This window comes from Streptomyces sp. NPDC057438, from assembly GCF_042802995.1.
Taxonomy (GTDB): Bacteria; Actinomycetota; Actinomycetes; order Streptomycetales; family Streptomycetaceae; genus Streptomyces.
In genome coordinates, this window is record NZ_JBHVDD010000084.1 from 1 (window position 1) to 45,041 (window position 45,041).

The 45,041-nt window shown below is 72.9% G+C and carries 37 protein-coding genes and 1 pseudogene; 17 read left to right on the top strand and 21 right to left on the bottom strand.

The annotated features are described in order from the left end of the window. Window positions 1-175: 175 nt before the first annotated feature. The 3 genes from rplT to infC form a co-directional block, all read right to left on the bottom strand. Window positions 176-559: a 50S ribosomal protein L20 gene (gene rplT, locus ACFU5F_RS33380; RefSeq protein ID WP_005485307.1), complete on the bottom strand. Its 384-nt coding sequence runs from the start codon at window positions 557-559 to the stop codon at window positions 176-178. Window positions 560-680: 121 nt separating this feature from the next. Beyond that, entirely contained in the window at window positions 681-875 is a 195-nt protein-coding gene (gene rpmI / locus ACFU5F_RS33385) for a 50S ribosomal protein L35 (protein WP_006374321.1), read from the bottom strand. Between the two features lie 132 nt (window positions 876-1,007). Further along, the gene (gene infC / locus ACFU5F_RS33390) at window positions 1,008-1,745 is read right to left on the bottom strand and encodes a translation initiation factor IF-3 (protein WP_383895517.1); all 738 of its coding nucleotides are present in this window, start codon (window positions 1,743-1,745) and stop codon (window positions 1,008-1,010) included. A gap of 331 nt (window positions 1,746-2,076) precedes the next feature. Between infC and ACFU5F_RS33395 the strand changes: the two genes are divergently transcribed. Next, complete coding sequence (locus ACFU5F_RS33395; RefSeq protein WP_037701706.1) at window positions 2,077-2,433, top strand: DUF1844 domain-containing protein; 357 nt, start codon at window positions 2,077-2,079, stop codon at window positions 2,431-2,433. Between the two features lie 68 nt (window positions 2,434-2,501). Here the strand turns inward: ACFU5F_RS33395 and ACFU5F_RS33400 are convergent, their stop codons facing one another. Continuing rightward, on the bottom strand, window positions 2,502-3,233 hold the full coding sequence (locus tag ACFU5F_RS33400) for an SseB family protein (protein ID WP_383895520.1): 732 nt from the start codon (window positions 3,231-3,233) through the stop codon (window positions 2,502-2,504). Window positions 3,234-3,382: 149 nt separating this feature from the next. Between ACFU5F_RS33400 and ACFU5F_RS33405 the strand changes: the two genes are divergently transcribed. Then, window positions 3,383-4,414: a hypothetical protein gene (locus ACFU5F_RS33405; protein WP_383895522.1), complete on the top strand. Its 1,032-nt coding sequence runs from the start codon at window positions 3,383-3,385 to the stop codon at window positions 4,412-4,414. A gap of 11 nt (window positions 4,415-4,425) precedes the next feature. Here the strand turns inward: ACFU5F_RS33405 and mycP are convergent, their stop codons facing one another. Both mycP and ACFU5F_RS33415 read right to left on the bottom strand, forming a co-directional pair. After that, window positions 4,426-5,682 carry a type VII secretion-associated serine protease mycosin gene (gene mycP, locus ACFU5F_RS33410; RefSeq protein WP_383895525.1) on the bottom strand — a complete coding sequence of 419 codons (1,257 nt, stop codon included), beginning with the start codon at window positions 5,680-5,682 and terminating at the stop codon, window positions 4,426-4,428. After that, a complete protein-coding gene (locus tag ACFU5F_RS33415; RefSeq protein WP_383895528.1) occupies window positions 5,679-7,628 on the bottom strand; it encodes a hypothetical protein in 1,950 nt (649 codons plus the stop codon). Before ACFU5F_RS33415 ends, mycP begins: the two co-directional genes overlap by 4 nt. Before the next feature lie 193 nt (window positions 7,629-7,821). Between ACFU5F_RS33415 and ACFU5F_RS33420 the strand changes: the two genes are divergently transcribed. Both ACFU5F_RS33420 and ACFU5F_RS33425 read left to right on the top strand, forming a co-directional pair. Further along, entirely contained in the window at window positions 7,822-8,211 is a 390-nt protein-coding gene (locus tag ACFU5F_RS33420; RefSeq protein ID WP_383895531.1) for a hypothetical protein, read from the top strand. Between the two features lie 434 nt (window positions 8,212-8,645). Continuing rightward, window positions 8,646-9,848 (top strand): amino acid deaminase/aldolase, encoded by a 1,203-nt coding sequence (locus ACFU5F_RS33425; protein WP_383895534.1) that lies wholly within the window; start codon window positions 8,646-8,648, stop codon window positions 9,846-9,848. Between the two features lie 28 nt (window positions 9,849-9,876). Here the strand turns inward: ACFU5F_RS33425 and ACFU5F_RS33430 are convergent, their stop codons facing one another. The 4 genes from ACFU5F_RS33430 to ACFU5F_RS33445 all read right to left on the bottom strand — a co-directional run bounded on the left by ACFU5F_RS33430 (window position 9,877) and on the right by ACFU5F_RS33445 (window position 14,569). Beyond that, a complete protein-coding gene (locus ACFU5F_RS33430; protein ID WP_383895537.1) occupies window positions 9,877-10,827 on the bottom strand; it encodes a DUF2510 domain-containing protein in 951 nt (316 codons plus the stop codon). A 67-nt stretch (window positions 10,828-10,894) separates the two neighbouring features. Further along, window positions 10,895-11,677 carry a 3-oxoacyl-ACP reductase gene (locus ACFU5F_RS33435; protein ID WP_383895540.1) on the bottom strand — a complete coding sequence of 261 codons (783 nt, stop codon included), beginning with the start codon at window positions 11,675-11,677 and terminating at the stop codon, window positions 10,895-10,897. Next, window positions 11,674-13,053, bottom strand: coding sequence for an aldehyde dehydrogenase family protein (locus ACFU5F_RS33440; RefSeq protein WP_383895605.1), 1,380 nt, complete (start codon window positions 13,051-13,053; stop codon window positions 11,674-11,676). The genes ACFU5F_RS33435 and ACFU5F_RS33440 overlap by 4 nt, the downstream gene beginning before the upstream one ends. A 157-nt stretch (window positions 13,054-13,210) precedes the next feature. Next, the gene (locus ACFU5F_RS33445) at window positions 13,211-14,569 is read right to left on the bottom strand and encodes a glutamine synthetase family protein (protein WP_383895543.1); all 1,359 of its coding nucleotides are present in this window, start codon (window positions 14,567-14,569) and stop codon (window positions 13,211-13,213) included. Between the two features lie 105 nt (window positions 14,570-14,674). Between ACFU5F_RS33445 and ACFU5F_RS33450 the strand changes: the two genes are divergently transcribed. The 3 genes from ACFU5F_RS33450 to ACFU5F_RS33460 all read left to right on the top strand — a co-directional run bounded on the left by ACFU5F_RS33450 (window position 14,675) and on the right by ACFU5F_RS33460 (window position 17,773). Beyond that, entirely contained in the window at window positions 14,675-15,421 is a 747-nt protein-coding gene (locus ACFU5F_RS33450) for a FadR/GntR family transcriptional regulator (protein ID WP_383895546.1), read from the top strand. Between the two features lie 127 nt (window positions 15,422-15,548). Next, the gene (gene eat, locus ACFU5F_RS33455) at window positions 15,549-16,988 is read left to right on the top strand and encodes an ethanolamine permease (RefSeq protein ID WP_383895549.1); all 1,440 of its coding nucleotides are present in this window, start codon (window positions 15,549-15,551) and stop codon (window positions 16,986-16,988) included. Between the two features lie 92 nt (window positions 16,989-17,080). Beyond that, complete coding sequence (locus ACFU5F_RS33460) at window positions 17,081-17,773, top strand: gamma-glutamyl-gamma-aminobutyrate hydrolase family protein (RefSeq protein ID WP_383895552.1); 693 nt, start codon at window positions 17,081-17,083, stop codon at window positions 17,771-17,773. A 155-nt stretch (window positions 17,774-17,928) separates the two neighbouring features. On the opposite strand, the gene ACFU5F_RS33465 is transcribed toward ACFU5F_RS33460, so the two are convergent. Next, window positions 17,929-18,852 carry a LysR family transcriptional regulator gene (locus ACFU5F_RS33465; protein WP_383895554.1) on the bottom strand — a complete coding sequence of 308 codons (924 nt, stop codon included), beginning with the start codon at window positions 18,850-18,852 and terminating at the stop codon, window positions 17,929-17,931. Between the two features lie 70 nt (window positions 18,853-18,922). On the opposite strand from ACFU5F_RS33465, the gene ACFU5F_RS33470 reads away from it, so the two are divergent. Further along, on the top strand, window positions 18,923-20,113 hold the full coding sequence (locus ACFU5F_RS33470) for a TDT family transporter (protein WP_383895557.1): 1,191 nt from the start codon (window positions 18,923-18,925) through the stop codon (window positions 20,111-20,113). On the opposite strand, the gene ACFU5F_RS33475 is transcribed toward ACFU5F_RS33470, so the two are convergent. Together ACFU5F_RS33475 and ACFU5F_RS33480 are read right to left on the bottom strand one after the other, a co-directional pair. Beyond that, the gene (locus tag ACFU5F_RS33475; RefSeq protein WP_383895560.1) at window positions 20,040-20,783 is read right to left on the bottom strand and encodes a helical backbone metal receptor; all 744 of its coding nucleotides are present in this window, start codon (window positions 20,781-20,783) and stop codon (window positions 20,040-20,042) included. The genes ACFU5F_RS33470 and ACFU5F_RS33475 overlap by 74 nt on opposite strands. A 7-nt stretch (window positions 20,784-20,790) precedes the next feature. Further along, a complete protein-coding gene (locus ACFU5F_RS33480; protein ID WP_383895563.1) occupies window positions 20,791-21,372 on the bottom strand; it encodes a helix-turn-helix domain-containing protein in 582 nt (193 codons plus the stop codon). 744 nt (window positions 21,373-22,116) lie between these two features. On the opposite strand from ACFU5F_RS33480, the gene ACFU5F_RS33485 reads away from it, so the two are divergent. Both ACFU5F_RS33485 and ACFU5F_RS33490 read left to right on the top strand, forming a co-directional pair. Further along, entirely contained in the window at window positions 22,117-23,046 is a 930-nt protein-coding gene (locus ACFU5F_RS33485) for a 5'-3' exonuclease H3TH domain-containing protein (RefSeq protein ID WP_383895608.1), read from the top strand. A 171-nt stretch (window positions 23,047-23,217) separates the two neighbouring features. Then, window positions 23,218-24,060 carry a siderophore-interacting protein gene (locus ACFU5F_RS33490; protein ID WP_383895565.1) on the top strand — a complete coding sequence of 281 codons (843 nt, stop codon included), beginning with the start codon at window positions 23,218-23,220 and terminating at the stop codon, window positions 24,058-24,060. A gap of 10 nt (window positions 24,061-24,070) precedes the next feature. Here the strand turns inward: ACFU5F_RS33490 and ACFU5F_RS33495 are convergent. Beyond that, window positions 24,071-24,829: pseudogene (locus ACFU5F_RS33495) on the bottom strand (N-formylglutamate amidohydrolase); the annotation flags it as partial. Window positions 24,830-25,044: 215 nt separating this feature from the next. On the opposite strand from ACFU5F_RS33495, the gene ACFU5F_RS33500 reads away from it, so the two are divergent. The 3 genes from ACFU5F_RS33500 (at window position 25,045) to ACFU5F_RS33510 (ending at window position 29,388) form a co-directional block, all read left to right on the top strand. Continuing rightward, window positions 25,045-26,562: an amino acid permease gene (locus tag ACFU5F_RS33500; protein ID WP_383895568.1), complete on the top strand. Its 1,518-nt coding sequence runs from the start codon at window positions 25,045-25,047 to the stop codon at window positions 26,560-26,562. A 795-nt stretch (window positions 26,563-27,357) separates the two neighbouring features. Beyond that, window positions 27,358-28,341, top strand: a complete 984-nt coding sequence (locus ACFU5F_RS33505; protein WP_383895571.1) for a hypothetical protein — start codon at window positions 27,358-27,360, stop codon at window positions 28,339-28,341. Between the two features lie 81 nt (window positions 28,342-28,422). Beyond that, window positions 28,423-29,388, top strand: coding sequence for a pseudouridine synthase (locus ACFU5F_RS33510; RefSeq protein ID WP_383895573.1), 966 nt, complete (start codon window positions 28,423-28,425; stop codon window positions 29,386-29,388). Between the two features lie 9 nt (window positions 29,389-29,397). On the opposite strand, the gene ACFU5F_RS33515 is transcribed toward ACFU5F_RS33510, so the two are convergent. The 6 genes from ACFU5F_RS33515 to ACFU5F_RS33540 all read right to left on the bottom strand — a co-directional run bounded on the left by ACFU5F_RS33515 (window position 29,398) and on the right by ACFU5F_RS33540 (window position 34,995). Beyond that, complete coding sequence (locus ACFU5F_RS33515) at window positions 29,398-30,870, bottom strand: cytochrome P450 (protein ID WP_383895576.1); 1,473 nt, start codon at window positions 30,868-30,870, stop codon at window positions 29,398-29,400. Between the two features lie 78 nt (window positions 30,871-30,948). Further along, complete coding sequence (locus ACFU5F_RS33520; protein WP_383895579.1) at window positions 30,949-31,572, bottom strand: ATP/GTP-binding protein; 624 nt, start codon at window positions 31,570-31,572, stop codon at window positions 30,949-30,951. After that, complete coding sequence (locus ACFU5F_RS33525) at window positions 31,553-31,972, bottom strand: DUF742 domain-containing protein (protein WP_383895582.1); 420 nt, start codon at window positions 31,970-31,972, stop codon at window positions 31,553-31,555. The genes ACFU5F_RS33520 and ACFU5F_RS33525 overlap by 20 nt, the downstream gene beginning before the upstream one ends. After that, window positions 31,969-32,376, bottom strand: a complete 408-nt coding sequence (locus tag ACFU5F_RS33530) for a roadblock/LC7 domain-containing protein (RefSeq protein ID WP_013004894.1) — start codon at window positions 32,374-32,376, stop codon at window positions 31,969-31,971. The genes ACFU5F_RS33525 and ACFU5F_RS33530 overlap by 4 nt, the downstream gene beginning before the upstream one ends. Continuing rightward, complete coding sequence (locus tag ACFU5F_RS33535; RefSeq protein WP_383895585.1) at window positions 32,373-34,013, bottom strand: sensor histidine kinase; 1,641 nt, start codon at window positions 34,011-34,013, stop codon at window positions 32,373-32,375. Before ACFU5F_RS33535 ends, ACFU5F_RS33530 begins: the two co-directional genes overlap by 4 nt. Before the next feature lie 346 nt (window positions 34,014-34,359). Continuing rightward, entirely contained in the window at window positions 34,360-34,995 is a 636-nt protein-coding gene (locus tag ACFU5F_RS33540; protein ID WP_383895588.1) for a TetR/AcrR family transcriptional regulator, read from the bottom strand. 237 nt (window positions 34,996-35,232) lie between these two features. Between ACFU5F_RS33540 and ACFU5F_RS33545 the strand changes: the two genes are divergently transcribed. From ACFU5F_RS33545 to atzF, 4 genes are all read left to right on the top strand, one after another. Beyond that, complete coding sequence (locus ACFU5F_RS33545; protein WP_383895591.1) at window positions 35,233-36,057, top strand: urea amidolyase associated protein UAAP1; 825 nt, start codon at window positions 35,233-35,235, stop codon at window positions 36,055-36,057. Next, the gene (locus ACFU5F_RS33550) at window positions 36,054-36,671 is read left to right on the top strand and encodes an urea amidolyase associated protein UAAP2 (RefSeq protein ID WP_383895594.1); all 618 of its coding nucleotides are present in this window, start codon (window positions 36,054-36,056) and stop codon (window positions 36,669-36,671) included. Before ACFU5F_RS33545 ends, ACFU5F_RS33550 begins: the two co-directional genes overlap by 4 nt. Beyond that, window positions 36,668-40,186: a 5-oxoprolinase/urea amidolyase family protein gene (locus tag ACFU5F_RS33555; protein WP_383895596.1), complete on the top strand. Its 3,519-nt coding sequence runs from the start codon at window positions 36,668-36,670 to the stop codon at window positions 40,184-40,186. The genes ACFU5F_RS33550 and ACFU5F_RS33555 overlap by 4 nt, the downstream gene beginning before the upstream one ends. A 199-nt stretch (window positions 40,187-40,385) precedes the next feature. Continuing rightward, window positions 40,386-42,041, top strand: a complete 1,656-nt coding sequence (atzF, locus tag ACFU5F_RS33560) for an allophanate hydrolase (protein ID WP_383895599.1) — start codon at window positions 40,386-40,388, stop codon at window positions 42,039-42,041. A 64-nt stretch (window positions 42,042-42,105) separates the two neighbouring features. Here the strand turns inward: atzF and ACFU5F_RS33565 are convergent, their stop codons facing one another. Next, window positions 42,106-44,955 carry a DEAD/DEAH box helicase gene (locus ACFU5F_RS33565; RefSeq protein ID WP_383895602.1) on the bottom strand — a complete coding sequence of 950 codons (2,850 nt, stop codon included), beginning with the start codon at window positions 44,953-44,955 and terminating at the stop codon, window positions 42,106-42,108. Window positions 44,956-45,041 lie beyond the last annotated feature (86 nt).

Consider the following 45,041-nt stretch of genomic DNA (forward strand, 5'->3'; position numbering starts at 1 on the left):
GGCGGCGGGGCTTAAAGGCTGGCGGCCCAGCCCCTGATTTTCAGGGGCGGGGGGAACTGCGCGACCAGCCCCCACCCACCCGCACCCGACAACGCACCCACCAAACACCCGGACCCGCAGGCGGCAAGCACCTGCGGGTCCGGGTCACACAAACGCGGTCAGGCCAGCGCCGGCGTCACGCCGCCTTGGGCGCGTTCACGTCCGCCGGCAGCGCCTTCTGCGCGACCTCGACCAGCGCCGAGAACGCCGTGGCGTCGTTGACGGCCAGCTCGGCGAGGATCTTGCGGTCGACCTCGATGTTCGCGGCCTTCAGACCCTGGATGAGGCGGTTGTACGTCATGCCGTTCTGGCGGGCCGCAGCGTTGATGCGCTGGATCCACAGCTGACGGAAGTCGCCCTTGCGCTTCTTGCGGTCGTTGTAGTTGTAGACCAGCGAGTGGGTGACCTGCTCCTTGGCCTTGCGGTACAGGCGCGAACGCTGACCGCGGTAGCCGGAGGCCGCCTCGAGGATCGCCCGGCGCTTCTTGTGGGCGTTGACTGCCCGCTTGACGCGTGCCACTTTTTACTCCTTGTAGCGGGGCCGTGGTTGTCGTCACACGACCCGAAATCGATGGGGTCCCGGTTCTGACGTACGTACGGCGCGCTGCGACCGGCCGGTCAGCCGGTCAGGCGCCGCCGCGTCACTTGCCGAGAAGCTTCTTGATCTTCGCGGCGTCGCCCGGGGCCATCTCGGCGGTGCCGGTGAGGCGGCGCGTCACGCGGGACGACTTGTGCTCGAGCAGGTGGCGCTTGCCGGCGCGCTCACGGAGCACCTTGCCGGAGCCGGTGATCTTGAATCGCTTGCTGGCACCGCTGTGCGACTTGTTCTTCGGCATAGCGCCGTTCTCTCCTCGTCAGTGGCGCTCCGGTGCCCGGTCGCGAAACCGGGCACGACGGAACGTCATTTCTTTCGGTTGACACCCTGGACGGGTGTCCAGGGGCTTCCCCCGGACTCGCGTCCCGGGGACTTACGCCTCCGCAGGCTCCTCGGCCGGAGCCGTCTCGACGTGTTCCACGTCGGACTGTCCGGCGTCGGTCTGCTCGGCGGCGTTCTGCGACTTGCCAGGGTTGGCCTTCGCTTCCGCCTTCCGGGCTTCCTGCGCCTGACGGGCCTCGGCCATCGCCTCGGTCTTCTTCTTGTGCGGACCGAGAACCATGATCATGTTTCGGCCGTCCTGCTTCGGGTTCGACTCGACGAACCCGAGCTCCTCGACGTCCGAGGCGAGCCGCTGCAGCAGTCGGTAGCCCAGCTCGGGCCGGGACTGCTCGCGACCACGGAACATGATCGTGATCTTGACCTTGTCGCCCTGCTTGAGGAACCGGACGACGTGACCCTTTTTGGTGTCGTAGTCGTGCGGGTCGATCTTCGGCCGGAGCTTCATCTCCTTGATGACCGTGTGCGCCTGGTTCTTGCGCGCCTCACGGGCCTTCATGGCCGACTCGTACTTGAACTTCCCGTAGTCCATGAGCTTGCAGACCGGCGGACGGGCGTTCGCGGCCACCTCGACCAGGTCGAGGTCGTACTCCTGCGCAAGCTCCAGGGCCTTGGCAAGCGGAACAATTCCGACCTGCTCGCCGCTGGGACCGACAAGTCGCACCTCGGGAACGCGAATCCGGTCGTTGATGCGGGGCTCGGCGCTGATGGATCCTCCTCGGTAGCACCACACGACGGTCTGGCGGACCGCCGCGTCATGTCTGGTTGACATCAGGACCAACCGTCGGGACCCATGAAAAATGCCCCGGACAGGACACAGGCGGGGCTCCATGTACTGCCGGAGCACCGCCGCGGTGTCCCGCGGGGCGCAATATCGGACGACTCCACCGTCCGTACGGAACGGTGGGGGCCGTCTGACCGGGTGACCTGCCGTCCCGGAGGGCGGTCAGGTGGGAGTTCGGAGCCTCCACTTGCGGGCCGGGCACACAGGTGTCCAGCCGGTCTTTGACACAACCATACCGGGTTCAAACCCGGCGTGCCAATCGAGCTGCGGCCGCCTCCCGCAGGTCGGGGCGTACGCGCCGGGGCCTATCGTGTGGGGCATGAGTGAGACCCCTCCTGAGAACCCCGACTTCGACTCGATGACCCGCGACATCGCCGAGGTCCCCGCGGTCGAGGTGATCGTGACGGTCGCCGTCAACCTGATGAGCGCCGCCGCGGTGAAGCTCGGTCTGACGGAGGAGGGCGACAAGTACAAGGACCTGGACGAGGCCCGCAAGCTGGTCACCGCCCTCGCCGGCCTGCTCGACGCGTCCACGACCGAGATCAGCTCCTTCCACGCGGCGCCGCTGCGCGACGGTCTGAAGTCGCTGCAGCTGGCGTTCCGCGAGGCGTCGGTCGTACCGGACGAGCCGGGCCAGGGGCCGGGCGAGAAGTACACGGGCCCGGTCTACGGCTAGGACCCTTGCCGCCCACCTGGCGGCCGGTACCCGCGCCCGCGGCTGACGGCGGCGCTCGCACCCGCCTGCTACTCCCGCACGTACAGGGGCTCGCCCGGTGGTGTCGCCCCGGCCGGCAGCAGGGCCAGGTCGAGGCCGCGGACCAGGCGGGCCCGCAGTGTCTCGTCGGCGGCGAGGCGGCCCGCGACGGACCGCGCGGCCTCGGCCGGGTCCGCGGACGGGTCGAGGACGAGGGCGAGGGTGCCGTCGGCCTGTCCGGGACCGAGGTGGGCACGGAGCACGGCCGGCTCGGCGGCGACGGCGGACCGTACGGCGTCCCGGACGGCGGGGTCGGCGAGCGGGTCGGTGGTGGTGCGCCCCTCGGCCAGCGCGAGCAGGGCGGGACCGGTCAGTTCGTAGGTGACGGGACCCGCGAGGTCGAGGACGATCGTGTCGGCCTTCTCGTGCGCGGCGGCCCGCAGGGCCTGGTGCAGGGGTACGGCGACGGGCCGGGCCGCGGGGTCCCAGCGGGCCAGGGAGTCGGTGGAGGTGAAGGCCGGCAGGGCGGTGCGGCCGCCGGCCTTCAGGGTGGGGACGGCCATGTCGCTGGTCTTCTCCCGGCGCAGCCCGTTCTCGTCCACCTCGACCTCGCCGAGCACGGCCACGACGGGCACGAGCAGCCGGGCTCCCCCGAGGGCTTCGAGGACGGGGCCCACGGCCGTCCGGTCCTCGGACCAGGCGGCGAGCGCGGCGCTCAGCCGGGGGTCCGCGGAACCGTCGTCGTCGGAGAAGCCGGGGTCGGGGATGTTCTTGTTCGCCACGGTCGTCGACCCTATCGGGGCAGGTCCCCCGGGCGTCCGGCAGGCCGGAAACGTGACGGTCACCTTCCTCACGGTTTCCTCAGCCGTCCCTGACCGGGATTTAACAACCGCCTCACCACACGCACAGCGCGGCGCAGCACCATCGCGGCATGCCGTCGTCCAGAGCCCGTCGCCGCGCCCGCCCTGCCGCGCGCCGTCCACTCCCCCACCTCGCGCTCGCCGTCCTCGTCCTGGTCGGCGGCACGGCCGCCGGGTCGGTGTACATGAGGGCCCGGGCGCTGGACGGCGCGGGTTCCGCCGTATCGTCGTCGGCGTCGTCGCCGGTGACGCCGACGGCCTCGGCCTCCACCGCGCCGGAGGCGGACATGGTCGCTGAGGAGGCTTCGGTGGAACCTGTGGCGGCGCCCGCGGTGGACCACGACGCGCTGCTCGCGACGGCGCTGGCGGAGGTGACCGTCGAGGACGGGGCGGCCGTGTCCGTGGCGGTCCTGGACATGGCGTCCGGGGAGTCGGCCCGGTACGGGGACGCACGCTTCGAGACCGCGAGCATCGTCAAGACGGACATTCTGGCCGCCCTGCTGCTGCGGGCGCAGGACGCGGACCGGCAGCTCACCGCGCAGGAGCGGACGTACGCCTCCGCGATGATCCAGGACAGCGACAACGCGTCCGCGACGGCCCTGTGGAAGGCGATCGGGCAGGCGGACGGCCTCGACGCCGCGAACGAGCGGTTCGGGCTGACGGACACCGAGGGCGGCGACGGTCTGTACTGGGGTCTGACCCGGACGACGGCGGCCGACCAGCTCACCCTGCTCCGGCAGGTGTTCGGCGACGACGACACGTCCGAGCTGAGCGCGGCCTCGCGGGCGTACGTCCAGGAACTGATGGGGCACATCGCCCGGGGACAGGACTGGGGCGTCTCGGCGGCGGCGACGGGCGGGGCCGAGGGGTCCGGGTTCGCCCTGAAGAACGGCTGGCTGCCCCGTACCGCCACCGGGCTGTGGGTCATCGACAGCATCGGCCGGGTGACGGTGGAGGGGCGGGCCTGCCTGGTCGCGGTGGTGTCGAACGGCAACACGACGAAGGCGAAGGGGATCTCGCTGGTGGAGGCGGCGGCGCGGGCGGCCGTCTCGGTGTTCGGAGAGGGCGCGACGGGCGGGGCGGGTGCGGCGGGCACCTCGTAGGCGCTCCGGTGTCAGACCACGTACTCGTCGGGCCGGCCGCGACCGCGTCCCCGCCACACCATCACGGCGGTGACCAGCAGGAACACTCCGAGTCCGCCCGCGACGGGAGCGGCCCAGCCGGCGGTCGGCTCCTCCTTCTCCACCGGGTCCGGTCCGGAGCCGAAGTACTTGCCGCCGTAGGAGGCGGTCTTGAGGTCGTCGGAGGTGAGAGCGGCGCCCTCCCGGATGGCTGCCGCCGGGTCGACGAAGCCGAAGCCGCGCGAGTCGTCGCGGCCGCCGACGGGGGCCTCCCGGGCGGTGTCCTCCAGGAGGCGTTTGACCTGGGCGGGGGTCAGGCTCGGGTGGGCCGCCTTGATGAGGGCGGCGGCACCGGAGACGAAGGCCGCGGCGGCGCTGGTGCCCCAGCCCTCGTAGTACTTGCGGTCCGGGTCGGCGATGACGACGTCGACGCCGGGGGCGCTGACGGTGGCGTACCAGCGGCGGGTGGAGAAGGGGGCGCGGTCGCCGTCCTCGTCGACGGCGGTCACGGCGATCACCCCCGGGTAGGCGGCCGGGTAGGAGATGTGGTCGCCCTTCGCGCCGCCGTTGCCGGCCGAGGCCACGACGATCGAGCCCTTCGCCAGCGCGTACTGGACGGCGGCGTCCTCGGAGGGTTCCGGGTGGGCGGACTCGGAGTCGTCGCCGAGGGAGAGGTTGATGACGTCGACGTCCTGGTCGGCGGCCCAGCGGATGCCTTCGGCGAGGGCGTTGCCACGGGTGCTGCGGGCCTTGGAGCGGGCCGGGTCCTTGTCCTCCAGGATGACGCGGACGGGGAGGATCTTCGCCTCGGGAGCGATGCCGAGGACGCCGTCGGCGTTGTTCACCCCGTGTCCGTGTCCGGCGATGATCCCGGCCATGGCGGTGCCGTGCCGGGCCCACGGGCGGTCGCCGCGCGAGGCGCCGAAGCCGACCATGTCCTTCGTCGGCAGGATGTTGCCGGCCAGGTCCGGATGCTCGTCGTCGACGCCGGTGTCGAGCACCGCGACGGTGATGCCCGCTCCCTTCGTCGTACGCCATGCCTCCTGGGTGTGCATCGCCTCCAGCGCCCACTGCTGGTCCCGGATGCCGTCGGCGTGCGCGGCGGTGGACGGCAGGAGGGCGAGGGAGGCGGCGAGGGGGAGGCTGAGCAGGCCGAGGCGCGGGCGCCGGGCCCGGCGGGCGGGGTGCGGGTGGACGGTGTCCTGCGCCGTGACGGTGGTCCTGGCGGTCCCGGGTTCGCCGGTGTTCATGAAGGCTGCTCCGTGGCGGACGCGGCGGTCCGGCGCAGACCGCGTTCGATGCGGTCGGCGAGGCCCTTCGCCTCGTGGCCGAGACCGGACTGGGCGGGGGCGGTGGTGGCGCCGGCCTTCATCGCGTCCTCGGCCGGCTGTGGTTCGGTGACGGTACGGCCGTCGGCGAAGCCCGAGACGGCGTAGACGACGACGGGGACGTCGGTGAGGACGGAGATCGTCCAGGAGGCCCGTTGGTCGTCGCCGAAACCGGCCGCGACGGTGTCCTCGGCCGCGTACGGCCGCGGCATGAGGTCGGTGCGGCGGTCGAGTCCGTCCTTCGCGAAGCGGTTCCTGAGCGCGGTCATGGCGGCGGCGTCGGACTTGGTGAACATCAGGCCGACGGTGGTGACGTTGCTGCGGGTCGCGTCGGTGTAGGTGGCGCGCAGCAGCCGCAGACAGCCGGCGGGGGCGAGGACCTTGCGCAGCAGCGGGTCGAAGGCGTCCGCGCAACCGCTGTCGGGCGAGACGGCGATCCGGGTCCAGGTGCGGTCGGTGCCACCGGGCCCGGCACCCTCGCCCCGCACGGTGGGCGGGAACAGCTCGTCGACGGGTACGCCGTGCCACAGCTGCCCGGCCATCGCGAAGGTGTCACGGGAGCCGTCGGCCCCGGGGTCGCCGGTGAGCCAGCTCCCGGCCGCCGCGCCTCCGATGAGGCCGACGCCGAGCACCACGCACAGGGCCACGGCAGCCGCCCGCGCCTTGGTGGGCCGGGGCTTGCGGCTCCGGGCGCCGTACGGCTCCGGATGGGTCCACGCCGAGGTGTCGGGTTGCGCGAACGTCACGAAGGGGCGTCCGGCAGACGCGCCGATGACGCCGTCGAGGGCTTCGGCGGAGCGCCGGGACGCGCCCGACGGAGGCTGCCAGGTGCCGGGACGCTCGGGTGTGAGCGGCCGCGGGTGCGGGGTGCCCTCGGGGCCCCGCGCCTCGGGCGGAGGGCGGCGCAGGGGCGGCGCGGCGGGAGCGGGGGGACCGGAGAGCGGGACGGCACCAGCGGATGCCGTCCCGGCGTTGCGGGGTGCCGGCTTCTGGGGCTGTCCGGCCGGGCGGGTCGACGTGCCGCCGGGGGTGGAGTCGGAGGGGCGGGTCGGACGGCCGTCCACGGAGGGGGCCGAGGGGCGGGTCGGACGGCCGGCGGAGGACGACGGGCTGGAGGGGCGCGGGGGCGCGCCGTCGGTGAAAGAGGCCGCGGGCCGGGCGGGCGCGCCGCCGAAGGGGCGCGGCGATGCCTCGCCGGCGGGGGCGCCGGACGGCCGGGCACCGCCCGTGCCGGAGGAGGTCGGACCGGAGGAGCGGGGCGGCGCACCGTCGGCGGGAGCGCGGGAAGGGCGGGGTGAACGGGCGGGGGCGCCGTCGGCGGCCGGGGCCGGGTCGGCGGGCCGCCGGCCGGTGGGCCGTGCGGCACCCGGGGACGGTGCGGGGCCGGAGGGGCGGGCGGGTCCCGGGAACGGCGCGGAATCGGAGGGCCCCGCGGGAGCCGTCCGCCGAGTGGTGTCCCGTCGGGTGGTGTCTCGTCGGGTGGTGTCTCGTGTCGACGGCGGGCCGTCGGGGAAGCGGGCCGAGGCCGGGGGTGGTGTGTCCTCCCGGCGGCCGGCGGCCGGGGGGTCGTCCGGGAAGCGGGCCGAGGCCACGGGCGGGGCGTCCGGGAAGCGTGTCGGAGCCGTCGAGGGAGCGTTCAGGAACCGGGTCCGGGCCGGCGGCGGGGCGTCCGGGAAACGGGCGGAGGCGGCCGGGGGCGGTGGGGTGGCCGGGGTGCCGCCGTGCTGGCCGGCGGTGCGCCGGAAGTCGGAGAAGCGCGGGTGCTCGCCACGCTGCGGGGCGGTGCCGTCGTCCGCGGCGGAAGCACGGGTGGGGCGCCGGCCGCCCGGCGGGGCGGCGGAGTCAGGCGCCGAGGTGCGACCGGTCATGGCCTGGCCGGCAGCCCGCGCGGGAGCCGGGTCCGCCACCGCCTCGCCCGGCCCGCGTACGGGGTCGGGTCCCGCCGCCGCGCCGGAGCCGCGTACCGGGTTCTGTCCGGCTGTCGGCCGGGAGCCTCGCGGCAGGCCGCCCTGACGGGCCGTCGGGTCGGAGCCGTGCGGACGGGAAGGTGCGGGTCCGCCGGTGGAACTCCGGCCGCTGTCCGGGGTGCTCGGCGCATCGGCCGTGCCGGGGTGCCGTAGTACGTTCCGGAGCCCGTCCGGCGTCGACGCGGGCGCCGAGGACGGGCGGGGCGGAGTGCCGGGCCGCGCGGGTGCGGGCGTGAAGGGCGGCCGCTGCGGGTGGCGCGGCACGGTCGGGCCGTTCCCGGCCGACGGCGCGCGGTCCGGGCGCGGCGGAGGGGCCGGGGAGCCGCCTGCCGGGCCGGAGCCGAACAGGGAGCCCGGACCGGACGCACCCGGCCCGGACGGACGCGTGCCCGGGGCGGACGGACGCGTGGTCGCGCCCTGCGGAGGGGTGGTCGAGGCGGCGGAGCCCGGGGGCGGCGGGCACGTGTCCGCCGACTCGCTCTGAGACCCGGTCCCGCTCGACGGGGGCCGAGGCGGAGTGCCCGGTGGTGCGGCCGGCGGCATGACCGTGGGCTCGTGGTCCGGCGGTATGGAGGGGCGGGGCGGGACCGGTGGGCGTGGGGGGAGGGAGGCACGACGTGCTTCCGTGCTCATGCACCCCCCGTTTCCTCGTCCCGTGCGACCCGGAGGCCGTCCGGGCGTCCGACCGCCCGTGGGGAGCGGTCGTCACGCGTACCCGGGACGCGCCCGCCGACGGTCCCCGTCACCACGGGCAAGCCATACCCGCGGCAGCGGATCGGCATCCCCGTCGAGGCGGTCCCTGCGTGCGCGTCACTCTACGGGTTGGCCCCCGTCGAACGGGAACCAGTCCGTCGGCCCGCGGCTTCTGCCCGGAACGTCCCCCTACCCTGCGGTAATCATGTCTGGCAGGCTTCGTGCATGACTGCGCGCGCCGCCGACCGGGCCCGGTACGACCGGGCCACAGCTCATCTCGACGCCCCTCTGGCGATCGTCGACCTGGACGCCTTCGACGCGAACGCCGACGACCTCCTGCGCAGGGCCGGCGGCAAGCCGATCCGCGTCGCGAGCAAGTCCGTTCGCTGCCGGGCCCTCCTGGAGAGGGTCCTGGCCCGTGACGGCTTCGAGGGCATCATGTCGTTCACCCTCGCCGAGTCGCTGTGGCTGGCCCGCTCCGGATTCGAGGACGTGCTCCTCGCCTACCCGTCGGCCGATCACGAGGCCTTCGCCGAACTGGCGGGCGACCCCAAGCTGGCCGCCGCCGTCACCGTCATGGTCGACGACCCCGCCCAGCTCCAGCTGATCGACAACTCCCGGCGAGGCGGCACCGAAGTCGTGCGCGTCTGCCTGGAGTTGGACACCTCGCTGAAGCTGCTCGGCGGCCGGGTGCGGGTCGGGGCGCGGCGCTCCCCGCTGCACTCCCCCGCGCAGGTGGCCGACATGGCCCGCGCGGTCGCCGAGCGCCCGGGGTTCAAGCTGGTCGGGATCATGGCGTACGAGGGCCATATCGCCGGTGTGGGTGACGCGGTGGCGGGGCGGCCGCTGCGGTCGCGGGCCATCCGGATGATGCAGGCCACCGCGAAGAAGGAGCTGGCCGCGCGGCGGGCCGAAGTGGTGCGTGCGGTACGGCGGGTGGCCCCGGACCTGGAGTTCGTGAACGGCGGCGGCACGGGCAGTGTGCAGCACACGGCGGCGGAGGACTCGGTCACCGAGATCGGCGCCGGCTCGGGGCTCTACGTGCCGCGTCTCTTCGACAACTACACCTCGTTCAGCGGGCGTCCGGCCGCGCTGTTCGCGATGCCCGTCGTACGGCGTCCTGGTGTCGGGGTCGTGACGGTCCTGGGCGGCGGCTACCCGGCCTCCGGCGCGCCGGGCCCCGACCGGCTCCCCGTGCCGTATCTGCCCGAGGGGCTGAAGTACGACCCGCAGGAGGGTCCCGGCGAGGTGCAGACCCCGCTGCTGGGGGCGCCCGCCGACGATCTGCTGCTCGGCGACAAGGTGTGGTTCCGGCACGCCAAGGCCGGCGAACTGTGCGAGCGGTTCGACGTGCTGCACCTGGTCGAGGGCGACGAGGTGACGGCGGCCGTGCCGACGTACCGCGGCGAGGGCCACACGTTCCTGTAGCCGGGGGCGGCGGGGGCGCCGCCCGGTCTCAGGAGGGGCCGAGGCTGCTGCCCACTCCCCCGCCCGTCTTGGAGTCCGTGTCCTTGTCCTTGTCCGTGTCGCCCACCGCGCGGATGCCCTCGACGATCTCGTCGATGTCGTCGAGCGGTGGGCCGTCGTCGCCCGCGTCGAGGGCGAACCGGACGAGGACCGGGGCCTCGGAGCCGCTGCTGGAGGGGAAGACGAGGGACTGGACGTAGCCGCCGGGTCCGGCCCCGGTCGTGACGCGCCAGCGCACGTAGTAGCCGGCGCGGCCCGCGACGGCGACCGAGCCGGAGCCGACGACCTCGTGGCCGGTGATGCCGTCGTAGGGGCGCCGGTCGAGTTCGTCGCGGTCGTAGGCGTCGTCGGCCGCGTCCTCGATGTCGTTCTCGGCAAGGATCTTCGGGGAGGTCTCGGCGCTGCCGGTGACGGTCCGCGAGACGACCGTGCCGTGCCGGCACAGGCCGTTGTCGCCGGGACAGTCGTAGATGCCGTCGTCCGTGACCAGGACCGCGTCGTCCTCGGCCGATCCGTCGCCGTTCTCCCAGCCGTCGGGGACGGGGAACGTGATGCCGTTGAGGTCGTCGGTGACGACGTCCGGGGCGCCGGTGGGGGACGCGGTGGCGGGCTTCGTCGGGGTGGGGCTGTCGTCGCCGTCGGGGCCGGAGGCCGGTGAGGTCGGCGCGGTCCTCGTCTCCCGGCCGCCGTCCCCGTCGCCGCCGAGCAGGAGGACGCCGCCCGTGACCGCCCCGGCGACCAGGACGGCACCGGCGGCGGCCAGCGCCACGGCCCTGGTGCGGCCGAGGCCCGCGCGTGTGGGCGGCCCCGGCGGGAGCACCGGCGGCGCGGACTGCTCCGGCTGGCGCCGGTGGTCGGTCCACGCGGTCCCGTCCCACCAGCGTTCGGTGAGCGGGTAGGACGGGTCGCGGTACCAGCCGGGCGGCGGCGAACTGCTCATCCCGGCACTTTAATCACACCGGCCGATCCGGTGGTCCGGCCACCGGGGTGCGCCGTCCGGAAGGTGCCTAGAGCGGGGTGACGTACGCGCCCGAGATACCGCCGTCGACCAGGAAGTCGGTGGCGTTGACGAACGACGAGTCGTCGCTGGCGAGGAACGCCACGGCGGCGGCGATCTCGGTGGCCTCGGCGAACCGGCCGACCGGGATGTGCACGAGCCGGCGCGCGGCCCGCTCCGGGTCCTTCGCGAACAGCTCCTGCAGCAGCGGGGTGTTGACCGGCCCCGGGCAGAGCGCGTTGACGCGGATGCCCTCGCGCGCGAACTGCACGCCCAGCTCCCGGGACATGGCCAGCACACCGCCCTTGGAGGCCGTGTACGAGATCTGGGAGGTCGCGGCGCCCATGCGGGCCACGAAGGACGCGGTGTTGATGATCGAGCCCTTGCCCTGGCTGCGCATGTAGGGGATCGCGGCCTTGCAGCACAGGTACACGGAGGTGAGGTTGACCTCCTGGACCCGCTTCCACGCCTCCAGTCCGGTCTCCAGGATGGAGTCGTCGTCGGGCGGCGAGATGCCCGCGTTGTTGAAGGCGATGTCGACGCTGCCGTAGGTGTCGAACGCCGCCTTGAACAGCGCGTCGACCTGCTCGGCATCGGTGACGTCGACCTTGACGAAGAGTCCGCCGACCTCCTCGGCGGCGGCCTTGCCGCGCGCCTCGTCCAGGTCGCCGCAGACCACGTGCGCGCCCTCGGCGGCGAGGCGGCGCGCGGTGGCGAGACCGATGCCGCTGCCGGCACCGGTGATGACGGCGGTACGGCCGACCAGGCGGCGGCAGGTGTTTTCCGATGTCACTGTGCGGAGCCCTCCGTGCTGATGAAGACGTTCTTGGTTTCGGTGAAGGCGGTCAGGGCGTCCGGGCCGAGTTCACGGCCGATACCGGACTGCTTGAAGCCGCCGAAGGGGGTCCAGTAGCGGACGCTGGAGTGGGAGTTGACGGACAGGTTGCCCGCGCGGACGGCCTGGGAGACGCGCAGCGCGCGCCCGACGTCCCGGGTCCAGATGGAGCCGGAGAGGCCGTAGGGGGTGTCGTTGGCGAGGCGGATCGCGTCGGCCTCGTCCTCGAAGGGGAGGACGACGGCGACGGGACCGAAGACCTCCTCGGCGGCCACCGGCGCGCCGGGCCCGACGCCGGTGAGGACGGTCGGCGGGAACCAGAAGCCGGGGCCCTCGGGGACCTTGCCGCGGATGCCGGGCGCGTCCGGGTCGACGTACGCGCGGACGCGGTCCAGCTGGACCCGGGAGATGAGCGGGCCCATCTGGGTGGCCTCGTCGGCCGGGTCGCCGACCCGGACGGACTCGATGCCGGGGGCGAGGAGGTCGAGGAAACGGTCGTAGGCGGAGCGCTGGACGAGGATGCGGGTGCGGGCGCAGCAGTCCTGTCCTGCGTTGTCGAGGAAGGCCATGGGGGCGGCCGCGGCGGCGGCCTCCAGGTCGGAGTCGGCGAAGACGATGTTGGGGCTCTTGCCGCCGAGTTCGAGGGTGACGCGCTTGAGCAGGGCCGAGCCCTTCGCCAGCACCTGCTTGCCCACGGCCGTCGACCCGGTGAACACGATCTTCGCGACGCCGGGGTGCTCGACCAGGGCGTTGCCGGTGACGCGGCCGTGGCCGGGCAGTACCTGGAACAGGCCCTCGGGGAGCCCCGCCTCGCGGGCCAGTTCGGCGAGGCGCAGCGCGGTGAGCGGTGTCGTCTCGGCGGGCTTGAGGAGCACCGCGTTGCCGGCCGCGAGCGCGGGGGCGACGCCCCACGCCGCGATGGGCATGGGGAAGTTCCAGGGGGCGATCACCCCGACGACGCCGAGCGGTTCGAGGAAGGTGACGTCGAGACCGCCGGCCACCGGGATCTGCCGGCCGGTGAGCCGCTCCACGCCGCCCGCCGCGTAGTCGAGCAGGTCGCGGACGTTGCCGGCCTCCCAGCGGGCGTTGCCGAGGGTGTGTCCGGCCTCCCGGACCTCCAGCAGCGCCAGCTCCTCCAGGTGCTCGTCCACGGTCACCGCGAAGCGGCGCAGCAGCCGGGCACGGTCGCCGGGGGCCAGGGCGGCCCACTGCCGCTGGGCCTTCGTCGCCAGGGTGACGGCGGCGTCGACGTCCGCCGCCGTGGCGGCCGGGACCGTGGCGACGACCTCCTCGGTGGCGGGGTTCAGTACCTGGAGCTGGTGCTCGTACTGCACGGACTGCGGGGACTGCAGGGACTGCTCGGACAAGACAGGGCCTCTCACAGCGGGTGCGTCACGGGCGTGCTCGGTGACTCACGAGGTGCTCGGTGACTCACGAGGTGCTCGGTGACTCACGGACGTACTCGGCGGGCTCATGGACGTGGTCCGTGGCTCACAGACGTTCGAAGGAACGGCGCAGCTCCCAGTCGGTCACGGCGGCGTCGAAGGCGGCCAGCTCGACGCGGGCCATGTTGGCGTAGTGCGCGACGACCTCCTCGCCGAAGGCGGCCTTGGCGATGGGGCTGTTCTCCCACAGCTCGGCGGCCTCGCGGAGGGTGGTCGGCACCTGGTCGTACCCGGCGGCGTACGCGTTGCCCGTGCACACCTCCGGCAGTTCGAGCTTCTGCTCGATGCCGTACAGGCCGGCCGCGATCAGCCCGGAGACGGCGAGGTGCGGGTTGACGTCGCCGCCGGGGAGCCGGTTCTCGAAGCGCATCGAGCGGCCGTGGCCGACGACCCGCAGCGCGCAGGTCCGGTTGTCGTACCCCCAGGCCACGGCGGTGGGCGCGAAGGAGCCCGGCTGGAACCGCTTGTACGAGTTGATGTTGGGCGCGTACAGCAGCGAGAAGTCGCGGAGCGCGGCGAGCTGGCCGGCCAGGAAGTGGCGCATGACCTGCGACATGTCCTGACCGTCGGCCATGGCGTTGCCGCCGTCGGCGTCCGCCAGGGAGAGGTGGATGTGACAGGAGTTGCCCTCGCGCTCGTTGTACTTCGCCATGAAGGTGAGCGAGACGCCCTCCTGCGCGGCGATCTCCTTGGCGCCGGTCTTGTAGACCGCGTGCTGGTCGCAGGTGACCAGGGCCTCGTCGTACTTGAACACGATCTCGTGCTGGCCGGGGTTGCACTCGCCCTTGGCGGACTCGACGGTCAGCCCGGCGGCCTCCATCTCGTTGCGGATGCGCCGCAGCAGGGGCTCGATGCGGCCGGTGCCGAGGACCGAGTAGTCGATGTTGTACTGGTTGGCCGGGGTCAGGCCCTTGTAGCCGGCGTCCCAGGCCTGCTCGTAGGTGTCCTTGAAGACGATGAACTCCAGCTCGGTGCCCACGTTGGCCGTGTAGCCCAGTTCGGCGAGGCGCTCCAGCTGGCGGCGCAGGATCTGGCGGGGCGCGGCGACGACCGGCGAGCCGTCGTTCCAGGCGAGGTCGGCGATCAGCATCGCCGTGCCCGCGTTCCACGGCACCCGGCGCAGGGTGCTCAGGTCCGGGTGCATGGCGAAGTCGCCGTAGCCGCGGTCCCAGGAGGACATCGCGTAGCCGTCGACGGTGTTCATCTCGGTGTCGACGGCGAGCAGGTAGTTGCAGCCCTCGGTGCCGTGGGCGAGGACCTCGTCGAGGAAGAAGCGCGCGGCGAACCGCTTGCCCTGGAGGCGCCCTTGCATGTCGGGGAAGGCCAGGACGACAGTGTCGATCTCACCGGCCGCGACGAGGGCGTGCAGCTCCTCGACGGTGAGCGGGGGTGTGCGGTCTGCCACGGGAAAGCCTCCTAGGGGCTTCTTCGGCCACCCCGGAGGCATTCAGCCATCCGGGAGCCATAAGGTATTACCCGTAACCATTAGTTGGGAAGGGGCAACGTCCACATGTCGCAGACAGGGGCGGAACCGGGCACTCCCTGGGCCGACGACCGGCTGGCGTCCGTACTGCGGCCGGTGCGGGCCGGCAACGGCTTCGAGGAGGCGCTGGAGCAGATCCTCCAGGTCGTCCGGCTCGGCCTGGTGCCGGGCGGCGAACGGCTGCCGGCGGAACGCGAACTGGCGGAGCGGCTCGGCATCAGCCGGGTGACGCTGCGCGAGGTGCTCAAGGTGCTGCAGGACCAGGGGCTGATCGAGGCACGGCGCGGGCGGTACGGGGGCACGTTCGTGCTCCCGCGCGTGGCCACCCCGGGCGAGGACGAGCTGCGCCGCCGCCTGAAGGGCATCGACGTCGAGGACACGCTGCGCTTCCGCGAGGTGCTGGAGGTGGGCGCCGCGGGACTGTGCGCCGCACACGGCCTGACCAGCGCGGAGATAGACCGGCTACGGACGGCCCTGGCCCGCACGCACAACGCGCCGCTCACGGAGTACCGCCGCCTGGACACCCTCCTGCACCTCACCATCGCCGAGCTGTCCGGCTCCCCGTCGCTCGCGGGCCAGTACGCGGCCGTTCGCGCCGGGGTGAACGACCTGCTGGACTGCATCCCGCTGCTGGTACGGAACCTGGAGCACTCCCAGCAGCAGCACACGGCCCTGGTGGAGGCCGTGCTGGACGAGGACGCCGAGGCGGCGCGGGAGATCATGCGGGAGCACTGCTCCGGCACGGCGGCCCTGCTGCGCGGCTTCCTCGGGTGAGCCGAGGCACTCGGACGAACATCCCGAATGAGTACGGTTTTACGCTCGCTTAACGCAGGGGTATTGCTTTTCGGCCACCCACCCCACAAAGGTATGGATCCATTCCTTTGAGTGGGGAGAGTGCGCCATGTCCCTGAAAGACACGGACACCGCCGATGCGGCGGACGACTACCTGGAGCGCCGGACGCTCCGCCGGGGCAGGGCCGGCTGGGTGCTGCTGACCGGCCTCGGCGTCGCCTATGTCGTCTCCGGCGACTTCTCCGGCTGGAACCTCGGCCTCGCGGAGGGCGGCTTCGGCGGTCTGGCGATCGCCACGGTGCTGATGGGCACCATGTACGCCTGTATGGTCTTCGCCCTCGCCGAACTCTCGGCGATCCTGCCCACGGCGGGCGGCGGTTACGGCTTCGCACGCCGGGCGCTCGGCCCGTGGGGCGGCTTCCTGACCGGCACGGCGATCCTGATCGAGTACGTGCTCGCCCCGGCCGCCATCGTGATCTTCATCGGCGACTACGTCGAGTCGCTGGGCCTGTTCGGCCTGACGTCGAGCTGGCCGGTCTATCTGTTCTGCTTCGCGTTCTTCATCGCCATCCACCTGTGGGGCGTCGGCGAGGCACTGATCGCGAGCTTCGTCGTCACCGGCTTCGCGGTCTTCGCCCTGGTCGTGTTCGCGCTGGGCGCGCTGCCCGACTTCAGCGTGGCCGCGCTCGACGACATCCCGGTCGACACCTCGGCGTACGGAGCCAGTTCATGGCTGCCGATGGGGTTGCTCGGCATCTGGGCGGCGTTCCCGTTCGGCATGTGGTTCTTCCTGGGCGTCGAGGGCGTGCCGCTGGCCGCCGAGGAGACCAAGGACCCGGCCCGGGCGCTGCCCAAGGCGATCCGCTGGTCGATGGGCATCCTCGTGGTGCTGGCGGTGATCACCTTCTTCGCCGCGGCCGGGGCGCGCGGCTCCGCCGCCATCCAGGACGCCGGCAACCCGCTCGTCGAGGCGCTGCAGCCGGACGGCGAGGCCACCCCGCTCAGCCTGTTCGTGAACTACGCCGGTCTGGCCGGCCTCGTCGCCTCGTTCTTCTCCCTGATCTATGCGGGCTCCCGGCAGCTGTTCGCCCTCTCCCGGGCCGGATACCTGCCCCGGGTCCTGTCCCTCACCAGCAAGCGCAAGGCCCCCTACCTGGGCCTGCTGGTGCCGGGCACGATCGGCTTCGCGCTGGCCACCGCCACGGGTGACGGCGGCCGGATGCTGAACATCGCCGTCTTCGGCGCCACGATCAGCTACGCGCTGATGTCCCTGTCGCACATCGTCCTGCGCCGCCGGGAGCCGGAGCTGGAGCGGCCGTACCGCACACCGGGCGGGGTGCTGACCTCCTCGGTGGCGCTCGTCCTCGCGTGCTCGGCGCTGGTGGCGACCTTCCTGGTCGACGTGACGGCCGCGGTCATCGCGCTCGTCGTGTACGCGGTGGCGGCGGCGTACTTCGGCCTCTACAGCCGCAAGCACCTCGTGGCGAAGGCACCGGAGGAGGAATTCGCCGCGCTGGCCGCCGCCGAGGCAGAGTTGGCGCGGGACTGACCGGGTGCCCGGGTACCCGGGTGCCACGGGTACCCCGGGTGCCGAGTCCCACGAGTAGTCGTACAGGTTCCACGAGCAGGGAGCGAGCAGGCGTGACCAGGCCGCTGATCGGTGTGAGTACGTATCTGGAGTCCGGCGCGCGCTGGGGTGTGTGGGAGCTGGAGGCGGCCCTGCTGCCGGTCGGCTACCCCCGGCTCGTACAGGCGGCGGGCGGCGTCGCCGCGATGCTGCCGCCGGACGACCCGGCGTACGCCGCCGACGCGGTCGCCCGCCTCGACGGCCTGGTCATCGCGGGCGGGCCCGACGTGGACCCGGCCCTCTACGGCGCCGAGCGCTCCCCGCGCTGCGGCCCGCCCGCACCGCGGCGCGATGCGTGGGAGCTGGCCCTGATCCGGGCGGCGCTGGACACCGGCACGCCCCTGCTCGGCATCTGCCGCGGCATGCAGCTCCTGAACGTCGCGCTCGGCGGCACGCTCGTCCAGCACCTCGACGGCCACGTCGTCGAGGTCGGCGTCTTCGGCCGCCACTCCGTGAAACCGGTACCCGGCACGCGGTACGCGGACATCAACGCCGAGGAGACCGACGTCCCGACCTACCACCACCAGGCGGTCGACCGCCTCGGCACAGGCCTCGTGGCATCGGCCCACGCCTCGGACGGCACGATCGAGGCCATCGAACTCCCCTCCCCCGCCTGGGCCCTGGGCGTCCAGTGGCACCCCGAGGTGGACGAGGACACCCGAGTGATGCTGGCCCTGACGGAGGCGTCGTCCTGTCGGGTGATCTGATTCTCCGCCCCCCTTCCCCCGGGAGATGAGCCGCAGGCCGTTTCCCCGGGGCGCTGGAACTGCGCGATCAGCCCCCGACGAACCCGCGGACGAGGGGAAGGGGCGCAGCCCTTGGTGCGGGGACGGGTAGCGGCGAGGGCGAGGGAGTGCCGACCTCAGCCGGCCGCAGGCCCGCGGGTCAGGCCCAGCAGGTCGCGGGCCGGGCCTGTGGGGCGGTGGCCTGTGGGCCAGACCGCGCGGAGGGAGCGGCGCAGGCGTACGCCGTGGACGGGGACGCTGACCAGGCGGCGCGCGGAGAGTTCCTCGCCGACGGCCAGTTCGCTCAGGACCGCGGGTCCGGCGCCGCTCAGCGCGGAGGACTTCACCGCCGTGGTGGAGGAGAGCTCGATCAGGGGGCGCGCCAGGCTGCCGAGCGCCCCCTCCAGGACCTGTCGCGTCCCGGAACCCTTCTCCCGGAGGATGAGTGGCGTGGCGGCCAGTTCGGCCGCCTCCACGGGCTTGCGGCGGCGCGCCCAGGGATGGCCGGGCGCGGTCACGACGATCAGGTGGTCGTGCGCGATCACGGCCGCGTCCAGCCCGGCCGGCACCGTGGGCCCCTCCACGAACCCCAGGTCGGCCTCGTCCGCGAGCAGCCGCTCCGCGACGACCGTCGAGTTGCCCGCGAGGAGCGACACCGCCGTGTCCGGGCGGGCGGCGCGCAGCGCGATGAGCCAGCCGGGCAGCAGGTACTCGGCGATGGTCATGCTCGCCGCCACCCGGAGCCGGGAGTCGCGCCGGTCCCGCAGCGCCTGTGCGCCCGCGTCGAACGCCTCGGCCGCTTCCACGATCCGCCGGGCCCAGTCGGTGACGAGAGCCCCCGCGTCGGTGAGCCGGGACCCGCGCGGGGACCGGTCGACCAGGGCGACACCCAGTTGGCGTTCCATCGAGCGGATCCGGCTGCTGGCGGCGGGCTGGGTGATGCCCAGCTCCCGCGCCGCCCGCCCGAGCGAGCCCAGCCGGGCCACGGCCAGCAGCAGTTCGAGCGCCCCGAGATCCGGCACCCGATGGGCCAGCCCGCCCCGCCCCTCGCTCTCGCTCATAACCCCAGCTTATGCCCCCATACAACCGGACTCCCTGGCGGGCCCCGCCCGGCGGCGCGACGCTCGGCACATGGCCACCGCAGTCCGCCCCGTCCACCCCACTCGCCGCCCCTCCACCACGCAGCTCGGCGTGCGCCCCGGCGCACGCCCCCGCTTCCCCGCCCTGCGCCACTTCGGCCCCCACTGGTACGCCCCGGTCATGGGCACCGCGATCGTGGCCACCGCCGGCGCCGGGCTGCCCCTGGACGTCCCGGGAGTGCGGGCGGCCTGCGCGGCGGTCTGGGCGCTCGCGCTCCTCGCCCTGGTCACCGTGGTCTGCGCCCGCGCCCTGCACTGGATCCACCACCGCGACCAGGCCCGCGCCCACCTCCTCGACCCGGCCGTCGCTCCCTTCCAGGGCTGCCTCTCCATGGCCCTGCTGGCCGTCGGCGGCGGCGCCCTCGTCGTCGGCCGGGACTGGACCGGGATCCGCGCGGCTCTCGCACTGGACGTCGTGCTCTACGGCGCCGGCACGGTCACGGGCCTGGTCGTCGCCGTCACCGTGCCGTACCTGATGATCGTCCGGCACCGGATCGACCCGGCCGGAATCACCCCCGTCCTGCTCCTCCCCCTCGTCGCGCCCATGGTGTCCGCCGCGCTCGGCCCGCTGCTGGTCCCGTATCTCCCGGCCGGGCAGGCCCGGCAGACGCTGCTGCTCGGATGCCTGGCCCTGTTCGGGCTGAGCCTCCTGGCCACGCTGCTCGTGCTGCCGCTGGTGTTCGGCCGGCTGGTCACGGCGGGACCACTGCCGCTCGCCCTCACACCGAGCCTGTTCCTGGTCCTCGGGCCGCTCGGGCAGTCGGCCACCGCCGTCACCCACCTCGCCGACGCGGCCCCCGGCACCGTACCGGCCCCCTACCCGCACGGCCTCACCGTGTTCGCCGTCCTCTACGGGGTGCCCGTCCTGGGCTTCGCGCTGCTCTGGCTGGCGCTCGCAGCGGCCCTGGTCGTGCGGGCCCGGCGGCGGGGCATGGGCTTCTCCCTGGCGTGGTGGGCCTTCACCTTCCCGGTGGGCACCTGTGCGACCGGCGCGCGGGGGCTGGCGCGGCTCACCGGGCTCGTCGCCCTGGACGCCCTCGCCGTGGCCCTGTACGCGCTGCTGCTGGCCGCGTGGGCGACGGCCGCCGTGTGCACCGCGCGCGGGCTGGTCAGCGGCGAGCTGCTCGCAGCGCCGCGCCCAGCACCCCCGGAGCCTCGGCCAGCGACGGCCCGTACCAGGTGAGATGGCGCCCGCTGACCAGCGCGCACGGCAGCCCCGGGAACGCCTCGGGACCGTCCTCGGCAGTGAAGCGGTACGGCTCGTCCGGCAGCACCACGACGTCCGGCGCGGCGGCCCGCAGCTCCTCGACGGGCACCCGGGGATAGCGCTCCGCGTGCTCGGCGTACAGATGGTCCACGCCGAGCCGCGCGAGCACGTCGCCGGCGAAGGTGTCCCGGCCGAGGACCATCCAGGGCCGGCGCCAAACGGGCACCACGGCGGTCGCACGGGGGCCAGGGCCGGCCACGGCATCCGGCGGCACGGCCCACGCCGACTCCGCCGCGTCCAGCCAGCCCGGCCGGGACCGGGCTCCGCAGGCCCGCAGCACCCGGTCCAGTTCGAGGAACGCACCCGGCACGTCGCGCACCTCGGTGACGAGGACCTCCACGCCCGCCTCGCGCAGGGCGGCGAGATCGGGCTCGCGGTTCTCCTCCTCGTTCGCGATCACGAGGTCGGGGCGGAGGCGGGCGATGACGTCGGTCTTCGGGTTCTTGGTGCCGCCGACGCGTACGACGTCGAGATCACCCGGGTGGGCGCACCAGTCGGTGGCGCCGACCAGCACGCCGGGCAGCGAGACGGCGACGGCCTCCGTCAGGGACGGGACGAGCGAGACGACACGGGGCACGGAGCGCACGGCGGCCTCACGAGCCCCGGCGGTGGCGGTCTTCCAGGGCCTCGATGTGGTCCGCGACGGCCACCACGATCACCCGGGTCTCCGGTTCGGTGGCCCGCCAGCGATGCCGTACGCCACCGGACATGTACAGCGTGTCGCCGCGGCCGAGGCGGTGGGCACGGCCCTCCGCCTCGACCTCGACCGCGCCGTCGACGACGTACATCAGCTCGTCGTTGCGGTGCTGGACCTCGCGGCCCTCGTCGTGGTCGCCGGTGAACTCCATGGCGTGCAGCTGGTGGTGACCGCGCACCAGGGAGCGCGAGCTGGAGTCCGGGGGCGTGAAACCGTCCTCGTCGGCGGCGCGTACGACGTCGACGCTGCACGCCGGGTCGGCCGCGGCGAGGAGTTCGACGGCGGTGGTGCCGAGGGCGTCGGCGATGCGCTCCAGGGAGGGCTTGCTGGGCCGGGCCCGTTCGTTCTCGACCTGGCTGAGGAAGGGGACCGACAGGCCGCTGCGCTCGGCCACGGCGGCGAGGGTGAGCTGCTGTGCCCGGCGCCGCCGCCGGACGGCCGCGCCCACCCGAAGGGGCTGTTCTTTGTGGTCGCCCATCGCTCCGGCTCCCTCCTCAGCTCGTCGGTCGACTCACGGACGCCCACCGCTGGGCTCGTGAGCGCTCACTGGTCCGGTGACGGATGTCCACCCGTCCGGCACTCGTCGGGAGCACTTCTCCTGAGGAGTTCTCTGCACCCTACGCATGTTCGGCAAACCGTTTCACGCGCCCGTCACATCCCCGTGAACGGGCGGAAGGTCCATGCTCACACTTCGCGCCAGCTGAGTCACCGTCCCACCTCGGTTTTCAGGGGTCTCCCGCGCCCCCGGACGAGCGAGCGCCCGCACGGCGACCGCGTCCGGCGACCGCTCCGGCACGCCCCGTCACCGGACCGGCGACCCGTGGTCCGGCGCCCGCCGGAACCGTCCCCGCGCAGCCACGACACGGCCCACCGGGCCACCCGCGCTCTCCCCGGCCGCGAAGTCACCGACCGGGTAACGGAGTTGACGTTCCCCATGCGAACCGCCCCACCTGTACGAAGGGGGCACCCGAACCGGGCGTCCGGGACCGCCGGAGGGTTGTCCGGATCTTTCCCGTACACCTGTACGCAACCACCTTGGTCCGTTCGGGGCGACCGCGCACCACGAAGCCCCGGCGGTCGTCGGAGCGGGGCGACCGTCGGAGCGGGGCGACCGTCGGAGCGGGGCGCGCACGCCGGTCCGCTCCGGCCCACGCTCCCCGGGTGCGCCGGGCGGTGCGGGCCGGTTGCGCCTGGGGGCCGGGTGTCGGTGGCGTACGGCATGATGCGGGGCGTGACCCGACGCCTGATGCTTCTCGACACCGCCTCGTTGTACTTCCGCGCCTACTTCGGGGTGCCGGAATCCGTGAAGGCCCCGGACGGCACCCCGGTGAACGCCGTGCGCGGGCTGCTCGAATTCATCGACCGGCTGGTCAAGGACCACCGGCCGACGGATCTGGTGGCGTGCATGGACGCGGACTGGCGGCCGCAGTGGCGGGTCGACCTGATCCCCTCCTACAAGGCGCACCGCGTCGCCGAGGAGCACGAGGCCGGGCCCGACGAGGAGCAGGTGCCGGACACCCTGTCACCGCAGGTGCCGGTGATCGAGGCGGTCCTGGACGCCCTCGGTATCGCGCGCGTGGGCGTCGCCGGGTACGAGGCGGACGACGTGATCGGCACCTTCACCGCCCTCGCGAAGGACCCGGTCGACATCGTCACCGGCGACCGCGACCTGTACCAGCTGGTCGACGACGCGCGCGGGGTCCGGGTGCTGTACCCCCTGAAGGGCGTGGGCACGCTGCAGCTGACCGACGAGGCGTGGCTGCGCGAGAAGTACGGGGTGGTCGGGCGCGGATACGCGGACCTGGCCCTGCTGCGCGGCGACCCGAGCGACGGACTGCCCGGCGTGCCGGGCATCGGCGAGAAGACGGCGGCCAAACTGCTCGACCAGTTCGGCGACCTGGCCGGGATCATGGCGGCGGTCGACGACCCGGCGGCGAAGCTCACGCCGTCGCAGCGCAAGCGGCTCGACGAAGCGCGCCCCTATGTCGCGGTGGCACCCAAGGTCGTCCTGGTGGCGGCGGACGTACCCTTGCCCGACGTCGACACGGCTCTGCCGCGCGCACCGAAGGACCCCTCCGCACTGGACGCACTGGCGGAGCGGTGGGGGCTCGGCGGATCGCTGCACCGGCTGCTCAGTACGCTGCAGGCGTGAGGCGCGCGCCGTGGCCGGAGCGTACGCCGGAGGGTGGGGGGCACTTCGGTGGTGAGGACCCTGAGGCACGATTCACATCGTGAAGTCCTCGCACACGCGACGCGCGTGAGGTGTCAACAAGGGGGAGATGCTAACTTAGGCATGCCTTAGCTAGGTATTTGGGAGGCCGTCATGGCAGAGCGTCCGGTACGAAGGACCCCGAAGCCCCACTCCGCGCGAGTCGTCCGCACCGAGCGGCTCACCCCGCACATGCAGCGCGTCGTACTCGGTGGCGACGGCCTCGCCGAGTTCTCACCGCGCGGCAGCACGGATCACTACGTCAAACTCCTTTTCGGCCCCGAGGGTGTCACCTACCCGGAGCCGTTCGACATCGAGCGGATCCGCGCCGAGTTCCCCCGGGAGCAGTGGCCCGTGACCCGGACGTACACCGTGCGCGCCTGGGACCGCGAACTGGGCGAGCTGACCCTCGACTTCGTGCTCCACGGCGACGAGGGCATCGCAGGCCCCTGGGCCACCCGTGTCCAGCCGGGCGAGCTGATCCGTTTCCTCGGCCCCGGTGGCGCCTACGCGCCCAACCCGGAGGCGGACTGGCACCTCCTCGTCGGCGACGAGAGCGCCCTGCCCGCGATCGGCGCGTCCCTGGAGGCCCTCCCCGACGGCGCCCGCGCCCACGCGATCGTCGAGGTCGCCGGCCCCGAGGAGGAGCAGAAGATCAACTCCGATGTGGAGGTCGTCTGGCTGCACCGCGGCGACCGCCCCGTCGGCGCGGCCCTGGTCGAGGCCGTACGCGCGCTGGAGTTCCCCGAGGGCCGGATGCACGCCTTCGTCCACGGCGAGGCGGGCTTCGTGAAGGAGCTGCGCCGTCTGCTCCGCGTCGAACTCGCCGTCCCCCGCGAGGACTTGTCGGTCTCCGGCTACTGGCGTCTCGGCCACGACGAGGACGGCTGGCAGGCGTCGAAGAAGGAGTGGAACGCACGCGTGGAGGCCGAACAGGAGGGCACGCCCACGTCGTGACCCGCGGCCCGGCGACAGCCGCCGCACCCGGACCCGCCGCACCACCCGGCTCGGCCATGTACACATCGCGGCGGATCTCGATCATCAGCGCGCTCACCCGCCGATCCCTCCCGTAGTACTCCAGCGGGACGTACGTGCCCGCGAACGGGCTGTCGAGGCCCGTGCCGCCGAAGCCGGCGAACGCCTCCCCGGCGGCGGCCGACAGGTCCGCCGGGGTGTGGAAGGGATCGGTGCCCAGACAGACGGGCGGGCGGGGGCCGTCGCCGTGCAGTTCGTAGGGCAGTGCCGCGCTCGGATACGAGTGGACGTCGACGACCACGGCCCGGCCCACGGCCTCCAGCCGGTCGGCCACGGCGGCGGTCATGGCGTCGGCGTAGGGGCGGAAGTAGCGGTCGACGAGCGGCTGCCCGTCGTACCCGGGCGCGCGCAGGGCCTCCCGGTGCGTGGTCCGCGTGTAGACGGCCCCCATCCCCACCGCCAGCATCTCCTCCCGCTCGTCCGGGAAGCGCTCGGGGTCGACCACGAGCCGGGACACCTCGTTGACGAAGCACCAGGGGCGCACGGCCGAGCGCTCTGCGGCCCGCTCGGCGATCCGGTCCGTGTACGCGTCGGTGATGTGGTCCAACTCCCGCTCCAGCGCGGCGTCGTCGAGCACGATCTGGGCCCGGACGGCGGCGGGGATCACCCGTGAGCCGTGGGGCACGTGCAGCAGCACGGGCGACTCGGGCGCGCCCGCGATCAGGCGGTGGGAGGGCGGCGCGTCATCCATCCGGGGATCCTCGCACGGCGGCGCCGGCGCCCCCGACGGCGAGGCACGCACCCCGGCGCGGTGGTGAGGATTTGGGCTCCCTCCGGACACGGTCGTGTGACACGCGCGACACAGGGCTCCCCTAATTTCTGTCGCCCGACAGGAATGCGTGCCGCTCGTGCGCGAACGCTCGTACGCGAACGCTCGCGCCGCTTGTGCGAAAGCAGGTTGCCGCCATGACGAGCACCGCCCCCGATCTCCGTCCGGAGCCGCCCCGCTCCCCCGACGACGCCTCCCTGAACGAGTTCGGCTACGACCAGGAACTGCACCGCAGCCTGAGCAGGTACGCCTCGTTCGCCGCCGGCTTCTCCTTCATCTCCGTCCTCACGACCGTCTTCCAGTTCTTCGCCTTCGGCTACGCGTTCGGCGGCCCGGTCTTCTTCTGGACCTGGCCCGCGGTCCTGATCGGCCAGCTGCTGGTGGCCGCGTGCTTCGCGGAACTGGCCGCGCGCTACCCGATATCGGGCGCGATCTACCAGTGGTCGTCCCGCCTGTCGAACCCGACCTTCGGCTGGTTCGCCGGCTGGATCATGGTGATCGGGCAGATCGTGGTGGTCGCGGCGGCCGCGCTCGCACTGCAGATGGTGATGCCCGCCATCTGGTCGGGCTTCCAGATCGTGGGCGGGGACCCGGCACCCACCACGGCGACGGGCGCGGCGAACGCGGCCGTGCTGGGGGTGCTCCTGCTGGCCCTCACCACGTTCGTGAACGTCCTCGACAACCGGGTGCTGTCCGTGGTCAACCGGGTCGGCGTGACCGCCGAGATCGTCGGCGCGATCCTGATCGTCGTCCTCCTCCTCACTCACGCCGAGCGCTCCCCCGGCATCACCTTCCCCACGGCCGGGGGCGGCACCGACCTGCTCGGCGCCCTGCTGGTGGGCTCGTTCACGGCCGCGTACGTGCTGATCGGCTTCGACAGCGCGGGTGAGATGAGCGAGGAGACCCACCACCCGCGCCGGGTGGCGCCCCGCACGATCCTCACGGCACTCGGCGCGGCCGGTCTGCTCGGCGGCCTCCTCGTCCTGGCCGGCCTGCTCGCCGCGCCCAGCCTCACCGACGGCAGGCTGGGCGTGGACGGTCTGAGCTACGTCCTGACCAGCAGCCTCGGCGACGGAGTGGGTCGCTTCCTGCTGGCCGACGTGGTGGTGGCCATCGCCGTGGCCACGCTCGCGATCCAGACGTCGGCCTGCCGCATGCTCTTCTCGATGGCCCGCGACGGCCGGCTCCCCTTCTCCGCGCGGCTCGCCGCGGTCAACCCGCGCACGGGCATGCCGACCGCCCCCGCCCTGGTCGTCGGCGTCCTCGCCGCCGCCCTGCTGCTCCTCAACTTCGCCTCGCCGGAGGCGTTCCTGGCGATCGGCACCACCTGCATCGTGATGTTGTACCTGGCGTACGCGATGGTCACCGGCCCGCTCCTGGTCCGGCGTCTGAAGGGCACCTTCCCCTCCGCCGGCACGGACGAGACCGGCAGACCCCTGTTCTCGCTCGGCCGCTGGGGAATCCCCGTGAACGCCCTCGCCCTGCTCTACGGCCTCTTCATGACCGTCAACCTGGCCTGGCCCCGTGCGGAGGTCTACGACCCCGCGGGCGGCCACTGGTACTTCCAGTGGTTCACCCTCCTGTTCCTCCTCGTCACGGTGACCGCCGGCCTCCTGTACCACCTGACCCGAGGCCGCCGGGCTCGTCCGGCGTAGTGCTCGGTCCGCTCGGCGTCGTCGTGTCCTGCCCCGGGGGCGTACTGCTCCCCCGGCCGCCGCACGGGCCCGGCACGGACGGCGCGCCGGGCAGAGTGAGACGCCGGGCCGCTCCGTGCGCGGGCGCGCGCGCCCTTTTCGGACGACCTCGGCCCGTCGCATGGTGCGAAGTGGTCTGCCGGCGGGGCGAGTTGCCACCGGCATGGGACAGGGCGTCACGCCCCCGGCCGAGGAGGTGGTGTCCGGATGCCGGTCCGAGGCACCCGGCGGTGTCGCGCGCACCGCGTGCGAAGGCCTGGCCGGTTTCCACCTCCCGGGGCCCTCAAGCCGACGCGGACCGTTGACACATCCGTTTTGTACCGTCTCCTCGGCCGCAACGCACGTACGCCGAGGTTGACGCAGGACAGCGCGGAGCGGATGGTGGTTTGAAAGGTCAATTCCCCGGAGAGCGTCCAGAGGAAGGTGGGGTCGTTTCATGACCTTGTCGTCGACGGCATGATCGCGGCGATGGTGACCCACGGACTCCCTGCACCGTCTGTCGGCCGCCTCGAAGATCATGGCCGACGACACCGCCCGGCACGCAGGCAACAGGTTCCGGTCCGACCGGCTCCGCCGGCCGCCGGAAGCGTACGCACGTCCGCGGCGCCGCGATCGCGGCGCAGGGAGCACAGCGCGTGGTTCAAGGACCCGGTGGCGGCCGCGCGCCGTCGGCCCGGGTCAGAGGGCGGTGCAGAGGCCAGTCGTCACAGACAGGAGGCAGCCGTGGCGGACACCTTCCAAATACCCTCGTTCTACATGCCGTTCCAGGCCAGGGTGAACCCTCACCTGCGGGAGGTCCGTCCGCGCGTGCGCGCCTGGGCGCACTCCATGGGCTTACTCGAACCCCAGCACACCGAATCGCACCACGGCGGGTGGAGTGCCGAGACATTCGACCGGGCGGACTTCACCCGCTTCACCGCCCTGACGTATCCGCACACCTCCGCCCGCGAGCTGGAACTGCTGTCCAGCTGGCACAGCGTGATCTGGTGCCTCGACGACATCTTTCTGCCCTGGTGCGAGGCCCTCGGCAAACGGGAACAGATCCTGGACCGCATCGAGCGGCTGATGGGCTTCCTCCCGGTCGGGACACACCCCTCCGGCCCGGCACCGGACCCCAAGGAACCTCTGGAACTCGCCCTGGCGGACCTGTGGCGGCGCACGGCACCCTCGGCGTCGCTCGCGTGGCAGTCCCTCTACACCAGGTCCATGCGGCAGTTCCTCCAGGCGTCGCTGTGGGAGACGGAGAACCTCACACGCCCCCGGTACCCCGACGTCATAGAGCAGACGGAGATGCGGCGCGACTACGGCGCGGCCGGCTGCAGCGCCCTGCTGATGGAGCACTCGCTCGGCTGGGAGATCACCGAGGACATCCGCGCGACCCGCTCGTTCCGCGTGCTGACCGACGCGTTCCGGGACACCGTCGATCTGCACAACGACATCGTGTCCTACCCCAAGGAGGTCCGTGAGGGTGTCGCCAGGAACAACATCGTGCGCGTGACCCAGGAACTGCACGACCTCCCCCTCCACGAGGCGGTCTCCTTCGTCAACCGCGTTCTGACCGGCCGGGTCAGGACCCTGGACGAGACGGTCAGGACGGACCTTCCGCAGACCCTGTACGACCTGCGTACCAGTCAGCACACCCAGCGCGCCGTGCTCCGCCACGCCCGGGCCATCCAGGGCTGGGCGGCAGGCTCCTACCTCTGGCACGAGGACACCGACCGGTACCGGTGCGCCGCCTGACCCGGCATGGTGCTCAGCCGCCGGACCGGGGCGGGGGACCGCCGGGCGCTCCTGCCGTCGGGCCCCCGTACGCTTGATCGTGTGAGACGCAGAAGCCCGGTTCCCCCCGCGCCCCTGCCGCAGCGCGACGGCATCGACCCGGTACGGGTCAGGCTGCCGCACGGGGCCGCGTGGGCGACCGTGCGTGATCACCTGGTGGAACGGCTCGCGGCCGGTGACGGGGTGATCGACGGAATGCTCGACGCGGGGTTGATCGTGGACGCCGACGGACGTGCGGTGTCGCGCGACACGGGGTACGTGCCCGGCCTGTCGGTGTGGTTCCACCGGGACCTCCCGCGCGAGGTGCCGGTCCCCTTCCCGCTGGAGGTCGTGTACCGCGACGACCATGTCGTCGTCGTCGACAAACCGCACTTCATGGCCACGACACCGCGGGGCAGCCATATCACGCAGACGGCACTCGCCCGGCTGCGCCGGGAGCTGGGGGTGCCCACGCTGGGCGCCGCCCACCGCCTGGACAGGCTCACCGCCGGACTGGTGCTGTTCACCGTCCGCCCCGAGGAGCGGGGCGCGTACCAGACACTGTTCCGCGACCGGCTCGTCACCAAGGAGTACGAGGCCGTCGCCCCGTACGACCCGTCGGTCCCCCTGCCGTGCACCGTACGCAGCCGGATCGTGAAGGAGCGCGGGGTGATGGCGGCCCGTGAGGTGGAGGGCGAGCCCAACGCCGTGAGCGGTGTGGAACTGCTGGACCGGCGGGAGGGCGGGCCGGCCCGCTACCGGTTGCGGCCCGGCACCGGGCAGACACACCAACTACGGGTACACATGGCGTCGTTGGGCCTGCCGATCCTCGGTGATCCGCTGTATCCGCGGGTGCGGGCCCCCGTGCCGTCCGACGACTTCCGGCGCCCGCTGCAACTGCTGGCCCGCTCGCTGGAGTTCACCGACCCCGTCACGGGGCTCGCGCATCGGTTCGTGAGCGGGAGAGTGCTGCAGGCCTGGTCCTCGTACGGGACATGGGCCGGGACGGCCCCCGAGGACCAGACCTGACGGCATCTCCTAGCGGCCGCTCAACCACCGCAGGGCGCGGCGCAGCAGACCGGGACGGCCCTGCGGACCGGCGGCGGCCGCGGCCGACGGCGCCGGACCGGGCTCGGCGGAAGCAGCCGGGGGCAGGATGGTCGGGGCCGTCGTGCGCCCGCCCTCGCGCTGGGCCGGCAGAGGGCGGCCGACGGGCCGCTGTTCGAGTGCCTCCCGCTCCTTGGGCTCGAAGCGTACCGGGAGCCTGACCAGGTGCCGGGTCGAGATGGAGGCCCGCCAGCGCAGCTCGCTCTCCTCGCAGTTGAGGCGGATGTCGGGAAGACGCGCCAGCAGCGCGTCGACGCCCACGTCGGCGATGGCGCGGCCGGTGTCCTGGCCGGGGCACTCGTGCGGGCCGCCGCCGAAGGCGAGGTGCGACCGGTTGCCCTGCATGTTCGCCGTGAGGTCGGGCCGTACCCGCGGGTCGACGTTGCCCGGCGCGATGCCGAACAGCAGACCGTCGCCCTTGCGGACGCGCTGACCGCCCAGCTCCGTGTCCTGTTTGGCGAAGTAGGCGAGCTGCGTGCTGAAGGGCGGCTCGTCCCACAGGGACTGCTCGACCGCCTCGGGCACCGTCATCTGGCCGCCCTTCAGCTGGGCCCGGAAACCAGGGTTGGTCAGCACCACGCGCAGCACGTTGGCGAGCAGGTTGGTGGTGGCCTCGTACGCGGCGATGAGCACGACGCGCAGGTGCTGGCCCACCTCCTCGTCGGTGAGCCGTGCCGGGTGGTTGATCAGATGGCTGGTGAAGTCCTCCTGCGGCTCGGCCCTGCGGCGCGAGGTGAGCCGCATGAGGGCTTCCATGATGTAGGCGTTGCTGGCGATCGCGGTCTCGGTGCCCTTGAGCATGTCCCGGGCGGCGTGCACGATCTGGTCGTTGTACTCCTCGGGCATGCCGAGGATCTCGCACATCACCGCCATCGGCAGATGCTCGGCGAACTGGCCGACGAGGTCCGCCTCGCCCTCCTCGCAGAACTCGTTGACGAGCTGCTGGGTGTAGCGGTTGATGCTGCGCCGGATGCCCCGGAAGTTGATGGTCGACATGGCGCCCGTGACCGCGCCGCGCAGCCGCAGATGCTCGTCGCCCTCGGCGTGACAGCAGATGGGCTGCCACGCGATGTGCGGCATCAGCGGGTTGTCGGGCTTGAAGGTGCCGTCCTGGAGCTTGTTCCACAGCCGGGTGTCACGGGAGTAGTGCGTCGGCGTACTCACCATGTGCATGTTCTCGCCGTGCCCGAGCACCACCCAGATCGGCACGTCGTCGTGGAGCAGGGCCGGAGCCACCGGGCCGTGCTCCGCGCGGAGCTTCTCGTACACGGCTCCCAGGTCCTCCGCCTCGGGGCCGTACAGGCGGCGGAGTCCGCCGGGGCCCGCCCCGTGGGCGGGGCAGCCGGGGGGCGGCCCGAGGGTGGGGTCGTCCGTGCCGGTGAGGGAGTGGGATTCAGGCGTCACGGTGATCGCTCCGAGCTGAGGTGGTTCCGGTGTCTGTGGTGGGAAGGCCGCCGGGGGCGTACGGGGCCGGGCCGCGGGTCATGCCGACGTCGCCCCCGACATCGCCAGGGAGTGCAGGAAGGTCGTGAGGGTCATCAGGACGTCCCGGCTGGACGCCCGGCGGCGCGCGTCGCAGCGGATGATCGGGATCTCCGGGGCCAGGTCGAGGGCCTGACGCAGTTCGTCGACGGCGTAGCGGGGCGCGTCGGGGAAGTCGTTGACCGCCACGACGAAGGGCACGCCCCGCTCCTCCAGGCGGCCCATGACGTCGAAGCTGACCTCCAGCCGTCGCGTGTCGACCAGGACGACGGCTCCCAGGGCACCCTCGAACAGGCCGTTCCACAGGAACCAGAAGCGCTCCTGGCCAGGGGTGCCGAACAGGTAGAGCACCAGCTCGTCGGTGATGCTGATGCGGCCGAAGTCCATGGCCACGGTGGTGGCCGTCTTGGACTTGGAGCCGTAGTTGTCGTCGACCCCGATCCCGGCCTGCGTCATGGTCTCCTCGGTCGTCAGCGGCCTGATCTCGCTGACGGACCCCACCATGGTCGTCTTGCCGACGCCGAAACCGCCCACGATCACGATCTTCGCCGCGGCCTGCGCGGTGTGCGGCAGGTGGTCCTCGGTCCGTGGACCCGTGATGGTGTCAGAGCTTTTGAAGTCCATGCATCACCGCTTCGAGGAGGGAACGGTCTGCCCGCGCCTGCCGGACGACCGGTGCGCGTGCCTGTACCAGTTCGGCCGTCAGCAGCTCGGTGAGCAGGACGGTCACCACGCTGATCGGCAGGTTGAGGTAGGCCGAGATCTCGGCCACGGACAGGGGTGCCTGGCAGATGCGCAGCAGCGCGGACTGCTCCGGGGCGGCGGACGGCGGCGGGTCGGCACGCGCCACGATCAACGTGACGAGGTCGATCGGGGCCCGCTCGCCGTCCTCGCCGGTGAGGATGTAGAGCCGCTCGGGGGCCCGACGCTCCCCCGTCCCGCCCGGGGGGCCGTCCTCGGGCGGCGGCGGAGGAGGAGGCGGTTCGTGCTGGGGCTGGCGCCGTCGGCGACGCGGAGGCGTCATACGGTCTGCCCGTTCCGCCGGGGCGGACTGGTGAGGTGGGAGCCGATGCGGTCGACGAGGTCGCGCATACGGTTGCTCATCAGTCCGGGTTCGGCGACCTCGTTGGCGAGCACCGCGAGATAGGCGTTGGAGCCGGCGGCCATCATGTAGAAGTAGCCGCCGTTGATCTCGATGATGACCATCCGCATGTGGCCGTCGCTCTGCGGGATCTCACCGGCCACGGCGCCGGCCAGGCTCTGCAGTCCCGCGCACGCCGCGGCGACCCGGTCGGCGGCGTCCGGGTCTCCGCCGTGGCGGGCGATCCGCAGGCCGTCGGCGGAGAGCACGACGATCTGCTGGATGCCAGGTACGCCGTCGGCCAGATCCTTCAGCAGCCAGTCGAAGTTGGCCCGTTGCTGGATCACTTGAGGTCCCCCTCGTCGTCGGCCTCGGTGCGGGCCGGCTCGGTGTTCGCGGTGCGTGCGGTGGACGGCCTCGGGTCGTCCGGGTGGTTCCTGAAGGCGTTCGGGTCGGGGTCGCCCTTGAGCCCGGCCATGAACGCCTCGACCCACATGCCGGGCGGGGGCTGCTCCTTCTCGGGTGCGGGCTCCTGCCACACGGGGGCGGCGGCCATGGCGGCCTCGGCCGCGGCCTCCGCGGCGGCGGCCTCGGCGTAGCGCTGGCTGAGCGGGATCTTGCTCCGGCTGCGGCGCTGCGGCAGGCCGTTGGCCGTCCATTCGGTGACGACGGGAACGTCGTCGTCCTCCATGTCCTGGCCCATGTCCTCCGCGGAACTCGGGATCCGCGGTCCGGTGGTGGGGCGGCGGCGCTTGGCCTTGCGGTTGGGGCCTTCGACACCGTCGGTGTCCATGGTCGTCACGGCGCCGGCGCCGATGCCGTGGGCGAGGCCGGGGGCGGCCTCCTCGGTGAGCAGGTCGCGCGGTACGACGACGACGGCGCGGACGCCGCCGTAGGCGGACGGCCGCAGCGAGATCTGCATGTTGTACATGGTCGACAGGCGGCCCACGACGGCGAGGCCGAGGCGCGGGGTGTCGCCCATCTCCTGCATGTCGATGCCCTGCTGGGCCTTGGCGAGCATGTCCTCGACCTTGGCGCGGGTCTCCTCGCTGAGGCTGATCCCGCCGTCCTCGATCTCGATGGCGATGCCGGTCTGCACCTCCACGGCGGTGACGTGCACCTTGGTGTGGGGCGGCGAGTAACGGGTGGCGTTGTCCAGGAGTTCGGCGCAGGCGTGGATGACGGGCTCGACGCCGACGCCGTCGACGTTGACCTTGGCGATCGAGTCGAGCTCGATGCGGCGGTACTCCAGGATGCGGGACATGGCGCCGCGCAGCACGCTGTACAGCGGGACGGGCCGGGACCAGACGCGGCCGGGGCGGCCGCCGCCGAGGACGGCGATGGAGTCGGCGAGGCGGCCGATCAGGGCGGTGCCGTGGTCGATGCGCAGCAGGTCGTCGAAGACCTCGGGGTTGCGCCCGTGGTCCTCCTCCATCTCGCGGAGTTCGTTGTTCTGCTGGTGGACGATCGCCTGGACACGGCGGGCGATGTTCACGAAGGACCGCTGCGAGGAGTCGCGCAGTGCTTCCTCGCGGTCGACGATGGTGAGCAGGGTGCGCAGCAAGTCTCGCTGCGAGGCGGGGAGTTCGCGCCACTCGGGGTCGCCGTCGACGACGTGACGAATCACCTCTGAGGGGGATTCTCCGGTGCGCAGCCGGTACAGCGTGGCGGGCAGGATCTCCTTGCCCAGCCGGGTGAATTCCTGGTCGTGGGCGGCGATCCGCTGTTCGAGGAGGGCGGTGCGCCGCTGCTGTTCGGCGCGCAGCTCCCGGACGGTACGACGGCCGCCGCGCACCGCGAGGACGGCGACGACGGTCAGCAGGAGCGTCGCGGCGGCCCCGCACAAGCCGACGGCGAGCCGGACCGGCCCCGTCACCAGGGAGACGGTGGTTCCGGTCGCCGCGGCCATCAGTATCGCCGGTAGCGGCAGCAAGCGCGCGTAGGGAAGGTCACGGCCACCGGGAGGCGATTGAACACTCACCATGTATGCCCTCTAAAGACGGTTCGGCTGATGGTCGGGTGACTTGCGGGGAGTTGCCGGAGGTTGCTCGGGTTCATCCGCGAATCAAACTGTGTCTTCGGTATTTTTTGGAACAAGCGCCCGAATACATCTCAACTCGGTGCGCTGCGGGCGAGCTTAGTCCGACCGGATCATCGCTGTGTCATATTCAGCAACCGCCTGAAATCACCCTCGCGACAGGAGTACGCTCTGGTCATTTACACGCTGGGGCGCCATTCGCACACACCGAGTGACCATGGACGGGCGTACGAGCAGAGCCTCTTGACAGGGTGAACGCGCGCCGGGGAACCGGCCGTCGGGGGCGCCTTCGTCAGACGCCGACGATGCGCAGCGCGGCGTCCGCCGTTGCCTCGGCAAAGGCGGAGACGGGCCGGTCGGGATCGGAGCGGCGGACGAGGATGACCCCCTCGATCAGCCCGAAGACGAGGTCCGTCCGCAGCTCCAGCTCGCGCTTGGCGAGCGCCCCGCCCACGGCCGTCGCCGCGATCAGCTGCCGGTAGGCGTCCTTCAGCTCGGCCCGCACGGCGTGGAATCCCGCGAAGCGCTCGGCGCGGACCTCCGAAAGGAGGTACAGGCCGCCGAGGTTGTGGGTTCCGCCGCACAGGAGGGCGACATCGGCGCGGCACAGCTCCCGCAGCCGGTCCTCGGCACGGACTCCGTCCCGGGCGAGGAGTTCACGGGCGTACGCGAGCGACGGGGTGACGGTGGACTCCAGCAGCTCGGCGAGCAGTTCCTCCTTGCCGGAGACGTAGTGGTACATGGACGCCTGCCGCATGCCGGCCCGCTCGGCGACGGCCCGGGTGGTGGTGGCCGCGTAACCCCGCGTCGTGAACAACTCGGCCGCGGCCGCGAGCAGTTCGTCGCGCGGCGGCAGCCCGCTCTCCGCGCGCCCCTGGGCCCGGGGCCTGCCGACCCGCCGCCCCCCGGTGCCACCCGCGCTTCCCATGTGTTCGATCCTCGCACACGCCCCTCGCACGACCCGGCGACCGGTCGCGGCACGGAACCCCCACGACCCGGCGAGCGGCCGCATGGTTCCCCGGCCCGCCGCCGAGGCAGAGATCCGTGAGGGCTCGGTAACCGCACCGCAACGCACGGGACATGGCGGCGACCCGCCGGGCACCTAATTTCTGTCACGCGACAGAAATCCATGACAGAGATCCACGCCGCACCCGGAGGTCCCCCGATGGCGACATCGACGACGTACGGAGCACGCGACCACGCCCGCGCGCAGGAGGGCGCCCGGGCCGAGGCGATGCCCGTGGTGCCCGCCGGCGACTGGCCGGACCCGCCCTGCGCGGCGGAACGGCTGGTGTGGGCGGAGACGGTGGCGGGCGGGAACTACACCCACAGGGTGCTCGCCCGGGGCACCGCGCTCCGGCTCACCGACGTACGCGGCGACGCGTGCGCGCATCTGCTGCTGCACAGCGCCGACCGCCCCTGGGAGCGGCTGAACGTCGCCGACACCGTCAAGGTCCAGTGGAACGCCTACCTGGGCGAGGGCGACCTGCTCCTGTCCGACCAGGGCCGCGTCCTCGCGTCGGTGGTCGCGGACACCTCGGGCCGGCACGACGCGCTGTGCGGCACCAGCACCCTCGTCCGCAACACCGAGCGGTACGGCGACGGCACCCCGCAGTCCGCCTCCCCCGCCGGACGTGAACTGTTCAAGCTGGCCGCCGCCAAGAACGGCCTCGAGCCCCGGGACCTCCCGCCTTCCCTCTCCTTCTTCCAGGGCGTGCGGGTGCGCGAGGACGGCACCCTCGACTTCACCGGCTCCGCCGGCCCCGGCGCTGCCGTGACCCTGCGCACCGAACAGGACGTGACCGTGTTGATCGCCAACGTGCCGCACCCGGCCGACCCGCGCCCCGCGTACGTCAGCACCCCGCTGGAGGTGCTCGCCTGGCGTGCCCGGCCGACCGAGCCCGGCGACCCCCTGTGGGACGCCACGCCCGAAGGCCGCCGGGCCTTCCTCAACACCGCCGAGTTCCTCACCGCGAGGGGGATCGCATGACGACCGTCACCTCCACGAAAGCCGTCGTCCCGGCCCGCGCCGCCTGGTCCTGCGTGATCCGCGCCGGTCAGACCCTCACCCTCACCGATCTGCACGGCAACCAGGCCGTCGACTTCCTCGTGTACGACGCCCACGACACGGCCGTCCGCTACAGCGCGCCCGACACGATCCACGCGCAGGGCGGCATCTTCCTCACCACCGGCAGCGTGCTGATGTCCAACGAGCACACCCCGCTGATGACCGTGACCGCCGACGACGTGGGCCGCCACGACACGGTCGGCGGCGCCTGCTCCAAGGAGTCGAACACCCTGCGGTACGGCCACCACACCTGGTCCCAGCACGCCTGCGTCGACAACTTCCTCGCCGAGGGCGCGAAACACGGCCTCGGCAAACGCGACCTGGTGTCGAACGTCAACTGGTACATGAACGTACCGGTCGAGAAGGACGGCACCCTCGGCATCGTCGACGGCATCTCCGCCCCCGGTCTGGCCCTGACCCTGCGCGCCGAGTGCGACGTGCTGGTGCTGGTCTCCAACTGCCCCCAGATCAACAACCCCTGCAACGGCTTCGACCCCACGGCCGTACAGATGACGATCACCGGGACGGGCACATGACCTTCGACACCCTGCTGGTCGCCAACCGCGGCGAGATCGCCGTCCGGATCATCCGCACCGCCCGCGCCCTGGGCCTGCGCACGGTCGCGGTGTATTCCGACGCCGACCGCGCCGCCGCCCACGTCCGGCTCGCCGACGCGGCGGTACGGCTCGGCCCGGCACCCGCGAAGGAGTCGTACCTCGACGCGGACCTGATCCTCAAGGCGGCCAAGGACACCGGCGCCGGAGCCGTCCACCCCGGCTACGGCTTCCTCTCCGAGGACGCCGCCTTCGCCCGCCGCTGCGAGGACGCGGACATCGTGTTCGTCGGCCCGACCCCCGACCAGCTCGAACTGTTCGGCGCCAAACACACCGCTCGGGAGGCCGCCGAGGCGGCCGGCGTGCCGCTCCTGCCCGGCACCGACCTGCTGCCCTCGCTCACCGACGCCCTCGCCCACGCCTCGGCCCTCGGCTACCCCGTGATGCTCAAGGCCACCGGCGGAGGCGGGGGCATCGGCATGTCCGCCTGCCGATCCGCAGCCGAACTGACCGAGGCATGGGAAGGGGTGCAGCGCGTCGCCGCCGCCTCCTTCTCCTCCGCCGGCGTCTACCTCGAACGTCTCGTCGAACGGGCTCGTCACGTCGAGGTGCAGGTCTTCGGCGACGGCGACGGCCTCGTCGTCACCTTCGGCGACCGCGACTGCTCCCTCCAGCGCCGCAACCAGAAGGTCGTCGAGGAGGCCCCGGCCCCCGGCCTGCCCGACCAGGTGCGCGCACGCCTGGCCGCCGCCGCCCGTGACCTGTGCGCGAGCGTCGAGTACCGCTCCGCCGGAACCGTGGAGTTCGTCTACGACGCCGCCCGCGAGGAGGCGTACTTCCTGGAGGTCAACGCCCGCCTCCAGGTCGAGCACACCGTCACCGAGGAGATCTACGGCGTCGACCTCGTCGACTGGATGCTGCGCCTGGCCCGCGGCGACTCGGCCGTCGTACGGGCCCCGGGACAACCGCGCGGCCACGCCGTCGAGGCCCGGCTCTACGCCGAGGACCCCTCGCGCGAACACCGGCCGAGCGCGGGCCTGTTGACCCGCGTCGTGTTCCCGCGGGGCGTCCGCGTCGACGGCTGGGCCGAGACCGGGACCGAGGTCACGACCGCGTACGACCCACTGCTCGCCAAGGTCGTCGCGCACGGTGCCGACCGCGCCGAGGCCCTGCGCCGACTGGACGAGGCGCTGGCCGGCACCCGGATCGACGGCGTAGAGACCAACCTGGGCCTGGTCCGGGCCGCCCTCGACGACCGGGACGTCCGGCACGCCACCCACTCCACGGCCACCCTCGCCACCGTGACCGACCCGACCCCCCGGATCGAGGTCGTCTCCGGCGGCACCCTCACCACCGTCCAGGACTGGCCGGGCCGCACCGGCCACTGGCAGGTCGGCGTCCCGCCCTGCGGCCCCATGGACGACCTGTCGTTCCGCCTCGGCAACCGGGCGCTCGGCAACCCGGAGGGCGCCCCCGGCCTCGAATGCACCCTCCAGGGCCCGGCCCTCCGTCTCACCCGTGCCACCACGGTCTGTGTGACCGGCGCCCCCGCCGAGGTGACCGTGGCCGGCTCGCCCGTCGCGCAGTGGGAGCCGGTGACCGTGCCCGCCGGGGCCGTCCTGACCGTGGGCGCGCCCGCGGAACACGGCCTGCGCACCTACGTCCTGTTCGCGGGCGGCGGCCTGGACGTGCCGTCGTTCCTGGGCAGTGCGGCCACCTTCACCCTGGGCCGCTTCGGCGGCCACGGCGGCCGGGCGCTGCGCACCGGCGACGTGCTGCACGGCGGCGCGGTCACGGCCGAGGGCCGCCCGGTGCCGCCACGGGACCGCCCGTCCCTCACCTCCGCCTGGCGGGTCGCCGCCGTCGAAGGCCCGCACGCGGCACCGGAGTTCTTCACCGAGGAGGACATCCACGAGTTCTACGCAGCCGACTGGACGGTCCACTTCAACTCGGCCCGCACCGGCGTCCGCCTGGTCGGCCCCAAGCCGCGCTGGGCCCGCACCGACGGCGGCGAGGCGGGCCTGCACCCCTCCAACATCCACGACACCCCGTACTCGGTCGGCGCCGTCGACTACACCGGGGACATGCCGGTCCTCCTGGGCCCCGACGGCCCCTCCCTCGGCGGCTTCGTCTGCCCGGCCACGGTCCTGTCCACCGAGCGCTGGAAGCTCGGCCAGCTGCGTCCGGGCGACACGGTCCGCTTCCTCCCGGTGGCCGGCGACGCCTCGCCCCGCCCGGCGATCGTCGACGGCGGTGTCCTGGCCCGCGACGGTGACGTGACGTACCGCCGCAGCGGCGACGACAACCTCCTCGTCGAGTTCGGCCCCATGCAGCTCGACCTGGCCCTGCGGATGCGCGTGCACGCCCTGATGGAGGCGGTCCGCGACGCCGCCCTCGACGGCGTCGCCGACCTCACCCCCGGCATCCGCTCCCTGCAGATCCGGACCGACCCGGCCGTCCTGCCGCAGCACGGACTCCTTCCGGCGGTACGCCGCATCGTGGCGTCCCTCCCGCCGACGGACCAACTCGTCGTCCCGTCCCGCACGATCCACCTCCCGCTCTCCTGGGACGACCCGGCGACCCGTGAGGCCATCGCCCGCTACATGGCGGGCGTCCGGGACGACGCGCCCTGGTGCCCCTGGAACATCGAGTTCATCCGCCGCGTCAACGGCCTGGACTCGACGGCCGACGTCCACGACACGGTCTTCGCCGCGGAGTACCTGGTCCTGGGCCTGGGCGACGTCTACCTGGGCGCCCCGGTCGCGACGCCGCTGGACCCCCGCCACCGCCTGGTGACGACGAAGTACAACCCGGCCCGCACCTGGACGGCGGAGAACTCGGTCGGCATCGGCGGGGCGTATCTGTGCGTCTACGGCATGGAGGGCCCGGGCGGCTACCAGTTCGTCGGCCGCACCACCCAGGTGTGGTCCCCCTGGCAGCAACGCGGCGCGTTCGAGCCCGGCTTCCCGTGGCTGCTGCGGTTCTTCGACCGGATCCGGTGGTATCCGGTGGACGCCGACGAACTCCTCGCCCTGCGCGCGGACATCGTCTCGGGCCGCTTCGTCCCCCGCGTGGAGCCCGGCACGTTCTCCCTCGCCGAGTACGAGGCGTTCCTCGCCGAACACGCCCACTCCATAGCCGAGTTCAGGGCCGGGCAGCAGACCGCCTTCGCGGCGGAACGGGCGGCCTGGGAGGCGGCCGGCGAGTTCACCCGGGCGGAGACGGCACCCCCGCCCCCGGCCGTCCCGGCGGAGATCCGGGTCCCCGAGGGCGGCCACCTGGTCGAGGCCGAGTTCACCGCCTCCGTCTGGCAGGTGAACGTACGACCGGGCGACCGGGTGACCACCGGCCAGCCCCTGCTGACTCTGGAGGCGATGAAGATGGAGTCCCGCGTTCCCTCCCCCGCGGACGGCGTCGTCGACCGCGTCCTGACCACCCCGGGCACCCAGGTGTCCCCAGGCACCCCCCTGATCATCCTGACCCCGGACAACACCTGACCCCGCCCCGCACGGGGCGCGGGGAACTGCGCGAGAACCCCCCACCCGCCCGCACGCGCCACCGCACCCCCCCCCACCCCCGATGGCGCAAGGGGTCGAAGGGGCACAGCCCCTGGAGGACGGGACGGGACAAGGTAGAGGCGGCGGGGGCGAGAAATCCCCCGCACCCCACCACAGCACCCCACCCCCAGGAGCGAAGATGCCCTCCCCCACCCTCACCAGAGTCCGCACGGCCTACACCCGCATCGAAGCCGTGGACCGCCCCGAGATCTGGATCGACCTACGCCCCCGCGCCGACGCGGAGGCCGAAGCCGAGGCCATCGACGCCCGCCTGGCCGCCGGCGCCTCCCTCCCCCTCGCCGGCCGCCTCTTCGCCGTCAAGGGCAACATCGACGTCCACGGACTCCCCACCACCGCGGGCTGCCCGGCCTACGCGTACGCCCCCGCCGCCGACGCCCCCGTGGTCGCCCGCCTGCGCGCGGCCGGCGCGCTCGTCCTCGGCACCACCAACCTCGACCAGTTCGCCACCGGCCTGGTCGGTACGCGCTCCCCGCACGGCGCCGTACGCTGCGCCCACGACCCGTCGCGCATCAGCGGCGGCTCCAGCTCCGGCTCGGCCGTGGCGGTGGCGCTCGGTGTCGTCGACTTCGCGCTCGGCACCGACACGGCCGGCTCCGGCAGGGTCCCCGCCGCGTTCAACGGCATCGTCGGCCTGAAGCCCACCCGGGGTCTGGTGCCCACCACGGGCGTGGTCCCGGCCTGCGCCTCGATCGACTGCGTCACGGTGTTCGCCCGCACCCTCCCGGAGGCCGAGCAGGCCCTCGCCCACATGGTCTCCGCGCCCGGCCGCCCCCTCCCGCCGCTCGCCCGGCGCTCCCCGGGCCCCTGGCGCGTCGCCGTCCCCCCGCGCGAGCAGCTCGGTGAACTGGACGAGGGCTGGGCGGAGGCGTACGAGTCGGCGGTGACCCTCCTCGGGGCCGCGGGAGCGGACGTCCGCCCCCTCGATCTCACCCCCTTCACCGAGGCCGCGGCCATGCTCTACCAGGGTGCGTTCGTCGCCGAGCGCTACACGGCCGTCGGCGCCTTCGTCGACAAGGCGCTCGCGGACGGCGTCGGCTCCCTCGACCCCACGGTCGCCGGCATCATCACCCGGGCCCGGGACATCCCGGCCCACCAGCTGTTCGCCGACCAGGACCGGCTGGCGGCCCTGCGCGCCCGCGCGCTCGCCGAACTGGGCGACGCGGACGCCCTGTTGCTGCCGACGGCTCCGGGCCACCCGACGCTCGCCGAGGTCGCCGCCGACCCGCTGGGCGCGAACGCCCGGCTCGGCCGTTTCACCAACTCCACGAACCTCTTCGACCTGGCGGCCGTGGCCGTCCCGGCGGGCGAGGTGAACGGCCTGCCGTTCGGCGTCATGCTGATCGGCCCGGCCTTCACCGACGACCGCCTGGCCCGGATCGCCGCCTGCCTCCGTCCGGAGGTCCGCCTGGCGGTCGTGGGCGCCCATCTCTCGGGCCAGCCCCTGAACCCCCAACTCCTGTCCCTGGGAGCCCGGCTGGAGCGCACGACCACGACCGCGCCCGTCTACCGTCTGCACGCCCTGCGCACGACCCCGCCGAAGCCGGGCCTGGTCCATGTCGGCGAGGGCGGCGCCTGCGTCGAGACGGAGGTCTGGCGTCTCCCGGCGGAGGGCCTGGGGCGCCTCCTGGCCGCCCTGCCCCGCCCCATGACCCTCGGCTCCGTCGAACTCTCCGACGGCGGCCGGGCCCCGGGCTTCCTCTGCGAACCGGCAGCCCTGCGGGACGCCGAGGACATCACGCGGTACGGCGGTTGGAGAGGCTACCTGTCCCGCTGACCGGCGGCCCGCCCCTGGCGGGCGGCGGACGCCCGCGAAGCCCTCACCGCACCCGCACGGAGCCTCACCCCACCGAGGAGTAGGCCACAACTCCCCTCAGCAGCCCGTCCACGGCCTTCCGCGCGTTCTTGCCCACGCTCGACCCGGCAGGCGCCGCCGCAGAGATCTGCCCCAGCACGTCGATCACCTGCTTGCACCACCGCACGAAGTCCCCGGCCGGCATCTCCACCTCCCGCAGCACCTCGTCGAGCCCCGATCCCGAGGCCCACATGTACGCGGCCCAGGCGAAGCCGAGGTCGGGCTCACGCTGCCCCACCCCTTCGCTCTGCGTGATCCGGAACTCCTCCTCCAGCGCGTCCAGCCGCCCCCAGATCCGCACCATCTCGCCCAGCGCGGCCTTGGCGTTCCCGGACGGCAGCTTCGGCGCCATCGCGTCGTCCGCGGCCCGTGCCTCGTACACCAGGGCGGACACGCACGCGGCGAGCTCGGCCGGGCCGAGCCCCTCCCAGACCCCCGCCCGCAGGCATTCGCTGGCCAGCAGGTCCAGCTCGCCGTACAGCCGCGCGAGCCGCTTCCCGTGCTCGGTGACCTCGTCCGCCCGCAGGTAGTCCAGCTCGGTCAGCAGGGCGACGATCCGGTCGAAGGTCCGCGCGATGGTGTTCGTACGGCCCTCGATACGGCGTTCCAGCTGCGCGGTGTCCCGCTTGAGCCGGTAGTAGCGCTCGGCCCACCGCGCGTGGTCCTCACGGTCGCTGCACCCGTGGCACGGATGCGCCCGCAGCTCCGCCCGCAGCCGGGCGATCTCACGGTCGTCCGCGGCGGCGGCCCTGCGCTTGCGGTGCCGGTCGGGCACGAGGTGCCCGGCCTTGGTGCGCAGCGCGGACGCCAGGTCCCGCCGCGACTGCGGCGAACGCGGGTTGAAGGACTTCGGGATCCGCATCCGCTCCAGCGCCTCCACCGGCACCGGGAAGTCCATCGAGGCCAGCCGCTTGACCTGCCGCTCGGCGGTCAGCACCAGCGGACGCGGCCCGTCGTGCTGCTCGAACCCGCGATGGCCGTTGGACCGCCCGGCGGGCAGCCCGGGATCCAGCACCAGCGCCAGTCCCGCGTACTTGCCGGTGGGCACGTGGATGACGTCGCCCGGCTTCAGCTTCTCCAGCGCGACGGCCGCCTCGGCCCGCCGCTGGGCCGCGCCCTGCTTCGCCAGATCGGTCTCACGGTCCTTCAGCTCCCGCCGCAGGCGCGCGTACTCCTCGAAGTCCCCGAGGTGGCAGGTCATGGACTCCTGGTAGCCCTCCAGGCCCTCCTCGTTGCGCTGGACCTGCCGGGAGATCCCGACGACCGACTTGTCGGCCTGGAACTGCGCGAACGAGGTCTCCAGCAGCTCCCGCGAGCGGTGCCGCCCGAACTGCTCGACCAGGTTGACCGCCATGTTGTACGACGGCTTGAAGCTGGAGCGCAGCGGGTACGTACGGGTGCCCGCGAGCCCGGCCAGGTGGTCGGGGTTCATCCCGCGCTGCCACAGCACCACCGCGTGGCCCTCGACATCGATGCCGCGCCGGCCGGCACGGCCCGTCAGCTGCGTGTACTCGCCGGGGGTGATGTCGGCGTGCTGCTCGCCGTTCCACTTGACGAGCTTCTCCAACACCACCGAGCGGGCGGGCATGTTGATGCCGAGGGCGAGGGTCTCGGTGGCGAACACGGCCTTCACCAGGCCGCGTACGAAGAGTTCCTCGACGACCTCCTTGAACGTCGGCAGCATGCCCGCGTGGTGGGCCGCGATACCGCGCTCCAGTCCCTCCAACCACTCGTAGTAGCCGAGGACATGGAGGTCCTCGTTCGGGATGGAGGCGGTGCGCTCCTCGACCAGGGCGCGCACCTTGAGCCGGGCCTCGTCGTCGTTCAGCCGCAGGCCCGCGTACAGGCACTGCTGGACGGCGGCCTCGCAGGCGGCGCGGCTGAAGATGAAGGTGATGGCGGGCAACAGGCCCTCGGAGTCGAGCCGTTCGATGACCTCGGGCCGGCTCGGGATCCAGATCCGCGACCGCTGTCTGCGCTCGCGCTCGCGGTCCGCCTCGCGCATGGCCCGGCCGCGGCGGCGGTCCTGGTAGGAGGGCCGGCTCGCCTCCATCCGCGCCATCCGGGTCAGGTCAGGGTTGACGGCCTTCTTGTTGCCCTCGCCCTCCTCGAACAGGTCGTACATCCGCCGTCCGGCGAGCACGTGCTGGAACAGCGGCACGGGCCGGTGCTCGGAGACGATCACGTCGGTGTCGCCGCGCACGGTGTCCAGCCAGTCACCGAACTCCTCCGCGTTGGAGACGGTGGCCGAGAGGGAGACGAGGGTGACCGACTCGGGAAGGTGGATGATCACCTCTTCCCAGACGGCGCCCCGGAAGCGGTCGGAGAGGTAGTGCACCTCGTCCATGACCACGTACCCGAGGCCCAGGAGCGTCTGGGAGCCCGCGTACAGCATGTTCCGCAGCACCTCGGTGGTCATCACGACCACCGGGGCGTCGGAGTTGACGCTGTTGTCGCCGGTGAGCAGGCCGACCTTGTCGGCGCCGTAGCGGCGGCACAGGTCGGAGTACTTCTGGTTCGACAGGGCCTTGATGGGTGTCGTGTAGAAGCACTTCTTGCCCTGCTCCAGGGCGAGGTGGACGGCGAACTCGCCGACGATCGTCTTGCCCGAGCCGGTGGGGGCGGCCACCAGGACGCCCTTGCCCGACTCCAGCGCCTGGCAGGCCTCGATCTGGAAGGGGTCGAGTCCGAAGTCGTACATGGCGCGGAAACCGGCGAGCGCGGTGGCCTGCTCGACGGCGCGCCTACGTGCTGCCGCGTACCGCTCGGCCGGGGAGAGGTCCTCTGTCATCGTGCTTTCGAGCGTACCGGGCCCCACTGACAACAGGACGATCATTATCCGGATCGTGGCACCGTCGAGATCCGGACGCCCCGGCGCCCGAAAACGCGTCCGAGAACGGTGGCGGGCCCCACCGAGAACCT

Coding starts and splice junctions, on each gene's coding strand:
- rpmI (WP_006374321.1), bottom strand. CDS start 875: ATGCCGAAGAACAAGTCGCACAGCGGTGCCAGCAAGCGATTCAAGATC.
- infC (WP_383895517.1), bottom strand. CDS start 1,745: ATGTCAACCAGACATGACGCGGCGGTCCGCCAGACCGTCGTGTGGTGC.
- ACFU5F_RS33395 (WP_037701706.1), top strand. CDS start 2,077: ATGAGTGAGACCCCTCCTGAGAACCCCGACTTCGACTCGATGACCCGC.
- ACFU5F_RS33405 (WP_383895522.1), top strand. CDS start 3,383: ATGCCGTCGTCCAGAGCCCGTCGCCGCGCCCGCCCTGCCGCGCGCCGT.
- mycP (WP_383895525.1), bottom strand. CDS start 5,682: ATGAACACCGGCGAACCCGGGACCGCCAGGACCACCGTCACGGCGCAG.
- ACFU5F_RS33415 (WP_383895528.1), bottom strand. CDS start 7,628: ATGACCGGTCGCACCTCGGCGCCTGACTCCGCCGCCCCGCCGGGCGGC.
- ACFU5F_RS33425 (WP_383895534.1), top strand. CDS start 8,646: ATGACTGCGCGCGCCGCCGACCGGGCCCGGTACGACCGGGCCACAGCT.
- ACFU5F_RS33430 (WP_383895537.1), bottom strand. CDS start 10,827: ATGAGCAGTTCGCCGCCGCCCGGCTGGTACCGCGACCCGTCCTACCCG.
- ACFU5F_RS33450 (WP_383895546.1), top strand. CDS start 14,675: ATGTCGCAGACAGGGGCGGAACCGGGCACTCCCTGGGCCGACGACCGG.
- eat (WP_383895549.1), top strand. CDS start 15,549: ATGTCCCTGAAAGACACGGACACCGCCGATGCGGCGGACGACTACCTG.
- ACFU5F_RS33465 (WP_383895554.1), bottom strand. CDS start 18,852: ATGAGCGAGAGCGAGGGGCGGGGCGGGCTGGCCCATCGGGTGCCGGAT.
- ACFU5F_RS33470 (WP_383895557.1), top strand. CDS start 18,923: ATGGCCACCGCAGTCCGCCCCGTCCACCCCACTCGCCGCCCCTCCACC.
- ACFU5F_RS33480 (WP_383895563.1), bottom strand. CDS start 21,372: ATGGGCGACCACAAAGAACAGCCCCTTCGGGTGGGCGCGGCCGTCCGG.
- ACFU5F_RS33485 (WP_383895608.1), top strand. CDS start 22,117: ATGCGGGGCGTGACCCGACGCCTGATGCTTCTCGACACCGCCTCGTTG.
- ACFU5F_RS33490 (WP_383895565.1), top strand. CDS start 23,218: ATGGCAGAGCGTCCGGTACGAAGGACCCCGAAGCCCCACTCCGCGCGA.
- ACFU5F_RS33500 (WP_383895568.1), top strand. CDS start 25,045: ATGACGAGCACCGCCCCCGATCTCCGTCCGGAGCCGCCCCGCTCCCCC.
- ACFU5F_RS33505 (WP_383895571.1), top strand. CDS start 27,358: ATGCCGTTCCAGGCCAGGGTGAACCCTCACCTGCGGGAGGTCCGTCCG.
- ACFU5F_RS33520 (WP_383895579.1), bottom strand. CDS start 31,572: ATGGACTTCAAAAGCTCTGACACCATCACGGGTCCACGGACCGAGGAC.
- ACFU5F_RS33525 (WP_383895582.1), bottom strand. CDS start 31,972: ATGACGCCTCCGCGTCGCCGACGGCGCCAGCCCCAGCACGAACCGCCT.
- ACFU5F_RS33535 (WP_383895585.1), bottom strand. CDS start 34,013: ATGGTGAGTGTTCAATCGCCTCCCGGTGGCCGTGACCTTCCCTACGCG.
- ACFU5F_RS33540 (WP_383895588.1), bottom strand. CDS start 34,995: ATGGGAAGCGCGGGTGGCACCGGGGGGCGGCGGGTCGGCAGGCCCCGG.
- ACFU5F_RS33545 (WP_383895591.1), top strand. CDS start 35,233: ATGGCGACATCGACGACGTACGGAGCACGCGACCACGCCCGCGCGCAG.
- ACFU5F_RS33550 (WP_383895594.1), top strand. CDS start 36,054: ATGACGACCGTCACCTCCACGAAAGCCGTCGTCCCGGCCCGCGCCGCC.
- ACFU5F_RS33555 (WP_383895596.1), top strand. CDS start 36,668: ATGACCTTCGACACCCTGCTGGTCGCCAACCGCGGCGAGATCGCCGTC.
- atzF (WP_383895599.1), top strand. CDS start 40,386: ATGCCCTCCCCCACCCTCACCAGAGTCCGCACGGCCTACACCCGCATC.
- ACFU5F_RS33565 (WP_383895602.1), bottom strand. CDS start 44,955: ATGATCGTCCTGTTGTCAGTGGGGCCCGGTACGCTCGAAAGCACGATG.